Origin of the sequence: Flavobacterium sp. Root901, assembly GCF_001429765.1 — a bacterium.
In the GTDB taxonomy this organism is placed as follows: domain Bacteria; phylum Bacteroidota; class Bacteroidia; order Flavobacteriales; family Flavobacteriaceae; genus Flavobacterium.
This window is the reverse complement of sequence record NZ_LMJB01000006.1, coordinates 1-57671: the sequence shown is the minus strand read 5'-3', so window position 1 is coordinate 57671 and position 57671 is coordinate 1. Positions and strand designations below refer to the sequence as shown.

At 33.5% G+C, this 57671-nt stretch carries 47 protein-coding genes (1 of these 47 running past the window's edge); 17 read left to right on the top strand and 30 right to left on the bottom strand.

What is annotated here, in order from left to right; all coding sequences use genetic code 11:
• The 3 genes from ASE21_RS09590 to ASE21_RS09580 form a co-directional block, all read right to left on the bottom strand.
• Nucleotides 1-909: the 5' portion of a RagB/SusD family nutrient uptake outer membrane protein gene (locus ASE21_RS09590; protein WP_057122423.1), read on the bottom strand. Its footprint begins 591 nt before the window's first position; only the first 909 of its 1500 coding nucleotides appear in the window; the start codon lies at nt 907-909; its stop codon lies off the left edge, out of view.
• 11 nt (nt 910-920) lie between these two features.
• Complete coding sequence (locus ASE21_RS09585) at nt 921-3959, bottom strand: SusC/RagA family TonB-linked outer membrane protein (RefSeq protein ID WP_057122422.1); 3039 nt, start codon at nt 3957-3959, stop codon at nt 921-923.
• A 241-nt stretch (nt 3960-4200) separates the two neighbouring features.
• Nucleotides 4201-7002: a triple tyrosine motif-containing protein gene (locus ASE21_RS09580; RefSeq protein ID WP_317039140.1), complete on the bottom strand. Its 2802-nt coding sequence runs from the start codon at nt 7000-7002 to the stop codon at nt 4201-4203.
• Nucleotides 7003-7195: 193 nt separating this feature from the next.
• Between ASE21_RS09580 and uvrA the strand changes: the two genes are divergently transcribed.
• Complete coding sequence (gene uvrA / locus ASE21_RS09575) at nt 7196-9991, top strand: excinuclease ABC subunit UvrA (protein ID WP_057122420.1); 2796 nt, start codon at nt 7196-7198, stop codon at nt 9989-9991.
• Between the two features lie 132 nt (nt 9992-10123).
• Here uvrA and ASE21_RS09570 read toward each other — a convergent pair whose 3' ends face one another.
• The 5 genes from ASE21_RS09570 to ASE21_RS09550 form a co-directional block, all read right to left on the bottom strand.
• Nucleotides 10124-10423, bottom strand: a complete 300-nt coding sequence (locus ASE21_RS09570; protein ID WP_053473773.1) for a hypothetical protein — start codon at nt 10421-10423, stop codon at nt 10124-10126.
• Nucleotides 10424-10737: 314 nt separating this feature from the next.
• Nucleotides 10738-12207, bottom strand: coding sequence for a lipopolysaccharide biosynthesis protein (locus ASE21_RS09565; protein WP_057122419.1), 1470 nt, complete (start codon nt 12205-12207; stop codon nt 10738-10740).
• Nucleotides 12208-12243: 36 nt separating this feature from the next.
• The gene (locus ASE21_RS09560; RefSeq protein ID WP_057122418.1) at nt 12244-13536 is read right to left on the bottom strand and encodes a glycosyltransferase family 4 protein; all 1293 of its coding nucleotides are present in this window, start codon (nt 13534-13536) and stop codon (nt 12244-12246) included.
• Between the two features lie 87 nt (nt 13537-13623).
• The gene (locus tag ASE21_RS09555; RefSeq protein WP_057122417.1) at nt 13624-16062 is read right to left on the bottom strand and encodes a YfhO family protein; all 2439 of its coding nucleotides are present in this window, start codon (nt 16060-16062) and stop codon (nt 13624-13626) included.
• 52 nt (nt 16063-16114) lie between these two features.
• Nucleotides 16115-16402: a DUF4834 family protein gene (locus ASE21_RS09550; protein ID WP_057122416.1), complete on the bottom strand. Its 288-nt coding sequence runs from the start codon at nt 16400-16402 to the stop codon at nt 16115-16117.
• Nucleotides 16403-16526: 124 nt separating this feature from the next.
• Between ASE21_RS09550 and ASE21_RS09545 the strand changes: the two genes are divergently transcribed.
• Both ASE21_RS09545 and ASE21_RS09540 read left to right on the top strand, forming a co-directional pair.
• Nucleotides 16527-17495, top strand: a complete 969-nt coding sequence (locus ASE21_RS09545; RefSeq protein WP_057122415.1) for a transporter — start codon at nt 16527-16529, stop codon at nt 17493-17495.
• A 42-nt stretch (nt 17496-17537) separates the two neighbouring features.
• Nucleotides 17538-18656: a hypothetical protein gene (locus tag ASE21_RS09540; RefSeq protein ID WP_057122414.1), complete on the top strand. Its 1119-nt coding sequence runs from the start codon at nt 17538-17540 to the stop codon at nt 18654-18656.
• A 59-nt stretch (nt 18657-18715) separates the two neighbouring features.
• Here the strand turns inward: ASE21_RS09540 and ASE21_RS09535 are convergent, their stop codons facing one another.
• The gene (locus ASE21_RS09535; protein ID WP_057122413.1) at nt 18716-19204 is read right to left on the bottom strand and encodes a hypothetical protein; all 489 of its coding nucleotides are present in this window, start codon (nt 19202-19204) and stop codon (nt 18716-18718) included.
• A 119-nt stretch (nt 19205-19323) separates the two neighbouring features.
• The gene (locus ASE21_RS09530; RefSeq protein WP_057122412.1) at nt 19324-20583 is read right to left on the bottom strand and encodes an aminotransferase class I/II-fold pyridoxal phosphate-dependent enzyme; all 1260 of its coding nucleotides are present in this window, start codon (nt 20581-20583) and stop codon (nt 19324-19326) included.
• A gap of 219 nt (nt 20584-20802) precedes the next feature.
• On the opposite strand from ASE21_RS09530, the gene nirK reads away from it, so the two are divergent.
• From nirK to ASE21_RS09505, 5 genes are all read left to right on the top strand, one after another.
• Complete coding sequence (nirK, locus tag ASE21_RS09525) at nt 20803-22245, top strand: copper-containing nitrite reductase (protein ID WP_057122411.1); 1443 nt, start codon at nt 20803-20805, stop codon at nt 22243-22245.
• Between the two features lie 16 nt (nt 22246-22261).
• Complete coding sequence (locus ASE21_RS09520) at nt 22262-23041, top strand: formylglycine-generating enzyme family protein (protein WP_057122410.1); 780 nt, start codon at nt 22262-22264, stop codon at nt 23039-23041.
• 11 nt (nt 23042-23052) lie between these two features.
• Nucleotides 23053-23646, top strand: coding sequence for an SCO family protein (locus ASE21_RS09515; protein WP_057122409.1), 594 nt, complete (start codon nt 23053-23055; stop codon nt 23644-23646).
• A 339-nt stretch (nt 23647-23985) separates the two neighbouring features.
• Nucleotides 23986-24765 carry an NYN domain-containing protein gene (locus ASE21_RS09510; protein ID WP_057122408.1) on the top strand — a complete coding sequence of 260 codons (780 nt, stop codon included), beginning with the start codon at nt 23986-23988 and terminating at the stop codon, nt 24763-24765.
• Between the two features lie 27 nt (nt 24766-24792).
• On the top strand, nt 24793-26307 hold the full coding sequence (locus ASE21_RS09505; protein ID WP_057122407.1) for an FMN-binding glutamate synthase family protein: 1515 nt from the start codon (nt 24793-24795) through the stop codon (nt 26305-26307).
• Between the two features lie 51 nt (nt 26308-26358).
• Here ASE21_RS09505 and ASE21_RS09500 read toward each other — a convergent pair whose 3' ends face one another.
• The 5 genes from ASE21_RS09500 to ASE21_RS09480 all read right to left on the bottom strand — a co-directional run bounded on the left by ASE21_RS09500 (nt 26359) and on the right by ASE21_RS09480 (nt 30208).
• Complete coding sequence (locus ASE21_RS09500; RefSeq protein ID WP_057122406.1) at nt 26359-27051, bottom strand: hypothetical protein; 693 nt, start codon at nt 27049-27051, stop codon at nt 26359-26361.
• Nucleotides 27051-27827: a hypothetical protein gene (locus ASE21_RS21945; protein WP_199858505.1), complete on the bottom strand. Its 777-nt coding sequence runs from the start codon at nt 27825-27827 to the stop codon at nt 27051-27053. The genes ASE21_RS09500 and ASE21_RS21945 overlap by 1 nt, the downstream gene beginning before the upstream one ends.
• 150 nt (nt 27828-27977) lie before the next feature.
• Nucleotides 27978-28409, bottom strand: a complete 432-nt coding sequence (locus ASE21_RS09490) for a hypothetical protein (protein ID WP_057122405.1) — start codon at nt 28407-28409, stop codon at nt 27978-27980.
• Between the two features lie 207 nt (nt 28410-28616).
• The gene (locus tag ASE21_RS09485) at nt 28617-29021 is read right to left on the bottom strand and encodes a hypothetical protein (protein WP_057122404.1); all 405 of its coding nucleotides are present in this window, start codon (nt 29019-29021) and stop codon (nt 28617-28619) included.
• A gap of 8 nt (nt 29022-29029) precedes the next feature.
• On the bottom strand, nt 29030-30208 hold the full coding sequence (locus ASE21_RS09480) for a glycoside hydrolase family 88 protein (protein WP_057122403.1): 1179 nt from the start codon (nt 30206-30208) through the stop codon (nt 29030-29032).
• A gap of 211 nt (nt 30209-30419) precedes the next feature.
• On the opposite strand from ASE21_RS09480, the gene ASE21_RS09475 reads away from it, so the two are divergent.
• Complete coding sequence (locus tag ASE21_RS09475) at nt 30420-30803, top strand: DUF2809 domain-containing protein (protein ID WP_057122402.1); 384 nt, start codon at nt 30420-30422, stop codon at nt 30801-30803.
• Here ASE21_RS09475 and ASE21_RS09470 read toward each other — a convergent pair.
• Nucleotides 30784-32562, bottom strand: a complete 1779-nt coding sequence (locus tag ASE21_RS09470; RefSeq protein WP_057122401.1) for an ABC transporter ATP-binding protein — start codon at nt 32560-32562, stop codon at nt 30784-30786. The two genes, ASE21_RS09475 and ASE21_RS09470, sit on opposite strands and share 20 nt — an antisense overlap.
• Before the next feature lie 84 nt (nt 32563-32646).
• Between ASE21_RS09470 and ASE21_RS09465 the strand changes: the two genes are divergently transcribed.
• The 3 genes from ASE21_RS09465 (at nt 32647) to ASE21_RS09455 (ending at nt 36354) form a co-directional block, all read left to right on the top strand.
• Nucleotides 32647-33225: a non-canonical purine NTP diphosphatase gene (locus tag ASE21_RS09465; protein ID WP_057122400.1), complete on the top strand. Its 579-nt coding sequence runs from the start codon at nt 32647-32649 to the stop codon at nt 33223-33225.
• Between the two features lie 193 nt (nt 33226-33418).
• Nucleotides 33419-35326, top strand: a complete 1908-nt coding sequence (locus ASE21_RS09460) for a DEAD/DEAH box helicase (protein ID WP_057122399.1) — start codon at nt 33419-33421, stop codon at nt 35324-35326.
• 254 nt (nt 35327-35580) lie between these two features.
• Entirely contained in the window at nt 35581-36354 is a 774-nt protein-coding gene (locus ASE21_RS09455; protein ID WP_057122398.1) for a carboxypeptidase-like regulatory domain-containing protein, read from the top strand.
• Nucleotides 36355-36418: 64 nt separating this feature from the next.
• Here ASE21_RS09455 and ASE21_RS09450 read toward each other — a convergent pair whose 3' ends face one another.
• Nucleotides 36419-37879, bottom strand: coding sequence for an aminoacyl-histidine dipeptidase (locus ASE21_RS09450; RefSeq protein WP_057122397.1), 1461 nt, complete (start codon nt 37877-37879; stop codon nt 36419-36421).
• Between the two features lie 177 nt (nt 37880-38056).
• Between ASE21_RS09450 and ASE21_RS09445 the strand changes: the two genes are divergently transcribed.
• From ASE21_RS09445 to ASE21_RS09435, 3 genes are all read left to right on the top strand, one after another.
• Nucleotides 38057-39118 (top strand): DUF3810 domain-containing protein, encoded by a 1062-nt coding sequence (locus tag ASE21_RS09445; protein WP_057122396.1) that lies wholly within the window; start codon nt 38057-38059, stop codon nt 39116-39118.
• Nucleotides 39119-39194: 76 nt separating this feature from the next.
• Nucleotides 39195-39689, top strand: coding sequence for an RNA polymerase sigma factor (locus tag ASE21_RS09440; RefSeq protein ID WP_007810116.1), 495 nt, complete (start codon nt 39195-39197; stop codon nt 39687-39689).
• Nucleotides 39690-39697: 8 nt separating this feature from the next.
• On the top strand, nt 39698-40330 hold the full coding sequence (locus tag ASE21_RS09435; protein WP_057122395.1) for a hypothetical protein: 633 nt from the start codon (nt 39698-39700) through the stop codon (nt 40328-40330).
• A 95-nt stretch (nt 40331-40425) separates the two neighbouring features.
• Here ASE21_RS09435 and ASE21_RS09430 read toward each other — a convergent pair whose 3' ends face one another.
• Together ASE21_RS09430 and ASE21_RS09425 are read right to left on the bottom strand one after the other, a co-directional pair.
• The gene (locus tag ASE21_RS09430) at nt 40426-41235 is read right to left on the bottom strand and encodes a lysophospholipid acyltransferase family protein (protein ID WP_057123168.1); all 810 of its coding nucleotides are present in this window, start codon (nt 41233-41235) and stop codon (nt 40426-40428) included.
• A gap of 123 nt (nt 41236-41358) precedes the next feature.
• Nucleotides 41359-42012 (bottom strand): NUDIX hydrolase, encoded by a 654-nt coding sequence (locus ASE21_RS09425; protein ID WP_057122394.1) that lies wholly within the window; start codon nt 42010-42012, stop codon nt 41359-41361.
• Between the two features lie 91 nt (nt 42013-42103).
• Here ASE21_RS09425 and ASE21_RS09420 point away from each other — a divergent pair, with 91 nt between their 5' ends.
• Nucleotides 42104-42541, top strand: coding sequence for a DUF4268 domain-containing protein (locus tag ASE21_RS09420; RefSeq protein ID WP_057122393.1), 438 nt, complete (start codon nt 42104-42106; stop codon nt 42539-42541).
• Nucleotides 42542-42643: 102 nt separating this feature from the next.
• Here ASE21_RS09420 and ASE21_RS09415 read toward each other — a convergent pair whose 3' ends face one another.
• The 5 genes from ASE21_RS09415 to mnmA form a co-directional block, all read right to left on the bottom strand.
• Nucleotides 42644-45115, bottom strand: a complete 2472-nt coding sequence (locus ASE21_RS09415) for a T9SS type A sorting domain-containing protein (protein ID WP_128414684.1) — start codon at nt 45113-45115, stop codon at nt 42644-42646.
• A 230-nt stretch (nt 45116-45345) separates the two neighbouring features.
• Nucleotides 45346-45756: a hypothetical protein gene (locus ASE21_RS09410; RefSeq protein WP_057122391.1), complete on the bottom strand. Its 411-nt coding sequence runs from the start codon at nt 45754-45756 to the stop codon at nt 45346-45348.
• Between the two features lie 20 nt (nt 45757-45776).
• On the bottom strand, nt 45777-46721 hold the full coding sequence (locus tag ASE21_RS09405; protein ID WP_057122390.1) for an NAD(P)H-dependent flavin oxidoreductase: 945 nt from the start codon (nt 46719-46721) through the stop codon (nt 45777-45779).
• A gap of 8 nt (nt 46722-46729) precedes the next feature.
• Nucleotides 46730-48328 (bottom strand): S8 family serine peptidase, encoded by a 1599-nt coding sequence (locus tag ASE21_RS09400; RefSeq protein WP_057122389.1) that lies wholly within the window; start codon nt 48326-48328, stop codon nt 46730-46732.
• A gap of 45 nt (nt 48329-48373) precedes the next feature.
• Nucleotides 48374-49561, bottom strand: coding sequence for a tRNA 2-thiouridine(34) synthase MnmA (gene mnmA, locus ASE21_RS09395; protein ID WP_057122388.1), 1188 nt, complete (start codon nt 49559-49561; stop codon nt 48374-48376).
• A 142-nt stretch (nt 49562-49703) separates the two neighbouring features.
• Between mnmA and ASE21_RS09390 the strand changes: the two genes are divergently transcribed.
• Nucleotides 49704-51581: a PEP/pyruvate-binding domain-containing protein gene (locus ASE21_RS09390; RefSeq protein ID WP_057122387.1), complete on the top strand. Its 1878-nt coding sequence runs from the start codon at nt 49704-49706 to the stop codon at nt 51579-51581.
• Here ASE21_RS09390 and ASE21_RS09385 read toward each other — a convergent pair.
• From ASE21_RS09385 to ASE21_RS09360, 6 genes are all read right to left on the bottom strand, one after another.
• Nucleotides 51578-52135 (bottom strand): DUF4956 domain-containing protein, encoded by a 558-nt coding sequence (locus ASE21_RS09385; protein WP_057122386.1) that lies wholly within the window; start codon nt 52133-52135, stop codon nt 51578-51580. The two genes, ASE21_RS09390 and ASE21_RS09385, sit on opposite strands and share 4 nt — an antisense overlap.
• Before the next feature lie 216 nt (nt 52136-52351).
• A complete protein-coding gene (locus ASE21_RS09380; RefSeq protein ID WP_057122385.1) occupies nt 52352-53071 on the bottom strand; it encodes a toxin-antitoxin system YwqK family antitoxin in 720 nt (239 codons plus the stop codon).
• Nucleotides 53072-53215: 144 nt separating this feature from the next.
• On the bottom strand, nt 53216-55129 hold the full coding sequence (yidC, locus tag ASE21_RS09375) for a membrane protein insertase YidC (protein ID WP_057122384.1): 1914 nt from the start codon (nt 55127-55129) through the stop codon (nt 53216-53218).
• A gap of 81 nt (nt 55130-55210) precedes the next feature.
• Entirely contained in the window at nt 55211-56824 is a 1614-nt protein-coding gene (locus tag ASE21_RS09370; protein ID WP_057122383.1) for a CTP synthase, read from the bottom strand.
• A 224-nt stretch (nt 56825-57048) separates the two neighbouring features.
• Nucleotides 57049-57279: a DUF3820 family protein gene (locus ASE21_RS09365; RefSeq protein ID WP_057122382.1), complete on the bottom strand. Its 231-nt coding sequence runs from the start codon at nt 57277-57279 to the stop codon at nt 57049-57051.
• 205 nt (nt 57280-57484) lie between these two features.
• Nucleotides 57485-57671 (bottom strand): hypothetical protein (locus tag ASE21_RS09360; protein ID WP_057122381.1); only part of this gene is annotated, 187 nt, incomplete at its 5' end.

The following is a 57671-nucleotide window of genomic DNA, read 5'->3' as shown; positions in this document are numbered from 1 at the left end:
TCCTGAAGAGAAAAGTGGTCCTGAAAAATTTCTAACACCGCTAAAACCAACGGCTACGTTTCCTTCACTACATTGTAAACATCCAAATCCTGCACCTTCAACATCTGTATACTGCACTTCAAAAACAGATTCTGGTCCATTTTCTCCATCCATTTCAAAAATTGAATTATAATCTGTTACCAAAGAATATTTTCCTGACGTAATTACAGCGTCTAATGCAGCCGCAGCCTGAGTATATTTATTTTGGTACAAATAGGCTTTTCCTAATAATGCCTGAGCTGCACTTTTTGTAGCACGGCCTTTTTGAGAAGCATTTGGGGCTAAATTAGCAGATGCAAAAATTAAATCGGCTTCGATAGAAGCATACACTTCCTGAACTGATGAACGCGGTATCGTTTTTTCATCTCCAATTTTAAATCTCGCATCGCCTTTCATTGGTATACCGCCAAACCATTTTACTAATTCAAATTGGTAATATGCTCTTAAAAAACGTGCTTCTGCAATAACTTGGGTTTTCTCCGGAAAATCGGTTTTGTCTTTAAATTCAAGAATATAATTAGCTCTTTGAACCCCTGCAAACATCCAGTTCCAGATATCTCTAAGATTACTGTTTGTAGGCGTATGAATCATATCATCAATTTGCTGAAAACCAATAACGTCTGTTGGGCTTTCTCCTCCTGCTAATGTATTATCTGAAGCAATTTCTCCTAATAAAACATTTACATAAGATGACTGAAGCAAATCGTAAGCGGCAATTAATGCTTGATCGTAATCTGCTTTTGAATTAAAATAGTTTTCAGAATCGATAGAATATTCTGGTGAAGGATCTACAAACTCATCCGAACATGAAATACTTATGGTCGAAAACAGAGCAAGAGTTATAACGGTTGTAAATAAATATTTTTTCATTTTAATTGAAATTAAAAATTAATGTTAAGCCCCATTAAATAGGTTCTTGGAATTGGATAGAATCCGTAATCGATTCCTCCGCCAATTGGTGCACCGCTTGAAGCTCCCGGATCAAAACCTTTATACTTGGTAAATGTGTATAAGTTATTTACCCCTGCATAAAGTCTTAATTTTGTGATTCCGGCTTTTTGAATAACGCTTGGGCTAAGAGAATATCCTAACTGAACATTCTGAATTCTGAAATAAGAAGCATCTTCTACAAAATATTCAGAAAAAACATTGTTTGCCGTTGCACCGGTTGTAACTCTTGGTGTTGAATTTGATGATCCTTCGCCTGTCCATCTGTCTAAAACATAATTTAAACGATTTGCATCTGATAATGTTCTTTCGTAGTTACGAACCATATCGTTTCCAACAGAAGCAAAAGTGTAAACTGCGAAATCTACATTTTTATAATTTAACTGAAGGTTGAAACCCATTGTTGCGTCCGGAATTGGATCTCCAATGTTCGTTTTATCTTTTGTATCAATTACACCATCGCCGTTTACGTCTACGTAACGAAGATCTCCGGGCGCAGCATTTGCGCCTAAGGCTAATTGTGACGGATGAGCATCAACTTCTGCCTGATTTTGAAAAATTCCGTCTGTTTTATATCCATAGAAATAACCCAGCGGTTTACCAATTTCCATACGCGCCGGAGCCGGCTGTCCTACTCCAAAAGCACCGCCTTCTATAAATCCGGTTCCGTTGTTTACTTCTAACACTTCATTTTTAAGGAAAGTTACATTGTAACCTACGCTAAATGAAAAGGCATCTGAAAATTTATCTTTATAATCAATTGCAAATTCATACCCTTTATTTCTAACAGATCCTGCATTTAAAGTTGGTGCACTTGCGCCCGGAGCACCTGTACCGTTGATTCCTGAAACCGGAATATTCGGGATCAATAAATCTTTTCTGGTATCGATGAAATAATCTGCAACGATAGAAATTTTATCGTTTAAAACTTTCATATCCAAACCAACGTCAAATTTTTGGGCCTCTTCCCATTTCAAATCCGGGTTTGGAACTTGCCCTGTTGCTGTTCCGTTTACTAATGAACCGTCGAACACATAAGTCGCTTCTCCGGTTAAAAGGCCTAAATATCCGTAATTTGGAATTTGGTCATTTCCTAATGTTCCGTAACTAGCTCTCAATTTTAAGAAGCTGATTGCTTTTGGTTCTCCAAAAAATCCTTCTTCAGAAATTACCCATCCTCCTGTAACAGATGGAAAATATCCTACTTTGTTTCCCGGACCGAATTTAGTAGATGAATCACGACGAATCATCCCTGATAATAAATATTTCTTTTTATAATCATACTGAAGTCTTGCAAAGTAAGACAACCTTCTTTGATCGTAAACGTATGAACTGTTTGTTAATGTTTCTGAAACTCCTTTTGTTAAAGAGATATCAGCAAATTCCCAAGAGTTATTTGGCACATCAAAACCAGTTGCAGAAAGTCCGTTACCCCATTCTTTAAAAATAGTAGTACCAATTGTTCCTGAAATATTGTGAACTCCTCCAATTTCTGTAACATAATTACCAAAAAGGTCAAATGAGTAATTGTTATCATTTACAGCTGACTGGTTTACAGAACTTCTTTGAACGTCAAATACTTTTCCGCCATAACTAATTTGTTTTGCAAAAGATTTTCCTTCGCTGTTTGAAGTATTAAAACCAATTGAGCTGGAAAGTGTAAATCCTTTGAAGATTTTATAATCAAGACCAAAATTTCCGTTCAGTTTTTTATAATTGTAATCATTATAAGTATTGGCAATCTGCGCAAGCGGATTTATAATTTCAGTTCCTAAGCCGGTTGTACTAGGTACTAAAGTAAATTGTCCATTTGCATCATAAGGTTTTAACGTTGCCGGAACGTTAAGTGCATTGAATAACACAGAACCAAGTCCGTTTTCGTTTAAAGTTCTTCTGGTAAAATAAGTATAAATAACATTGGTTCTTAATTTGAATTTATCGCTTAAATCTGCGCTTAAACCAAGTCTTGCTGTATTTCTTAAAAAACCTGATTTATCTCCTCCAACAATACCTTCCTGATCTAAATGCGATCCACTAACAGAATATGTTATTTTATCTGATCCTCCTGAAATTGTCAAATCATTATTAATAATCGGCGCTCCTTTATGAAAAACTTCTTTCTGCCAGTCTGTACCTGATCCTAAACCGGAAACATTTGGATAAGGAAGCGGTCTTCCGCCATTTGCATAACTTTCATTTAATAAAAGTGCATATTCAGTTGCATTTAAAGTCGGCAGCATTCTTGATGTTTCCTGAAATCCTGCGTAGCTATTAAAAGAAACTTTTGTTTTAGAGTTCTTTTTACCCATTTTGGTTGTTACCAAAATGATTCCGTTTGCTCCAATTGTTCCGTAAATTGCGGCCTGAGCATCTTTTAAAACCGTAATTGTTTCAATATCATTTGGATTAAGTAAACCAAAATCTCCCACATAACCATCGATAATGGCTGTTGGTGCATTTTGTCCGTTTGTAGCAATACCACGAATACGAATATCCAGCGGTGCTCCCGGCGCTCCTGACTGCGTCGTAACATTTACACCAGAAATAGTTCCTTGCAGAGCCTGCTCAATACGGGTAGGCTTTAAAACATCCAGCGTTTTGCTGTCTATTACAGATACGGCTCCGGTTACTTCTCTCTTTTTTTGGCTTCCGTAACCAATAACTACGACTTCTTCAAGCGATTTGGCGTCGTCTGCCATTTTTACTGCCATTTTAGTTCCATTGACTGCAACTTCCTGAGTTCTGTAGCCTATGTAACTGAAAACAACCAGAGATCCTTTCGGAACTCCTGATAACTTAAAAGATCCGTCAAAATCAGTGGTTGTGTTTTGTGACGAACTTTTAACTTTTACATTAACGCCAGGCAATGCTAATCCTGACCCATCTACTACCGTACCGTTTACATCTATAGATTGCGCAAACGCAAAAGATGTACATAGTGATAGTACAATTAGTAATAACTTAGATTTCATAATTAGTTAGTTTTTATTGAAAGCTAAATTTATCTGTTCCCTTTATGAAAACGATAAAATTAACCTCAACAAAAAACATACATCATAAAAAAATATAATCTTAATTCAGGATATCATAAAATATACCGCCGTATAACTATAATTTCGGAATGTTAATTTCTTTAACATTTTGACTTGAATTTGCCAACAAAAGTATAATGTTGTGGTAATGTATAGTTATTTTTAATCTTTTTCTGAAATACTATACAGCCAGAATATATTCAACTAAACCGATTTCGTGCTGCAAATCCATTTTTTTACGCAAACGATACCTTTTTATTTCAACACTTCGCACCGAAATATTAAACATAGGCGCAATCTCTTTTGACGAAAGGTTTAATCGAAGATAGGCACACAGGCGAAGATCATTTGGCGTTAAAGCTGGATGCATTTGTTTGATTCTTTTGAGGAAATCTTTATCTGCACTATCAAACGCTTCTTTAAATACATTCCATGAATCTTCTTCGGTAATATTTTTATTGATCGTACTAATTACAGATTTAATATTAGTGCTGTCATTTTGGGCTGTTTTCTTTAAATCTTCTTTTATAAAAGCCAAAAGTTCATTTTTACTGTTTAAACTCATAGTAGAAACTGCCAGTTCCCGATTTTTATTATCTACGTCCTGAGAAAGCTGCTCGTTTCTGATTCGCATTAATTCCTGTTCATTTTCAAGTTCCTTAATTTCCAACAGGAGATTATTCTCTTCAATAAGTTTTTCTTTTTGCTTTTGATAATAATTACGATAGGCTTTATTAATAAAATAAGCCATAGCCAGAATCAGAAGAAAATAAATAAAACAAGCCAGATTGGTCAGATACCAGGGTTTTAAAACAACAAATGTATAAACAGCCGTATTTGGCAAAATGGTATTGGCATATTTTGCTCTGACTTTAAAGGTATATTTTCCCGGCGGCAGATTTTTAAAATTTGCAGTTGCTTTTGTACTCCATTCGCTCCAGTCATTCTGAAAACCTTCTAATAAATATTGATATTCAGAATTGATGTATTTATTGTATTCCGGAACGGTGTAATTGAGTGTAATATTATTTTCGTCATAACGAAAACTTCCTTCACTCTGAATTCCAACATTTTTAAAAGTTTCGTTTTGCTTGTTTATTGTAATATCAGTAATAAAAACGCTGTAGTTTTTAAAACTCAAATCATCGATGTTCAGGGTGTAATAACCGTCTGTAGTTCCAATTAAATACGTTGATTTTGAAATTTGCGTGATATTCTCATATCCCAGCATTGAATTGGTCAATGAAGACGGTATCGGGATTATATTTTGTTTTAACTGATTACTCAGTTTACTGGCGGAGAAATAATGAATGTAGTTTTTAGAAAACAACCAGATTTTATTCGATTTATCGACAATTAATTTTCCCGATGTATATTCGTCTTTTTCAAAAATTGAACTTAAAACTGTATCTTTTTCAAATTGCCTGCTCTTAGGATTTAATTTAAAAATTCCGCCTTTATAAGCATAATAAATTGAATTATTAAAAGTCGTTAAACTGGCGCTGTTTCCTTTTTCAGGCGATTTATAAGCGTAAAAATTATGTGCCTTTAAAAGTGATTTGTCGAGTTTTAATCTAAAAATGCCTTTGTATTCATGACTCACATAAACCTCAAGATTTTTTGTAATTTCAAAATAGCGCGAGGAATAATCAAAACCTTGAATTTTGTTTATAAAAATCCATTGATTATCGACTTTTTCCAGCACTGATAATCCATAATAATTTCCCTGAATCAGCTGATTTTTATTTCCTGAAACCGGTTCGAATTTCCAGGTTCCCGAAGCTGAAAATATGTTTCTTGCCAAATCGTTTGTTACTACAAAAGTTCCGGAATCGTGTCCGCAGAAAAGCGTATTATCATAAACAAATAATGACCAGACCTGACCTTTTGTTCCGTTTATAAATTTAAACTCTGAATTACCCTGAGTTGATTTGCAAAATAATCCCTGATTGGTCCCAATATACAGCATTCCATTAAAAACGGCAGATGCATAAACCGTTCCCATAACGCCTGTATCGTCAGTAAAACTATGAACGGGCGACTGAATATTGATGCAGTTAATTCCGTTATCCAATCCAACCCATAAATTTTGGTCTTTATCTTCAAAAAGCGACAAAGCTGTATTATTGCTCAGCCCTTTGCTTTGTGTCAAATGGTATTTTAGTTTTCCTTTATCCGATAAAATAAAAACTCCGTTTGAAACCGTTCCCAATGCAAAACTTCCATCCTGAAGACGCTGACTGCTGTATACAAAACTTGATTTTAATTCCGCATCGACATCTGTAGCAATTCTTGTAAGCGAATTTCCAATAAGTTTGTAAATTCCGTCTAACTGGGTTTGAATCAACAAACCATCATCTGTTGTAAAAACATTGGCAATTGTAAATTTCTTCAAAATCGGATTATCTGAAACTAATTTTGCCCTTCCGCTTTCAATTTCAAAAAGACCTTCTTTAATCGTTTGAAAATAAATAGCATTTTTAGCCGCAAATGATTTTATAACGCCATTTTTAGGCGCAATAATATTAAACTTTTTACTTTTGGTATCATAAATATAAATTCGGTTTAACGACTGAAATAAAATCCACTGATCGTATTTTAAGATGTTCCAAAACTGTTCATCATCTAAAATTTTACTTTTAATTTTATCGCTGAGTGACGTATATTTTAATTTACCGTTTTCATTTCTTACCCAATAACCAAAATTCATGTAACTGCCCGTAAAAATCTTATTTCCAATTACTTTTACAGATCGAATAATGGTTTCATTTGGTCCCGGATACAATTGCCAGTTCGTTCCGTTATATTCCAAAAGTCCGTCATTATTAGCAAAATACAAATAATTTTCATCGTCCTGAGAAATCATCCAGCTTTGATTTCCTGCTCCATAAACAAACGAAGAATATTTAACGATTGGTGGAAGTTCCTGTGCGAACATCAGGAAATTCAATAAAAATAACAAGATAGAGAGTTTAGTTTTCAAATTTGGTCAGGATTATTAATGGTACTAAAACAGTTCTAAAATAGCATATTTTAGATGGAAATAACAATTTTTGGTAAAAAAAAGCTAAAGCAAAAAGAGAATCCAACATGGAAATTCTGTTAAGATTTGGAACAATATCCTTAACAAAACTCTATTCAAAATTGATTACTTTTGTAAAAATTGAACTTTTTTTATGCAAATTGATCTTTCTACACTCGACCCGAAGCAAAATATTATCATTAAAGGCGCACAGGTACATAATTTAAAAAATGTAGATGTTGCCATTCCGAGAAACAAACTTGTTGTTATTACAGGTCTTTCAGGATCAGGAAAATCAAGTTTAGCTTTTGACACTTTATATGCTGAAGGACAGCGACGTTATGTAGAAAGTTTATCTTCCTACGCGCGTCAGTTTTTGGGCCGGTTAGACAAACCAAAAGTTGAATACATTAAAGGAATTGCTCCTGCAATTGCTATTGAGCAAAAAGTAAATACTACAAATGCCCGTTCTACGGTTGGAACTTCAACAGAAATTTACGATTATATCAAACTTTTGTTTGCCAGAATTGGAAGAACGTATTCACCGGTTTCGGGACAAGAAGTTAAAAAAAATACCGTTTCTGATGTCATTGTCGATGTAAAAACATTTGAAATCGAGAGTAAATGGCTTCTTCTTTCTCCTATTCATTTAGAAGAAGGACGCCAGCTCGAAGATAAATTAAAAATACTTTTACAACAGGGTTTTGCACGTATTTTAGTTGATAATGAAATGGTGCGTTTAGATGAGTTTTCCCCTGAAAATCTTCATCAGCTGGATAATAAAGACATTTTATTAATCATTGACCGTATCGTCGTAAAAGAAGAAGAGGAATTCTACAATCGTCTGGCAGATGCCGTACAAACTGCATTTTTTGAAGGAAAAGGGATTTGTTCCCTTCAGGAACTGGGTTCGAATAAAAGGTTTTCTTATTCAAACAACTTTGAACTGGACGGAATTACTTTTTTAGAGCCAAACGTTCATTTGTTTAGCTTTAATAATCCTTACGGCGCTTGTCCTGTGTGCGAAGGTTATGGAAATATTATTGGCATTGATGCTGATTTGGTAGTTCCAAATACCTCCTTATCTGTTTTTGAAAGTGCCATTTATCCGTGGCGAGGCGAAAGTATGAGCTGGTATAAAGATGAATTGATAAAACATGCTTATAAGTTTGATTTCCCAATTCACAAACCTTATTTTGAACTTTCAGAAAACCAAAAAGATTTAATCTGGACTGGAAACCAATATTTTCAGGGTCTGAACGATTTTTTCAGAGAACTTGAAGAAAAAAATTATAAAATACAAAACCGTGTAATGCTGTCACGTTACCGCGGAAAAACAAAATGTCACGCCTGCCGTGGAAAACGTTTACGCGAAGAAGCATCTTACGTAAAAATTGGAGGTAAAACGGTTTCAGATTTAGTTGATCTTCCTATTAAACATTTGGTTACTTTTTTCAAAAACCTGGAATTAAATGTTTACGAACAGCAAATTGCAAAACGTTTAATGGTTGAAATCAACAATCGTTTGTCTTTTTTAACGGAAGTTGGTTTAGATTATTTAACCTTAAACCGAAATTCCTCAACGCTTTCCGGTGGAGAATCACAGCGTATAAACCTTGCCACTTCATTAGGAAGCAGTCTGGTTGGCTCAATGTATATTCTGGACGAACCAAGTATTGGTCTGCATCCAAAAGATTCTGAGCGTTTAATTAAAGTTTTGCTTTCTCTTAGAGATTTAGGAAATACCGTAATTGTTGTAGAACACGACGAGGATATTATGAAAGCTGCCGATATGATTATAGATATTGGCCCCGAAGCCGGAACTTTTGGAGGACAATTGGTTGCACAGGGAACGTATGAAGAAATCTTAAAATCAGATTCGCTTACTTCAAAATATCTGAACGGTGATCTGGAAATTGCCGTGCCGAAGAAAAGACGAAAATTCAAAAATCATATTGATATTATCGGCGCAAGAGAAAATAACCTGAAAAATATTAATGTTACTTTTCCTCTGGATATCTTAACGGTTGTAACCGGAGTTTCAGGAAGTGGAAAAAGTACTTTGATTAAAAAAATCCTATTTCCTGCCATGCAGAAAAAGCTAGAAAATGCTGCTGAAAAAGCCGGACAGTTTAGCGAAATTTCAGGATCTTTCTCCCAGATAAAACATATTGAATATGTCGACCAGAATCCGATTGGAAGAAGTTCAAGATCGAATCCGGTTACATACATAAAAGCATACGATGACATTCGTGATTTATACGCAAAAGAAAAATTATCTAAAATAAGAGGATATCAGGCCAAACATTTTTCATTTAATGTTGATGGAGGCCGATGTGAAACTTGTAAAGGAGAAGGGTCTATAAACGTTGAAATGGTATTTATGGCCGATGTTTCGCTGCCTTGTGAAACCTGTGGCGGAAAAAGATTTAAAAAGGAGATTCTCGAAGTTACTTTTGACAACCAAAACATCAATGATGTCCTTACAATGACAATTGATGATGCAATTGCTTTTTTCGAAAAAAACAAGCAGTCAAAAATCATTCAAAAATTACAGCCTCTTAAAGATGTTGGTTTAGGATATGTACAATTAGGACAATCTTCTTCTACGCTTTCGGGTGGTGAAGCGCAGCGTATTAAATTAGCCTCATTTTTAGTAAAAGGAGCAACAAAACATAAAGCTTTATTCGTTTTTGATGAACCTACAACCGGGCTTCATTTTCACGATATTAAAAAACTGCTTGCTTCTTTTGATGCATTAATCGAGAAAGGACATTCGATTATTGTTATTGAACACAATTTAGACTTGATAAAATGCGCCGACTGGATTGTAGATTTAGGACCTGAAGGAGGTGAAAACGGCGGACATCTATTAGCTGAAGGAACACCTGAAGATATTGTTAAAATAAAAGAATCTGTTACGGGAATTTATTTAAAAGATAAACTTTAGAAAATACTTTAAGTATAACCTTCTTCAAACTTAAAATGCATTATAAAAAAAAGCAGCCATATGCAATTAACATATGGCTGCTTTTTTTTGAAATTGTTTTGGCTTATTATTTAAGACATAATGTCTGAAAATCTAAGCTACTAAACATTTTTCTTCAAAAGGAAATCCATCTTCGTCGATGGCTACTAATACCTTTTTTTGTTTTGAAGCCTCTAATGTAAGATATAGCCAGGCAAATGACCATAATCCGAGGGTTAAACAAAAAATCATGAAATTTAAACTGTGGTTAACTACTTTTCCTCCTTTAGAAAGAACTGCAAAAAGTAATTCATCATTTCTCTCTTCTAGTGTAAATCCATTATGAACCTTGTTAGATATCATATTAGAAAACACCTGTACACTTTGTTCCTGACTTAGCTTATTGCTTTTCATAATCATTTGTTTGGTTTTGTCTGCATGTGATACTTTAAATTTAACAATGGGATAGCTCTTTTTGATTTAAGTGAAATTAGAACGTCTCTTTTTTGCCTTTACGCAAATATTTTTCATGCTGTCAATGAAGAGATGTAATAAAAATCTACATAAAATTAAATTTAATAAATTGAATTACAAAATAAATGAGATAAAAACTTTAAGATTCTTTTTACATTTTCAACATGTAATAAAAAATGACAGCTTTCTAATCTCTTTTTATATAATTTCAGAACAAGCGCAATAAAAAAAAATTTTTTTTGAGCTTTTTATCTTTAAATCCTGATCCCAATTTTTCTAAAAATAGTATCAATAACTTTATTAATATCCGGAGAAATATTAAACTTATAATTAAGATAAACATACAAAATGGTTACCAAAATAGATTTTAAAGCAATGCTGATAAGCTGGAAAAACGGAAACTCCCAAAAGTAAAAAACCAGAAACAAAACAAACGTCAAAAGCATTGACGAAAGCGTTTCTTTTGTAAACGGATATAAATGAAGTTTTTTAACCACAAAAAGCAGCTTAGCTAAACTATACAAGGTAATCGATAATAAAGTGGCGAAAGCTGAACCAAAAATTCCAAATATTGGAATAAAAATCATATTTAGAATTATAGTCAAAAAAACCAGCATTAATCCTAAATACAATACCATTCGGTAATATTTTGTATTGAAAATAATCGCGTTATTGTTTCCTAAAATCAAATCAAAATATTTAGAAAGACCAATCATAAATACAACCGCAATACCTCCGCTGTATTCTTTAGGAACCAGTTCGTATAACTGATTAATATTTACAAAAATGCAAAGCATTACAAAACCTCCCACAATCTGTAAGTTTATAGAAGTCTTTTTATAAAGCTGATTTAATTCGTCGTGTTTGTTTTCATGCATCAACTTCGCTGTAATGGGATAAACAATCTGATGCATTGCACGACTCGGAACCGAAATTACCAGCGCAATATAGGTCGCAACAGAATAATAAGCGATGTTTTCGATTTTCATATATTGATTCAGCATCAATTTATCTCCGTCCAAAAGTAAATTGGCAACACTTCCTGAAAGAATAATATAAAAAGTATACTCCATAACACTTTTCACATTATCAGGAATAGTAATCTGAAAATTTGGTTTTTTAATATAGAACGCATAGAACATCGTTACTAAAAATGCTATGAAATAAATCGCTGCAGTTACGTAAACAAATTCTACAAGCGAAATCCATCCAAAATACAGCCCAATCAAAGCAACTGTCGAAAGTAGTCTTAATCCAACTTCTTTAATAAAATTGCCAAAAACCGAATGCATATGAACTCTTGCCCAGGCATAAAATATTTCAAAATAGGCCATACAAATTCCGATAAAAGGAATTAAAAGCATAAATTCCCTTACAACAGGATTTTCTTTAGAAACAAAATCGGTTATATCATCATAGAAGAAAATACCAATCAATCCTAAAGGAATACACATTAAAACAGGAAATAAAGCGGTAAAAGACAAAAACTGTTCTCTTTCTTCTTCGGTTTTATACTGCGAATAAAATTTGACTAATGTATTCTGCATTCCAATGGCAAACAAAGGCATAATAACATTTGCTGCAGATGTAATATAATTAGTTAAGGCATAATAGGTTGCACCTAAAAAAACCGGGTACAAATAAAGTGTATTAATGGCTCCAATTGCAAAGCCAATATACGTGATTATGGTGTTTTTAAAAGACTGGTTTAAGACAATACCCATTTTTTGATTGCAGAATTTAGATTGTAGAGTTTGAAATTATGATTTTAATGAAATCAATTGTGCTAATTGTTTAGTCAGGTTTTTTCTTGAATATTGTTGTAAACCAACACCATCAGCCTGTAATTTCCCTTCTAAAAACTGATTATAAAAGTCCAAAATTACACTTTTTAATTTCGCTTTTTCTGAATAATCAAAAAATACTCCGGTATTGGTTTCTTTTATAATATCTGCAAAATCAGAACCTTGCGGACCAATAGCAATTATTGGACGATTTGAAACCATGTATTCAAACAATTTGCCCGGAATGATACTTTTAGTGTCTTCTGAATTAATTTCAATTAAAAGCAAAACCTGAGACTTTTTTTGATGCGCAATTGCTTCACTGTGTGAAACATATCCTAAAAGATTCAAATAATCATGCAGCTTAAATTCTTCAATAGAATCCAAAACTTCCTGACTTACTGCCCCAATCAATTTAATTTCCAGATTTGTTTTAAAACCGGGGATTTCCTGAAGTAACTCTACTAAACATTCCCATAAAAACTTTGGGTTTCTGTCTGATAAAAACGACCCGATATGAGCCAGCGTAAATTTGGTATCTAAAGTTTGTTTGTCAACTTTTTCAATATCGTAACCGTTTGTAATTACTTCAATTGGCTTATTGGTAATGGCCTGAAATTCTGTTTTTGTCGTTTTGCTTGTTACAATAATAGTATCGGCTGAATTGAGCACTTTATGCTCCATTTTTTTATGCTTTTTAGCAGCGTAACCAGATAAACGCAGCGCTTTATGATAACCAATAGTAGTCCAGGGATCGCGGAAATCTGCAAACCATTTTACATTTAATTTTTCTTTCAGTTCTAAACCAATTAAATGCAAACTGTGCGGCGGTCCGGAAGTTACAATTGTATCTATATTGTTTTCTTTAATATATTTTTGAAGATAGGAAACAGAAGGTTTTACCCAAAAAACGCGGGCATCGGGAATAAATAAATTTCCGCGTACCCAAAGGAATGTTTTATCTAAAAAAGTCTGCTTTTTTTTATGCGGAAAAATTCCGGAACTAATTTTCTTGGTTTTATTCTTTGAGAAAACAGAAGCCAGTTGATACGGTTCCCAAATTTTATTTTTAAGAACAATTACTTTATCTGAAATTTCGCTTACTAAACCTTCGTCAATAATCGGATAGGTTGGATTTTCAGGAACATATACAATGGGCTGAATATCGAAATCCGGAAGATATTTTACAAATTTCAACCAGCGCTGTACTCCTGGTCCGCCAGCCGGAGGAAAGTAATACGTTATAATTAAGAGCTTTTTTTGTTCCAAGGAAAATCGATTATTATTTTAAAGTGCAAATTTAGAAGTTATTATCAGCTTTATAGAATCTGCAACAGATTTGTAAACTGAGACTGATTACTGCGACTGTTCACTAGATTTTCTTCTCTCAAAGTAAACACCGCCAATTAAAAGCACAAACATTCCAATTGAACTAATCAAATTAATTGTTCCTCCGGTTTTAATAACCTGAGGCTCAAACTTAAATTCGATTGTATGTTTTCCACCCGGAATTTCCATTGCTCTTAATACATAATCAACAGGGAAATGATCTGTCAATTGACCATCGACATAAGCATTCCAGCCATTTTTATAATAAATTTCAGAGAAAACGGCCAGACCATCTTTTGAATTATCTGATTTGTATTTAATGTAATTTGGCTTGTACTGAACTACTTGAATCGTTCCTGTCGTATCCCATTGTTTTTTCATGCGGGCATTTCTAAATTTGCCTTCATGCTCACGAACATTAAAAACTGCTACTTGTTTCGTATCAATGTGATCTAACGCTTTCATCACATCGTCTGGTTTATTTACCAATTTTACGGCGCTTACAAACCATGCATTTCCATTTGCATCCGGATTAATTGTCGGGATTTCATTTCCTTCTTTATCAGTTTGAATTACATACTTAACATTCAACATATTAAGCACTTCCAAATTATTTTTTGCAATTTGGTAATCAAACAACTGCTGCATTCTTCTTGGTTTTGCAGCGTGATAACCTCCAATAGAATGATGAAAATAAGAAGCTCTTGCACTTGACATATTTCCATTTACTTCAAAAACTCTATAATGGGTCGTATCTCCTAAGATTTTAGCATCTGCAGGTGTTTCCTGAAAAGGAGCTGCAATTTGAACCGGGCTCACAAAATCTTTTGCTGAAACGTATTTTTTATCTACAAAAAACAAATCAAAAATCATTAAAAGAGCAACAACAACTAAAGTTGTAGTCTGCGAAAATTTATTTTTAATGAATAACCATAAAGTTCCAAATGTTATTACAATAAAAAATCCTGAACGAAGTAAATCTGCAGAATATAAAGACATCCTGTCTTCTTTAAGAGCATCAACAAATGCTGCACCATAATTTTGCAGGTAATAACCATCGTTGCTTCCTGTAAAGTGGAAAAACCCTTTTGCGATTACTAAAATTACAATAACTCCCAATCCAAAAACTCCGGTTTGAATAAGTGCTTTTTGCTGTAATTTAGGTTCTTCTTTTGCTTTAAAAAAAGATTGGATTCCCATAACAGCAAGCACAGGAAAACATAATTCTAAAATTACCTGAATCGATGATACTGCCCTGAATTTATCGTACATAGGTATGTAATCAATAAAAAAGTCAGTTAATAAAGAGAAATTTTTTCCCCATGAAAGCACTAATGAAAATAATGCTCCGGAAAGGAAAACATATTTAATTTTTCTATCATCGATAAACAATGCCAAAACGGCCAGGAAAAACACAACAATACCAATATAAGCAGGGGCTGCCACAATTGGCTGGTCTCCCCAGTATGTTGGTACTCCAGAAGCATATTCTGCTGCCTGTGACGGAGAAGCTCCCTGCTCTACCGCAAAAGAATACATACGGCTGTCCGGCCCTAAATTTTCATGATTTGAACCTCCAAAAAGCCTTGGAGCTATAAGGTTAAAACTTTCGGCAATTCCGTAGCTGTATTCCGTAATATATTCTTGGCTTAAAGCGTTTTCATTTTCTTTTTTAGTTCCGTCTGGATTAAAAGTTAATTCGCTGTTGCTTCGTGTACTAAACTTTGCATATTCACTGGTTGCCAATAAATTTCCGGCATTAGCCCCAATTGCAAAAATTCCGGCTACAGCCAAAGTTCCAATTGCCGTTAAAAGAGGCTTATATTCTTTATTTTTTATAAAAGTGAAAGTAAAATAACCTGACAGTATCAATAAGAAAATCAATAAATAATAGGTCATTTGAAAGTGGTTTGCATTAACTTCTAAGGCAACCGCAAACATGGTGAGTAAACCTCCCCAGATATATTTTTTCTGAAAAACGAGTATAAATCCGGCTATGACTAATGGCATATATGCAATTGCATGTGCTTTTGCATTATGTCCAACGCCAAGAATAATAATTAAATAAGTAGAAAAACCAAACGCAACTGCGCCGATAAAAGCTTTTAAAGGATCTGTTTTTAAAACCAGTAACAAGCCATAAAAGCCTAAGAAATATAAAAATAAATAATCTGCCGGACGCGGTAAAAAACGCAAAACATCATCTATTTTCCCCACAACATCGTTAGGATAGTTGGCTCCTAACTGATACGTCGGCATTCCGCCAAAAGCTGAGTTTGTCCAATAAGGCTCTGCATGTTCTGCTGCTCTAAAGTCATTTTGCTCTTTGGCCATTCCGGTATATTGTGCAATATCTGACTGGAAAATTTGTTTTCCCTGCAGAACCGGATAAAAATAAATTAATGAAACGAGAATAAAGCCCAGAATTACAAGGGCGTGCGGATAGAATTTATTTATTATTTTCAATTTTGGCTGGTTTGGTTAAATGATGAATCCTGCTTTACTTTAGGATGCAAACTTAATCTATTTCTTCGTAATCAACATAATCGCCCACCTTTTTGGTTTCGCGCGGTTTTTTAGCATTTTCTGTATTGATTATTATCTCGTCGTTATTATTGCTGCGAGTATTCTGCCATGGATTATGCTGACCGTATTGTTGTTGTCTCTGAAAATTCTCTCCTGCCTTTTCAACAGCCTTTTTTACCAATACCGGCAAAAAGATTCGAGCCAAAAATTTAAAAATATAATAAAACGCAATAATCCACATTATCGTTTTAAACAAATTTGTAAAAGATGCTTCTTGCATGATCATATAATTTTTTTCCAAAATTAGTAAATCCGTTGTTTAAAATTAAAATATCAATCTTAAATAAATAATAAAATATAGTACATTTGAAATACGTTATAGCTTTTAATCAAAAAATACATTTATGTTGAAAATTAAAAACTTACTCTTTGCATCTCTCTTTTTTGTACCACAATTTTTCTTTGCACAATACACAGATGTGATTAATTCGAATCGTCCCGGCGAAACAATGTCTGCTTATGCAGTTGGAAAATCGGTAATTCAGGGTGAAATTGGCGTATACGGCATTAAAGAAAAACACGATTTATTAGGATATGACGCTACGGGTTTCGGAACCGATTTAAGCGTAAGATATGGTGCTTTTCTGGAACAGCTGGAATTTATTTTAGATGTTCAGTACCAAATGGAAAACTTTGATACACCGTATACCACTTATAAAAAAAATAATTTCAGACAAACTGTTTTAGGAGCAAAATACCTCATTTACGATCCTTATAAAAACTACAAAAAAGAAGCAAATATTTACAGTTATAAAGCCAATCATAGTTTTCAATGGCGAGAATTGATTCCTGCCGTTTCTGTCTTTGCGGGAGCAAATTTCGTTGGAGCTGATAATCCATATTATTTTTCGCCAGAGAGTGCAATTTCTCCAAAAGTTGCTTTAGTGACCCAAAATTTATTTGGCGGCGGGAGATGGGTTTTCGTTACCAATATTATTGCAGATTATATAGGAACTGATTATCCCAGTTATGGTTACGTTTTAACTTTAACCCACGGATTTAATGATAAATGGTCTGGCTTTGTTGAAAACCAAGGTTATAAAAGCGACTTTTACAGCGATGCAATTGTTCGCGGCGGTGCGGCTTATTTGCTTTCTCCAAATATGCAGGTTGATGCCTCTATAAGTACCAATTTTAAAAATACACCTTCTATTCTTTACGGAGGCGTTGGATTATCCTGGCGTTACGACGGATGGTATAAAGAGAAACAAATTGCCAACAAAAACAAAGACAAAGCAAAGAAAAACTCTGATAATAAAGAGAATATAGATTATCAGGAAAAAGAAAGAAAACGTAAAGCAAAATACGAATAAATTTAATAATCAACCTTTAAACAAGGAGCTAATACCACCTTAATGATTACAATAAAAGAAGCCAAAACCAAAAAAGAACTAACAGAATATATAAAATTTCCGTTTTCACTTTATAAGGACAATCCATATTGGGTTCCTCCTATTATTTCAGATGAATTAGAATCGTTTGATAAAACAAAAAATCCTGCTTTTGATAATGCTGAAGCTTATTTTTACATCGCTTATAAAGACAATAAAATTGCAGGCAGAATTACCGCAATTATAAATTGGGCAGAAGTCAATAATCAGCACAAAAGAAAAGTTCGTTTTGGATGGTTTGATGTTATTGATGATATCGAAGTTACAAAAGCGCTTCTTGAAAAGGTTTATGAATTAGGAAGAAAACATAATCTGGAACATGCAGAAGGACCAATGGGTTTTTCTAATTTAGATAAAGTGGGGGTTCTCACAGAAGGTTTTGATCAGGTGGGAACTATGATTACCTGGTACAACAATCCGTATTATGTAACTCATTTTGAACAATTAGGCTTTCAAATCGAAAAAGAATATATTGAAAGTATTTTTCCTTTTTCAAATGTAAAACCTGAATTCTTTTTAAAAGCACAGGCTTTAATTAAAAAACGTTATGAGCTGAGAGCGCTTAATTTTACCAAAACAAAAGACATAATGCCGCACGTTGACAAAATGTTTGATTTGTTTAATGAAACCTACGCCAAATTAGCTTCGTTTGTTGCCATTTCTGATGTTCAAAAAGAATATTTTAAAAAGAAATACATCAGTTTTATCAATCCTGAATATATCAAGTTTGTTGTAGATAAAGATGATAATTTAGTTGCTTTTAGTATTGTTATGCCAAGTTTTACCGAAGCATTGCAAAAAGCAAAAGGAAAATTATTTCCGTTTGGTTTTCTTCATTTATTAAAAGCAAGAAAGAAAAGTAAAGATGTAGTTTTTTATCTTATCGGAGTTCATCCTGATTATCAGAACAAAGGAGTTACCGCCATTATATTTGATGAATATTATAAAACTTTCTCGGAAAAAGGTATTCAAAATTGTATCAGAACTCCTGAATTAGCTGAAAACACAGCCATTCACTTACTTTGGAAAAACTTTGATCCGATAATTCACTGTCAGAGAAAAACCTATTTAAAGTATTTGTAACCATAAAAAAATCCATTCGCCCCCAAAACGAATGGATTTTTTTATATAATAAGAATTCATTATTCTACTTTACAATCTACCTTGGTCAGCGTACTTGTCTGATCAAATTTAAGTTTCGTTTTATCTTTAAAAGTTACTTTATCATTGGCTTGTACAATATCTCCATATCCTTCAATAAAGGTGTTTTCTCTTTTCAAAAAAGCAACTTCTCTTACTGAGGAAACTCCTTCAGACATAAAAGTATAATCGGCAATTAGTGTATCCCCTTTCATGTTTCCAATCAGAGTTCCTTCGTTTTTATCTTTCCCTACCAGATTATAACTTAATTTACCGTTTACTTCCTGATGAGAATTTACATTAAAACTCATCTCGATTACACTTCCTTTAGATGTCCATCTGTAACATTGATCTCCGGCTGGTTCAACAACCTGAGCTTCTTTAGGCGGACTTGGTGCGATTTGTACCGGTTCTGTAGTAGTAGTTGTTTCCTTTTTACAGGACACCAATACAGTCAAAATTAAGGTTGTTAGTGCTAATACTTTTTTCATAATGCTTTTTTTATTTTGTGATTTGAGAAATAAAGTTACCTTAAATAAAAAAAATCCATTCGTATAACAAATGGATTTTTTTACATAATTTCCACTTAAGGAAATCTATTTTAATTTCATTACGAAACGTCTACTGTTGTACGTTCTGCAATTTCTTTATATGTTCCGTTAACTAATTTTTCGCGTATAGCTTCAAAAGCAGTTAATGTTTCTTCAATATCATGTAATGTATGAGAAGCCGTTGGAATCATTCTCAATAAAATAATTCCTTTTGGAATAACCGGATAAACAACAATAGAAAGGAAAATACCGTAATTTTCTCTTAAATCATTTACCATTACCATTGCCTCTGGAATACTTCCTTCTAAGTAAACTGGTGTAATACAAGTATTTGTATCACCAATATTAAATCCTTTTTCTTTGAGACCGCTTTGAAGCGCGTTTACATTCTCCCAAAGTTTATCTTTAATTGAAGAAGAATTACGCAATAACTCTAAACGTTTTAATGAACCAATTGTCTGGATCATTGGCAATGCTTTAGCAAACATTTGAGAACGTAAATTGTATTTTAAATAATCAATAACCGTTTTATCTGCTGCTACGAAAGCACCAATATTAGCCATTGATTTAGCAAAAGTAGAGAAATAAACATCAATATCGTCTTGTACTCCCTGCTCCTCACCTGCTCCGGCACCAGTTTTACCAAGTGTACCAAAACCATGAGCATCATCTACCAATAAACGGAAATTGTATTTTTTCTTCAATGCTGCAATTTCTTTTAATTTTCCCTGCTGCCCGCGCATTCCAAAAACACCTTCGGTAATAAATAAAATACCTCCGCCTGTTTCTTCGGCCATTTTTGTAGCACGCTGCAGGTTTTTTTCCATACTTTCAAGATCATTGTGTTTGTAGGTAAAACGTTTACCTAAATGCAGACGAACACCATCAATAATACAAGCATGCGAATCTACGTCGTAAACAATGATATCGTTTTTAGTAACCAGGGCATCAATAATAGATACCATTCCCTGATAACCAAAATTCAATAAATAAGCTGATTCTTTCATTACAAAAGAAGCAAGTTCATTTTCTAATTGTTCGTGATAAGTCGTGTGTCCTGACATCATACGGGCTCCCATTGGGTACGCTGCACCAAACTGAGCTGCTGCTTCAGTATCTGCTTTACGAACTTCCGGATGATTTGCCAGACCTAAATAATCATTTAAACTCCAGTTTAGGATATTTTTTCCATGAAATGTCATTCTAGGACCCAACTCTCCTTCTAACTTTGGGAAAACATAATAACCTTCTGCCTGAGAAGCCCATTTTCCTAAAGGTCCCTTATTGTCCTGAATTCTTTCAAATAAATCTTTTACCATAATATATGTAGTAATTTTTTAACTCAATCAGCGAGCAAAATTAAACATTATTATTTTAAAATGCAGACAGTCATTTATTTTTATTAAAAATAATTTATTTTGAAATATTTAATAAGATTATACATCTGAAAAATATTTGAATATGATTTTTATCATAATTAAAGACAAAGCAGTCTTTTATTTTTGATCATAATTAAACTCTTATAAAACCAGATAATTATGACAAACAAAAATAACAGCCAGTTGAAAATGAAACTGTTTTTATGCATGCTTTTTAGCTTATTATTTTTAATAAGCTGTAAAAAAGAAGAATCAGTAAATTACACTGAAATCAAAACGGATGGAGAAATGAATGCAGAACTGACCTCTCCGCCTATGGTTCCGAAACCTGTTGGCAGCAGACCGGCAATGAAACTAAAACTAAACATGGAAATTAAAGAGCAGGAAGGTACAATGACCGATGGAGTAAAATATACTTATTGGACATTTGGAGGTTCTGTTCCTGGAAGTTTTATTAGAACACGTGTAGGTGACGAAGTCGAATTTCACTTAAAAAATCATCCTGACAATAAATTACCGCACAATATCGATTTACATGCTGTAACAGGACCGGGCGGCGGCGCAACTTCTTCACTTGTGGCACCGGGACATGAAAAAGTATTTAGTTTTAAAGTGATTAATCCTGGATTATATGTTTACCATTGTGCAACTGCTCCCGTTGGAATGCACATTGCAAATGGTATGTACGGCTTGATTTTGGTTGAACCTGAAGGCGGACTTCCTCCTGTTGATAAAGAATATTATGTAATGCAGGGTGATTTTTACACTCAGGGTGAATATGGCGCAAAAGGTCTTCAGCCGTTTGATATGAACAAAGCTGTAAAAGAGACTCCGGATTACGTAGTTTTTAATGGGAAAGTGGGTTCGTTAACTAACGGAAATGAATTAACAGCAAAAGTGGGCGAAACTGTTCGTTTATTTGTTGGAAACGGCGGACCAAACATGGTTTCTTCTTTTCATGTTATTGGCGAAATCTTCGATACCGTACACATTGAAGGCGGAAGTGCTATCAATAAAAATGTACAAACTACTTTAATTCCTGCCGGCGGCGCTGCAATTGTTGATTTCAAAGTAGAAACTCCGGGTACTTTCATTTTGGTCGATCACTCTATTTTTAGAGCATTTAATAAAGGGGCTTTGGGAATGCTGAAAGTAGAGGGAAAAGAAAACAAAAACATTTACTCAGGAACGATTCAGGAAGGTATTTATTTACCAGAAGGAGGAACAATTCAGAAAATGCCGGGAACCTCAGCAAAAACACAAACTCCGAAACGAACATCAGAAGAAAAAGTAAAAATTGGAAAGCAAATTTTCGGAACCACTTGTTTCGCCTGTCATCAATCTGAAGGACAAGGAATTCCAAATACTTTTCCTCCTTTGGCAAAATCCGATTATTTAAATAAGGATTCTCAAAGGGCTATAAAAACAATTCTGAACGGCTTAACGGGCGAAGTAACAGTTAATGGCAAAAAATACAATAATGTTATGCCTGCTCAAAATCTGTCTGATGATGAAATAGCAAATGTCCTAACTTATATCTACAGCAGCTGGGGAAATAATAAAACGGAAATTACACCAGAAATGGTAAAAGCGCTGCGATAACACTTACAGCATCAGCATGAAAAAACACATTTTCATATTTACAATTTTCTTTTTCTCTGTGTTTAGTGTCATGAAGGCGCAGGAAACAGAAATGGCATTCATAAAAGAGGGATCTTTTGTCCCTCTTTATGGAGCTGTTTCTAAAAAACCTGTCATAGTAAAATCTTTTTATATAGACACTTACCCTGTAACTAATTGTGAGTTTTTAGATTTTGTCAAAAGAAATCCTTCTTACCAAAAATCAAAAATTAAAGGAATTTTTGCAGACAAAAGCTACCTCTCTTATTGGAAAAATAATTTTGACTTTGGAAATGCAAAACCCAATTCACCTGTAACCGGTATTTCGTGGTTTGCAGCAAAAAAATACTGTGAATGCGAAGGAAAACGCTTAGCGACAATGGATGAATGGGAGTATGTGGCAATGGCAGACACAAAAAAAATTGACGCCAGAACTAAAAAAGAATTCAACCAATACATTTTATCCTGGTACGAGAAATCCAGAACGTATGAAAATGAAATTGGAAAAACGTTCAAAAATTATTGGGGAGTTTACGATATGCATGGTTTAGTCTGGGAATGGACATCAGATTTCAACAGCATTTTTTTATCAGGAGAGTCCAGAAAAGATAAAAGCAGTGATAAAAATCTTTTTTGCGGAAGTGCCTCTGTAAATGCCTCCGATTTAATGGATTATGCGGCTTTTATGCGTTACGCCTTCAGAGGAAGTTTAAAAGCACAATATTCCACCCGAAACCTTGGCTTTAGATGCGCCAGTACATCGAAACCGAAAATCTAATTTAAATTACAATGAAAAAAACAGCAATCGCTTTTCTTCTTCTATTCTCATTTTACGGCTGTAAGGATGCAGATAAAGGAAACAAACCAGACATTAATAAAAAAATCAGCGATTTATCTATTTATAATCTTCCTTCAAAATGGACAACTCAGGACGGAAAAGATATTGAATTGAAAAGCCTGAGAGGAAATGTTTTAGTTATGGTTATGATTTACACCAGCTGTAAATCAGCCTGCCCAAGATTAGTAGCCGACATGCGTGATATCGAATCAAAACTGGAAGTAAAAACAAAACAGCACGTAAAACTAATTTTAGTAAGCATTGATCCAAATACAGATACTCCGAAAAAATTAAAATCTTTTGCTATTGAAAATAAAATGAATCAGGAACCGTGGATTTTTCTTCGTTCATCAGAAGAAAATACTCGTGAATTTGCGGCTGTCCTGGCGGTAAATTATAAAAAAATATCTCCTATGGATTTTTCACATTCTAATATTATAAGTGTTTTTAATCCCGAAGGAGAATTGATTTTTCAGCAGGAAGGTTTAGGAGTTAATAATGAAAAAACAATCGAAGTCATAAATAAGGAAGCAGGAAAAATTTAATTTAGCATGTAAAAAACCTTATTTATTACAGAGGTTAATTATAAAATATTTTCAGAAAGGAATCTCCTGATTTACATCCGCAGCAAGCCGTTCTAAAATTGCGTTGGTAAGCATTGCTGCAAGTAGTTCTTAAAAAAAAACTGATTTCAATTAATTTTTCTCAAAAAAAGCAAGTCTTCTTATAAAAGATAAACTCATCTTTAATTCTATTTTACTCCGTAAAACTTATTTATAATCAAAATAATTAATATTGATTTAATCACTTATTCGTCATCAAATTCATATAAAAACCAATTTTAATTTTAACTTTGAAAGTACTTAATTTCTAATATCTGAAAAATGCCTTTAAGCAACTCAAAAGATTTAAAATTGGCAGTCCTTATTGATGCTGATAATGTGCCCTATAGCAATGTAAAAGGTATGATGGAAGAAATTGCAAAGCTCGGAACTCCAACAACAAAGCGTATTTATGCAGACTGGACCAAGCCAAATGCCAATGGATGGAAAGGCGTTTTACTGGAACATGCCATAACGCCTATTCAGCAATACAGTTATACTGTTGGAAAAAATTCCTCCGATTCTGCTTTGATTATTGATGCCATGGATTTGCTTTATTCCGGAAAATTAGACGGTTTTTGCATTGTTTCCAGTGATAGTGATTTTACACGTCTGGCAATTCGTCTTCGCGAATCCGGTATGAAAGTAATTGGGATTGGCGAAAAGAAAACCCCAAGCTCTTTTATAGTGGCATGCGACAGGTTTATTTATATTGAGGTCCTGGACGGAGCAACCCAAAAGAAGAAAAAACCGAAAGTAACCGCTGCAGATAAAAAACCAATCGAAAAACCTGCTGAAAAAGCGCTTCATAAAGTTGACAAACAAACAATTGACCTTATCGAAACCACAATTGAAGACATTGAAGATGATGACGGATGGGCATTTTTAGGCGATGTGGGCAATTTGATTGTTAAGAAAAAGCCAGAATTTGATCCAAGAAATTACGGCTATTCGAAGCTTACTCCAATGTTAAAATCATTAACCGATATTCTCGAAATTGACGAAAGGGAATCTGATAAAAAAGGTATTAAACATGTCTATGTCAGACTACGGTTGAATTAATTTATTATTTTATTATTATTTAAAAACATGAGAAAAAAATTCTTTATTTACGGATTCTTATTGTTTGTAATTGTTCTTGCAATTTATTTTTACACAGGCCGCGGCTATCTGCTTGTTTTTATTATTCCACTTTTATTGATTATCGGAGCTTACAATGCTTCTCAAAAAAAGCATGCTATTTTAAGGAACTTTCCGGTTTTGGGTTATTTCAGATATTTGTTTGAGATGATCGCTCCGGAAATTCAGCAGTATTTCATAGAACGATCTACTGACGGAAAACCATTTTCAAGAAACCAGCGCTCTCTTGTTTATCAAAGAGCAAAAAATATTGATTCGAGTACACCTTTCGGAACACAGCAAAATTTAAACAACGATAGTTACGAAGGAATAAAACATTCTATTTTTCCGGCAAAAGTCAATGAAGAACTGCCTCGTGTTTTGGTAGGCGGTAAAGACTGTAAACAGCCTTACAATGCTTCTTTATTTAATGTTTCGGCGATGAGTTTTGGTTCCTTGAGCGAAAATGCGGTTCGTGCCATAAATATTGGGGCCAAAAAAGGAAATTTTTATCAAAATACCGGAGAAGGCGGTTTAACCGAATTTCACCTTGCCGGCGGCGGAGATATTACCTGGCAGATTGGAACAGGATATTTTGGATGCCGCGATGCAGAAGGAAATTTCAGTCCTGAAAAATTCTCTGAAAAAGCCAATCTTCCCAACGTTAAAATGATCGAAATTAAGCTTTCGCAAGGTGCAAAACCAGGACATGGCGGTGTGCTTCCGGCAGCAAAAAACACAGAACAAATTGCAAAAATCAGAGGCGTTGAACCGCACACCATGATTCTTTCTCCTCCGGGACATCATGCCTTTTCTGATGCAAAAGGACTTGTTCATTTTATCAAACAATTACGTGATCTTTCAAACGGAAAACCAATTGGTTTTAAATTATGTATTGGAAACACTGCAGAATTTGAAGCTATCTGCCAGGAAATGATCACAGAAGATATTTATCCTGACTTTATTACGGTTGACGGCGCTGAAGGCGGAACAGGAGCTGCGCCTCTTGAATTTGCTGACGGAGTTGGTATGCCTTTTGAACCTGCGTTGATTTTCGTAAATAAAACTTTAATTAGTTTAAACATTCGTGATAAAATAAGAATTATTGGAAGCGGAAAAATTATTTCAGGATATTCCATTCTGCATGCAGTCGCTTTAGGTGCCGATATGTGTAACAGTGCCCGGGGTTTTATGTTCTCACTTGGATGCATTCAGGCACTTCGCTGTCATAATAACGAATGTCCAACAGGCGTTGCTACTCAAAACAAAATGCTGATGAAAGGTTTGGTGGTAACAGACAAATCAGATCGTGTTTACCATTTCCATAAAAACACACTTCACTCCGCAAACGAACTTTTGGCTGCGGCCGGGAAAACATCATTTGCAGATGTTGATATTAATATTTTTATGCGTGGAGACGAATTCACCAATTTATCTGAATTGTACTTTCCGGATAACTTAACAAACGTTACAAAAAGCAATTAAAACAAAAGCCTCTTTGAATTCACAAAGAGGCTTTTTTATCTTAAATTATAATTATTTTTTCTCTTTCATATTTTGAGAAAAGAATTCTATAGCTCTTCCTTTTAATTTATCAACAGAAAGTTTATCGCTTTCGAATTCGTAGAAATTAAGGAAACCGTCACTTTTAAAACAAAGCGCATAACCATTATATCTTTTATCATCTTTGGTTATTTTATAAGAAACTGCCTTAACGGTTCCAATAGTGTTTACTACCTTAAATTTCTGCAGATTACTGGTACTTTTTAAGGTTTTAAAGCTTGGCTCAATTTCATCTTTCGATTCAAAATCATGAATAAAAACATTCATATTATCTGGTGATTTAAATGCCAGACGCAGCGAATCATCGTGGCTGTTTTGAAGATAAAATTTCTTTGGTATTTTTATCTGAGTATCGAGCGCAATATAAACTAATGAATCTTTGTCCAGTTTTTCAAGACCAAAACTCTCTTTTTGGACAGGAGATAAACTGTCTAATTTTTCATAATTAGTGTATAAAATATTATTCGATGCTTTTCTTAAAATTTCCTGCTGACGCCTTAAATTCTCTTTCATGGCTTGCTGAGATTCCCGGAAACTTTCCATTACCGGATCCGGATTTGCAGACCTGGACCGGTTCATATCCGAACAGGTAAAGAGTAATCTGGCTCCTAAAATTATAACAGACAAAATACTCAATGCGGTTCTCCACGTTGGTGTTTCACTCATTATTTCAGGTCTTTTTCAGTCAAAATAATGTCATTTACAAGATTGCCTTTAGCATCGCTGTAAATGTATTTTATCGTCGTAATATTATAACGCTGAATGGATCCCAAAATAGTTTTTAAATCACTGCTTCTTAAGATATTTTCTTTCATTAAAACCTTTGCTCCTTCTCCTTTAAGCAATTCAGAGTATTGTTTCGGAACTTCAATTTTATAAACCAGTTCGTTTTTATTACTAATTTCTATTTTCAGGATTTTTGTTCCGTCTTCATTTGTAATTGGCATATTTTGGTTCATAATCGAAAGCATTTGCTGCAATTCAGGATTAATACCAGAACTGGAAAGCTCTTTTCTGTCAATATCAACCATTTTACTTTTCTTCAATATATTATCCAGCTCTTTTTGATCTACTTTCAATTCAGAAAGTATTGTGCTGTTATTGGCAATAAAAAACATTTCAAACGTAACGCCTTCTCTTATTAATTCTACAGAAGCGGCATCATTTTTTAATATTTCTCCCAAAAGAGTTGGAAACATTTGATTGTAGATCGATTTACTCGATTCGTTTGGTTCCAAATTAGTATCGAATCTAAGTTCGATTTTATTTTCGTTTAAAAACGCTTTTGCACTTGCTCTGCTGATAACATCATTCTGCAAAAGTTCACTCGAATTATTAAAGGTATTAACATATTCCTGAATTTTTTGTTTGGTGTTTTTGCAGCTTACTAAAAACAAAGCAATAGCAATCATGCATGAGATTTGGGTAATTTTTTTGATCATAGTTTTAGGGTTTTATTAAGTAGACTTTTACACAAACATAATTTAATTTCGAATTAATCCAAAAGAAATTATTTTTCTTAACGAAAATAAAATAGCCTCTTCGTAAAACCAAAGAGGCTATTTTTCAATACTTTATTTAATTCTTTTAAATCAAAGTTTTGCTGTTTCCTTGCCTTCCTGAGCGGCTCCGTCTAAAGCAGCTAATTCTTCTTTACCAACAGATTGTTTGGCCAAAATAATATTATTGTAGGCTAAGAAGTAAACATCAAATGTTACGCCTTCTCCAATTAACTCTGATGAAATCTGATCGTTTTTAACCATTTCTCTTAACAGTTCCGGAAATGAATTGGCAGCGGCAGCCTTATTCGCTTCATCTCCTTCTAAATTGGTTTCAATTCTGATTTCAATTTTATTATCATTTAAAAATGCTTTCGCAGAAGTACTTGTAATTCCGTTTCCTTTTATTGAAGATGAATTATTGTAAGTACTTACATGTTCCTGAATTTTCTGCTTGGTATTTTTACAGCTTACCAGCAATAATGCAAGAGCCAAAGCAAATGCGATTTGGGTAATTTTTTTCATAATTTTTTAGGTTTTTGGTTTATTTTTAACTCAAACATAATAAACTTTCAACACAAAAGCAACATGAAATAGCAAAAGTTTAAAATGTAATTATTTGACTACAAATCAGTTACTCTTCAATATAAAACAAAAGAATTAACTTAATAACATAAAAAAATCCCCTTTAAACAGTTAAAGAGGATTTCTAATTTTATAAATCTGAATATTTTATTTTAACAATTCAGTTACAGTTTCTTTGCTTATAATTTGTTTTTCGAGAACCGTATTGTCATCGGCAAGAAAATAAGCGTCAAACTGTACACCTTCATCGACGAGCTCTTTCGGAATCTGATTTTTATTGATCATTTCTTTTAACAATTTAGGAAATGAAGTACCAGCTTCTGACTTATTAGCTTGGTTTTGTGCTAAACCTGTTTCAAATCTTAATTCAATTTTATCATCGTTTATATAACCTCTTGCTGTCGTTAACGTAACATCTTTAGCTTTAAAAGTCGATGCCGCCGCATTATATGCCGTTACATATTCCTGAAGTTTTTGTTTTGTGTTTTTACAACTCAACAGCATTACTGAAAGAATAACAGCAAATGAAACCCGTGCAATTTGTTTAATCATAATTCAAGTTATTTTAATTTTTGAAGTCTTAAAAGTGCTTCAAGATAATAATAATCTGCATAATTAATAGAACAGTCAATTTCGCTTCCGGCAGGTTTATGACCTGTTGAATGCAGTAAAAAAGCCGAATTTACATCATGGCTCTGATAATTTTCTGAAAGCGAAACAATCATTTTTTTAGATTTTGTCAAATATTCATTTTTCAGCGTTTTATCTTTTGTATAAGAACTTAATTCTAAAAGTGCAGAAGAAACAATCGCTGCCGCAGAAGCATCTCTTGGAGCATTTGGAATATCGGGCGAATTAAAATCCCAATACGGAACTAAATCTTCTGTTGTGAGTTTATCCAAATAAACCCTCGCCAGTTTATGTGCAAAATCTAAAAATTTAGGATCTTTTGTTTCTCTGTAAACCATTGTAAATCCATAAATCGCCCATGCCTGACCGCGTGCCCACATGCTGTCATCACTATAACCCTGAGCTGTTTGTCCTTTTATTTTCTTTCCGGTTTCAAAGTCATAAATAATAACGTGATACGAAGTATAATCTGGTCTAAAATGATTATTCATCGTTGTTTCAGCATGTTTTACAGCAATATCATACAGCTTTTTATTGCCTCCGTTTTTAGAAGCCCAGAACAACAATTCTAAATTCATCATATTGTCTATGATTGTGTTATGCCCGCCCATTTTATTATGAGGCCACGACTGAATTGTTCCAACTTTCGGATTAAAAAGTGTTGCCAGCGTATCGGCTGTTCTTAGGATAATTTCTTTATATTCCGGGTTTTTAGTCAGTCTGTACCCGTTTCCGAAGCTGTTAAAAACCTGAAAACCTAAATCATGATCTGCAGCTTTACTAACTGATAAAGGCGTTAAAAACCGGGTAAATTTATCTGCTTCTTTTTCCCATTTTTTATCTTTTGTTGCTTCATATAAAAACCACAATTCTCCAGGCCAGAATCCGCTTGTCCAGTCTTTGTAACCAACAAATTTCCAGTCTTTACTGCCATTTGGAACTGTTCTTGGTGAAGTTCCGTCATCCGGAATTACTTTTAATGTTTTTGAAGCCTGTTCAGCGCAGTACTCAAGCTGTTTTTTAACATTAAAAGAATTGTTCTTTTGAGAATAACCCTGATTTCCCAGAAGCAATAAAGCCGTAATCAGAGTAAAAAATTTTGTATTCATTTGGTTATTTTTAGATAAATAGTTTTTTGAATTGATAAATTTATAAAATAAAGTAATCTTATTTAGTGTTTGTATTTTTCATTCCCTAAAAATGTATTTTATTTCACTCCTTTTTACAGATGAACCTTTCGTTTGTCATTCAGACGAAGGAGGAATGACAAACACAAATAAAAGATTTAGCATAAATTTGCTTTAACTAAAAACCAAAACTTTGAACAAATCCAGAATCCAGTATTTTATTTTATTTCTCTGTGTTATTTTTATTGGAATCCTTTCGAGAAAAAATTCATTTATTCCCTTGTGGGCTGGCGATTTTCTATATGCAGTTATGATTTATTGTCTGGTTCGCATATTTTTCCCTCTTAAAAAAGCTTTTCTAATAGTTTTATTCTCTTTATTAATTTGTTACGGAATCGAATTTTTACAACTTTATCAGGGTGAATGGATTATTGAACTTAGAAAAACACTTTTTGGAAGATATGTTTTAGGCCAGGGATTTTTATGGTCTGATATTTTGGCTTACACGTTAGGGATTACTTTTGCTTTTATTATTGAAAAAATAATTCTGAATCGTTTTAATCAAAAGTCTGTGTGATTTTTTCAATATTTAAACTGTTTGCCATTGCCATAAATATTTGATAATAAGCTCCTTTATTATCATACAATTCATCATGTGTTCCTTTTTCAACACATCTGCCCTTTTCTAAAACTATAATATTCGACGCATCTATAATTTGAGAAATGCTATGCGAAATAATAATTACAGTTCTGTCTTTTTTGATGGCATCGAGCGATTTTTTAATTTGTTCTGTAGCAATGGCGTCTAAACTGGCAGTTGGTTCATCTAAAAAGATTATCGGCGGATTTTTTAAAAACAATCTTGCAATAGCAATTCGCTGCTGCTGGCCGCCTGAAAGCAAATGAGCATCTGAATCGTAACCTTTTGGAAGCTGAATAATCTGTTCGTGAATATAAGCTTGTTTAGCTGCTTCAACAACTTCAGATTCTGACGCTTTTGGATTTCCGTATAAAATATTTTCAGCAATTGTACCTTTGAAAATATGGTTTTTCTGAAGCACTAATCCAATATTTTTGCGTAAAAAATCTGTACTGTAATCTGCCAGATCAATTCCGTCTAAAAAAATCTGGCCCGCTGAAGGCTGATAAAATTTATCAAGCAGATTAATTATCGTACTTTTTCCGGCGCCGCTTAACCCGACTAAAGCTGTCGTTTCATTAGGTTTTACGGTAAAATTAATATCGTAAAGTGCCTGAGTTCCGTTTGGATAAACAAAATCTACATTTTTTACTTCTATTAATCCCACTATTTTTTCCGGAATAAAATCTCCTGTAGTTTCGATTTCCTGTTCTGATTCCAGAATATCAAAAAAGCCTTCAGAATAAATTAAAGCATCGTTTACTTCATCATAAATCCTGTGCAGCTGCCTAATTGGCGACGAAACGTTGTTAAACAACATAACATGAAATAGTATGGCACCAATTGTCATTTGGTTATTTAAAACAAAATAAGCCGTCAAAATAATAATAATGACGACGCCAATCTGTTCAACAAAACTTTTGATACTTTCAAAAATAAAACTGGTTTTTCTGGTCTCGAGCTGATTTTCGGTCATTTCGTACTGAATCTTTTCATGACGATCTGCTTCTGTAGATTCGCGAACAAAGGATTTAATAACCGTTATAGACTCTATCAAACTGATGATTCCGTTGTTTTTGGTTTCACGATAATTGCGCATTCTTCTTCTAAATCCGCTTAGTTTTGCAGCTTGCAGCTGACTGATATAAAAATAAATCGGAATAATGCATAAACTCACTAAACCAACATAAACATTGGCATAAAACATAATTACTAATGCAACAAAAGCATTGGCAAACAAGGGCAGAATATCAATAAAGAAATTTTGAACAAGTCGGGTCAGACTGCTAATTCCGAGATCGATTCTTGTTTGAAGTTTTCCGCTTTCGTTTTCATCAGAAGTATAAAATTCCATTCGGTAGCTTAGAATTTTTTCTACAATGGTCTGAGAAATATCCCGTGTTATAAAAATGCGGAGTTTTTCGCCGTAAAATTTCTGTCCAAACTGCACTAATGAATTCACCAGCTCTTTAGAAAGCAGCACAAGACTGATAATGCCTAATAAATGAAATCCTTTTGACAACGGCTCGTGCGCAACCATTAAATTATTGATAGTATCGACAGTATATTTTAAAATTAAGGCATTTACCTGCGCTGCAAACGAACCTAAAAATGTAAGCAGCAATGTTGCAATTACCATTTTTCTGTACGGTTTTACAAACGGAAGTATTTTTTTGTAAAGAACTGATAATTGCATTTATTTTATTTTTAGGCTGTATATCAAATATAAGAATTCTAAATTTGTGTTTAAAATTAATCCTGTTCATCTAAATACAATTTTATGAAACTCGTTTTCGCTTCAAATAATCAAAATAAAATCAGAGAAATTCAAAGCATCCTTAACGGATCAATTCAATTGCTAAGTCTGGAAGATATTGGCTGTCATGAAGATATTCCTGAAACGGCAGACACAATTGAAGGCAATGCTATTTTGAAAGCCAATTATGTAACGGAGAATTACGGTTATGATTGTTTTGCCGATGATACCGGACTGGAAGTTGAAGCTTTAAAAGGAGAACCGGGAGTTTATTCTGCACGGTACGCAGGCGAACAAAAAAATGCAGATGATAATATGAATAAACTTTTGGAAGCTTTAAAAGACGAAGAAAACCGCAGTGCACAGTTCAAGACCGTTATTGCCTTAAACTTAGAAGGAAAACAACATCTTTTTACCGGTCTGGCAAAAGGAAAAATTACTTTTAATAAAACCGGAAATCATGGTTTTGGATACGATCCTGTTTTTCAGCCTGAAAATTATAAGGAAACTTTTGCTGAATTATCTGCAGAAATAAAAAATAAAATCAGTCATCGGGGAAAAGCAACTGAGCAACTTATTGATTTCCTGAATACAAGAAAATAATTGTTTAAAATACAACATTTTAGCGGGCAAAATTGATATTTCACGACGTATTTTTTTCTATTTCTTTATTAAATGATTTCACACTAAAGATAACTTTTTGAAAATCAAATCATAACAAATCCATAAATCTTAAAATTGCATTAGCATATCTGAATAATTAACAGTAATTTTGCACCCTATTTTAAAAACACATATGAATAAATTTGAACAATTAGGATTGAATGAATCGTTACTGAAGGCGATTTTAGATCTAGGATTTGAAAATCCGTCAGAGGTACAGGAAAAGGCGATTCCCCTATTATTGGAAAAAGACACGGATATGGTTGCGTTGGCTCAAACAGGGACAGGGAAAACGGCAGCTTTCGGTTTTCCGCTAATTCAAAAAATTGATGCCGACAACAGAAATACACAAGCATTAGTTTTATCGCCAACACGCGAGCTTTGTTTACAGATTACTAACGAACTTAAAAACTACTCAAAATACGAAAAAGGTATTAATGTGGTAGCAGTTTACGGCGGGGCTAGTATTACAGAGCAGGCAAGAGAAATAAAGAGAGGAGCACAAATTATTGTAGCTACTCCGGGAAGAATGCAAGACATGATTAACAGAGGTTTAGTAAACATTAAGAATATAGATTACTGTATTCTGGATGAGGCTGACGAAATGTTAAACATGGGATTTTATGATGATATCGTATCTATTTTATCAGATACTCCAGACGAAAAAAGCACATGGTTGTTCTCTGCAACAATGCCACAGGAAGTTGCAAGAATTGCAAAACAATTTATGAGTGACCCTGTTGAGATTACTGTTGGAACAAAAAACTCAGGTTCGTCTACAGTTTCTCACGAATTTTACTTGGTAAATGCGCGTGATCGTTATGAAGCCCTAAAACGTTTAGCTGATGCTAATCCGGACATTTTCTCTGTGGTTTTCTGTCGTACAAAAAGAGACACGCAAGCTATCGCTGAGAAATTAATTGAAGATGGATATAGCGCTGCTGCGTTACACGGAGATTTATCTCAGGCGCAGCGTGATGGTGTAATGAAATCTTTCCGTGGAAGACAAATCCAAATGCTTGTTGCAACTGATGTTGCTGCACGTGGTATTGACGTTGATAACGTAACACACGTTGTAAACTATCAATTACCTGATGAAATTGAAACTTACAACCACCGTTCTGGTCGTACTGGTAGAGCCGGAAAATTAGGAACTTCTATTGTAATCGTTACAAAAAGTGAGTTACGTAAAATTTCTTCTATCGAGAGAATTATTAAACAAAAATTCGAAGAAAAAACAATTCCATCAGGAATAGAAATCTGCGAAATTCAGTTATTGCACTTAGCCAATAAGATTAAAGATACTGAGGTTGACCACGAAATTGACAACTATTTACCAGCTATCAACAATGTTCTTGAAGATTTATCTAAAGAAGAATTGATTAAGAAAATGGTTTCTGTAGAGTTTAACCGTTTCATTACTTACTACAAAAAGAACAGAGATATTTCTACTCAATCTTCTGGAGAAAGACGTGAAAGAGGTGATTCTGAGCCAAGAGAATTCAACAATAACGGAGCAGTTCGTTACTTTGTAAACATCGGTTCAAGAGATAATTTTGACTGGATGTCTTTAAAAGATTATCTGAAAGAAACTTTAGACTTAGGTCGTGACGACGTTTTCAAAGTTGATGTTAAAGAAGGTTTCTCTTTCTTTAATACTGATCCTGAACATACTGATAAAGTAATGGATATTTTAAACAACGTTCAGTTAGAAGGACGTCGTATTAATGTTGAAATTTCTAAAAATGACGGAGGCGGAAGACGCGATCACAACAACCGTGGCGGCGGAAGAAGCTCTGGACCAAGAAGAGAAGGAAACTTTGCTCCAAGACGTGAAGGTTCTGGCGGAGGAAATGGATTTAGAAGCGACAGAAACGCTGCTCCAAGACGTGAAGGTTCTGGCGGAGGTTTTAGAAGCGACAGAAATTCTGCTCCAAGAGAAGGAGGTTTCAGAAGAAACGAAGGAAGTTCTGACAGAGCTCCAAGACGTTCTGAAAGCTTTGGTGATTCACCAAGACCTAGAAGACCAAGAAGAGATTAAGAATTTAATATCTTAAAATACAAAATCCCAAATTCCAGACATAATTGGAATTTGGGATTTTTTCTTATAGGCTAAAATCAGGCGTTCTATTAATAATTATATCATCTCAAACAACATAACTCAATCTTCTTTGTTCCTTTTTATTTAAATACTAAAAGCGGCACTGCTGCCTTTGTTAATTTTCTGATAATTATATTCGAAGACTGCGAAATATTTAATCTTGATTTACTACTTTTAGTGCTTTAAATCAGGATATGAAATATTTCGCAGTTTTCTTTTTTTTACTATTCTCTGCTGTAAGTTTTGCGCAAGATGCTGAATCAACAGCCCCGCAAAGAGTTTCAGGTTATATTATAAACGATGATAGTAAACAGCCTCTTCCAAACGTAAATATTATTAACACCAACAAAGTACGCGGTGCTAAATCTGATTCAAAAGGATATTTTGAAATTGACGTACAGCCTAATGACACCATACATTTCTCTCTTTTAGGATTTCAATCCTTAAGAATTAGAGTAACAAATGACTGGATTAAAAATAAAGTAACCCGAATTCAGCTTACTGAAAAAGCCATTGCACTTGAAGAAGTTGTTATTGCTCCCTTTAATTTAACAGGTTATCTCGAAATTGATTCTAAATTAATTCCAACAAAAGAAAACTACCGATACAGTATTTCCGGTCTTACACAAGGTTATGAAGCGGGAGAATACTCTCCAAATGCTTTCGGAAAAGTTTTGGGTTCTATTTTCAATCCTGCAGATATGCTTTATAATTTCTTTGGCAAAAACAGCAGGGAACTTAAAAAGCTTAAGGACATGAAGAAGGACGATACCATCAGGAATCTTTTAGAAACGAAATACGATCGCGAAACCATAGCAGTATTGTTAGGAATAAGCAAAGATGAAATTCCTGAAATCATGCATCGCTGCAACTACTCTGATGCTTTTATACAGAGTGCTAATGATTTACAAATCCTGGACGCGATAAGCGGTTGTTACGAACAATATAAGGTACTGAAACGTAATTAAATTTTCAGTCGCAGTCACAGTTTTCAGTAAACTGATAACTGTGACTGTAAACTGAGACTGTAAACTATTTTACCGGTATATTCGAAAGAATTTCCAATACAAATTTCCAATATTTTTGTGCAGATGAAATACTTGCTCTTTCATCTGGAGAATGCGCTCCGTGAATAGTTGGTCCAAAAGAAATCATATCCATCTCTGGATAATTTGTTCCTAAAATTCCACACTCTAATCCAGCGTGACAGGCTACCACTTTTGGCTGTTCGCCGTTTTGTTTTTCGTAAATATCTTTTAAAACCTCTAGTATTTCAGAGTTTACATTTGGTGTCCATCCCGGATAAGAACCGGAAAGTTCAACCTCGCATCCCACTAATTCAAAAGCAGAACGAAGAGAATTAGCCAAATCAAATTTTGAAGATTCTACAGAAGAACGCGTTAAACATCCTACCAGAATTTCTCCGTCTTTAACAACAACACAGGCAATATTATTTGAAGTTTCAACTAAATCAGCCATATCAGCACTCATTCTGTAAACTCCGTTTTGAGCAGCATAAATTGCTCTGATAATTCCTTCCTGAACGCCAAGATCCATTATTTTTTCAGGCAGGTCTGTTTTTATGATTTCGATGGATAAGTTTGGTTCTGTGGTTTTATATTCTGCTTTGATGTCAGAAATAATCTCCTGCATATCATATACATAAGCCTCATCAAACATCTGCGAAATAATCACTTTAGCAGTGCTTTCTCTGGGAATAGCATTTCTAAGACTTCCTCCGTTGATTTCTGCTATTTGTAAACCAAAATTTTCAAAACCATCAAATAATAAACGATTCATGATTTTGTTAGCATTTCCTAAACCTTTGTGAATATCCATTCCTGAATGTCCTCCGTTTAAGCCTTTTACAGTAATAACATATCCAACAGATCCCTCCGGAACTTCTTCTTCATTATAAGTTCTTGTTGCTGTTACATCAATTCCTCCGGCACATCCAATATCAATTTCATCATCTTCCTCAGTATCAAGATTCAATAAAATCTGACCTTGCAAAATTCCTCCTTTTAAGTTTAAAGCGCCGGTCATTCCTGTTTCTTCGTCAATTGTAAATAAAGCTTCGATTGCAGGATGGGGAATATCTTTACTTTCTAAAACAGCCATAATTGTTGCCACACCTAATCCATTATCTGCACCCAGCGTGGTACCGCGGGCGCGAACCCAGTCTCCATCAACATACATATCAATTCCCTGGGTATCAAAATCAAAAACCGTATCGGCATTTTTTTGGTGTACCATATCAAGATGACCCTGCATAACGATTGGTTTGCGATTTTCCATTCCCGGAGTTGCGGGTTTTCTAATAATTACATTTCGGATTTCGTCTTCGAAAGTCTCTAAACCTAAGCTGTTTCCAAAGTTTTTCATGAACTCGATTACACGTTCTTCTTTCTTAGAAGGGCGCGGAACAGCATTTAAATCTGCAAATTTGTTCCAAAGTGCTTTTGGTTCCAGATTTCTTATTTCCTGACTCATTATATTTTGTTTGAAGTTTAACAATTAAGAAGCTCAAAGTTACAAAGTTTAAAGCTTTTTTCGATGTAAATTTCATCAATTAGAAATAATCCTGTTGTATAAAATTGAATTTCATAAAAGCAACCTGTTTTTTAATCTCAATATTGTATTTATATTTACGTAACCAAAAATTATATTGTGAAATCAAAATACATTTTACCTCTTTTTCTTTTAGTTCAGATTATTTTTTACAAGATCCTGCCATTTTTTCCGGATTTTGTTGAGGGCTTTTACAGTAATAATGTATACGTTAGAATTTCCCATTTTTCCAGAGGTCTTCTAGGAAATCTTCCTTTTTCTTTTGGTGACTGCATGTATGCATTTTTAATACTATCAATAATTATCTGGTTTTGGAAAACACGAAAAACATGGAAAACAAACTGGAAAGACCATCTTTTAAAAATAACGGGTAAAATTTCTGTTTTTTATTTTCTGTTTCATCTGCTTTGGGCTTTTAATTATTATCGAAAACCTCTTTTCGAAAAAATGGAAATCAAAAGAGAATATACCGATGCTGATTTATTGACCTTTACAAAAAAATTGATTGTTAAAACCAATGAAATTCAGTTTAAAATCACAAAGAATAAAGATGAAAAAATTCGTTTTCCATATTCTCAGGAAGAAGTTTTTAAGATGAATTTAAATGGTTATGAAAATTTAGCCGGCGAACATTCTTATTTTAAATATGAAACATTAAGCGTTAAAAAATCATTATTCAGCATACCTTTAACTTATATGGGTTTTAGCGGCTATCTGAATCCTTTTACCAATGAAGCACAGGTAAATGATTTATTGCCCATGTATACTTTTCCGCTTACGGCTTCTCATGAAATGGCACATCAAATTGGTTTTGCCAGCGAAAATGAATGCAATTTTATTGGAGTTTTAGCATCGGTAAAAAATGATAATCTTTATTTTCAATATTCAGGATATAGTTTTGCTTTGCGTTATTGTCTCGGAATTTGGAAATTTAAAAATGAGAAAGTTTTTGATGTTTTAAAAAAACAAGTAAATCCCGGAATTTTAAAAAACTATCAGGAAAGTCAGGATTTCTGGATAAAATATGACACTTTTATTGATAAAGGTTTTCATTTTCTGTATGATAGTTTCTTAAAATCAAACAATCAGAAAGATGGTATGGAAAGTTACAGCAAGTTTATTGATTTGATGATTAATTATTACAGAAACAGGAATTTCTAATTATTAACCACAAATTAGCGGCAAAAAAATAGTATTCAACTGTAACAAAAATGATTTCAATACTACTAATACTTTTATGAGCGAAAATCTAGAACAGTCATTTGTTGCGCAGCTGCAGGCAAATCAGAATATAATCCACAAGATTTGTAGATTATATACTGCCGGCGAAGATGCCCATAAAGATTTGTTTCAGGAAATCACCATTCAGCTCTGGAAGGCTTATCCAAAATTTAGAGGCGACAGTAAATTCTCCACCTGGACCTACCGTGTTGCCCTAAATACAGCAATTACATTATACCGAAAAACCAAAAGAACGATATCTACCGTAGATTATGAAAGTCATCAGCATTTTGTAAAAGATGTTGATTACAACTATGAAGAGGAAGAACAGATTAAATTGATGTATAAAGCGGTTTACCAGCTTAATGACATCGAAAAAGCATTAGTTTTTATGTATTTAGAAGACAAAGATTATCAGGAAATAGCCGAAACCTTAGGAATCAGCGAAGTGAATGCGCGTGTGAAAATGAACAGGATTAAAGGGAAGCTTAAAAAAATATTAAATCCTTAAAAATTATTATGAAAGAACTGGATTTACTAAAAAAAGACTGGAAAAAGAACTCGGATTCTTTTGAACAAATTTCTGAAAAAGAAATCTATAAAATGATTCACAAAAAGTCATCTTCAATTGTGAAATGGATTTTGATTATCAGTATTTTGGAGATTTCGTTTTGGACTTTCTCAAACATATTTATTAATACAGACGATGTTTTAAGAAAAATAAATCATCCGGAAATTGTTATTACTCTTGAGTATTTAACATATTTGAATTACCTAGTAGGTTTAATTTTTGTATTTATATTTTATAAAAATTATACCACTATTTCTACCACTGTTGCTACTAAGTCGTTGATGAGTGCCATTTTAAGAACCCGAAAAACGGTTCAGTATTATGTTTGGTACAATTTAGGAATGATTGTAGTTACCTCTATTTTAAGCTTCTTTATTGCATTTGTCTACAATCCTGATATGGCATTTTTAAGAGAAAAACTGGCCATAAACGGAAAAGCTATGTTTACCACAATTGGAATTTTAATTCTGGTAATTCTAGGTTTCTTTGGATTGTTCTGGTGTTTTTACAGATTGCTTTACGGAACACTTTTACGCAGATTGTACGTTAATTATAAGGAGCTGAAGAAAATTGATTTTTAAGGTGCTAAGGTACTGAGGTTCTAAGGGACTAAGATTTTTCCAACTTGAAACCTGAAACCTGAAACAAAAAATCTAAAATCAGCAATCTAAAATAATCAATAATCCCATTGTCTCATTTTATTCAGTTCTTCCTGTGCTTTGATTTCTTCGGCTGGAATAACCTTTAAAAATGACGGATGCTGTTCGATCGCATATTCTACTTTTTCTACGATTTGATCGATTGTATCATTTTCATAATCAATTTCAAGTGGTTCTTTGATTATGAAAGATTGAAGGATATTTTTCTTTTTCATTCGAAGTCCTTTTTTGTCAAAAGAACGACGAAAACCATCAATTACAATAGGAATTACAACAGGTTTATGCTGTTTAATAATATGCGCAGTTCCCTTACGAACCGGTTTGAAAGATTTTGTAGTTCCCTGCGGAAAAGTAATCACCCAGCCATCTTCAAGGGCAATTCTGATATTTTCTGTATCGTTTGGATTTACGTCACGTTTTTCAGTTACGTCGACACCCTTCGACCTCCAGGTTCTTTCTACTGTAATAGCTCCAACGTAGGCTAAAATTCTCGGCAGTAATCCGGCCTGCATGGTTTCTTTTGCGGCAACATAATAAATATTCATTTTTGGCTGCCATAAATAACCAATGTTCTTAATGGTATCCTGACGTCCGCTTAAACTTGCGTTAAAGACATGAAACATCGCCACAACATCTGCAAAATAAGTTTGGTGATTGGAAATAAACAAAACATTTGTATCAGGAAGTGTTTTAATAATTTCAGATCCTTCAATCTGCAATTCATTAAAACCTCTATATCTTCTATGCGTCATGGCTCCCAAAATACGGATTAACCATTTCTTGATGAATAATATATGCCCAAAAGGATTTCGTTTAAACAATCCCATAACGTCGTTTTGTGTTTTTTCGGTTAAGTCGCAAACATACAAAAATTATTCTTTTAGCAACAGTACTATACAATTTACAAAATAAATACCTATATTAATGATTATCAAATTATTAAATAAAAGTTAATAAGTCTTTTGTGAAAAAACAATTTTTAAAACATCTCTAAGTTCGCTTAAAATCATTGCCGTTGCACCCCAAACAATATGATTTTGGATATTAAATGCCGGAACTAAAATATCATTTCCGTAAGAAGTTGACAATGTGGCTTCCATTATAATTTCATCATCTAAAAAGACGGATAATGGCAGTTCAATTATGGAGGCGACTTCACGAGCGTCTGGATAAAATGAAAGTTCTTCTTTTGCAATTCCTAAATACGGATGTACTAAAAAGTTACTCGGCGGAATATACATGGGTGAAAATTGCTTAATAATCTCAATCTTTTCGGGGCTCACTCCTATTTCTTCGTTAGTTTCACGCAAAGCAGTTTCCTGGTAATTCAGATCTGTAGTTTCATATTTTCCGCCTGGAAATGCAATCTGCGACGAATGAACTCCGTTGTAAGCATTTCGAACAATTAAGGTTAAATGTGTTTTTTCGTTTTTAGGATAAAACAACATCATTACAGCGGCAATTCTTGGATTTTTAGAATCGATATCTAAGTTTTTTAAAGCCTGAATACGTTCTTTTGGAGCCATTTTAATGTGTGACAATTCTGCCGGAAGCTCAACTGGAATTAAATTAGGAACATATTGCAAAAAATCTTGAAAATCCATATTCAAAGTTTATTTTTGTACTTTAAATTAAAATATAAATATACTCTAGAAAATGCGGTTCTACAAGTTTTCTAAAACAAAGCCATAAATAATGTACAGCAGAGAAGAATCACAAAGAATGAAAAGGGAATTTTGGGTAGCTTTTGCAGAAAAGTATCCCAGAAAATGGGTTCTTTATGATACCAAAATAAAGGATTTTTCTTTTAAATTTTATGTAGACAATAAAAAAGCTCAGGTTTTAATTGACATTGAACACCGAAGCGACGAAAAACGAAATGCTTATTTTGAAAAAATTGAAGCTTTAAAAAATATTCTGGAAGAAGAATTTATAAAAGATTTGGTTTTCGAAAAAAACTACACACTCGAAAGCGGTAAAACGATTAGCAGAATTTGGGTTGAAAAATCTGGAATTGGTTTTAGCAACCGCAATAACTGGGACGCTATTTTTGATTTTTTCAACGAAAATATGCATGCTCTTGAAATGTTTTATCTGGAGTATGATGAGTTTATTAAGGATATTGAAGTTTAAGCAAAAGTGGCTAAGGTTCTGAGATACTAAGTTTCCTTATATAACAAAACCCGACCAGTTTAAAAAACTTGTCGGGTTTTGTATTATGACTAAAATTTATTTTTACTTTTTAATGATCTTTTTGGTTGTTACACCAGAATATGAAAAGACTTTAATGAAATATACTCCAGAAGTAAATCTAGACATATCCACATCAATATTGTCTGCGCTTTGTATTTTAGCCGAATACAGTTCTTTTCCATTTGATGAATAAACTGCGACTTTTGTTGGTGCAACAGCATTTGAAAAAGATAAACTCATTTTTTCCTGTACCGGAACTGGAAATATCTGAACATTCGAGATTGATTTCTCAACAATTATTGGATCAAGTCCTAAGTTTCCTGATTTCTTTCCTAAATTAACTTTTGTAATAACAGATGAAACTCCATTCGATGGATTCTTTACGGTTCCAAATGCATACATATATTTTGTATCTGAATTTGTATTTGAATCTGATTGTGATTTTGATTTCTTTGATGCTCCTGAATTATCTGCAGGTTCTTCGGAAGCAACAAGATCATTAATCTGATCGATAGTAACTGGCATTGCAAAATTATTTACAAGTGTACCGTCCAAATTTATTGCAGTAACTCTTGAATCTCCTTCTGTAATGTAAAGTACTGAATCAATTTCTTCAATTTTTTTATAATCATGACTTTGCCCATAACCAATTTGGTATGTGCTTAAATTTTCATTAAATTGAAGATCCATTGCACCATTTGCTGATAACTTTACAATTTGGTTGGGAATTGATATTCCATTAAAAGCTGTAAACCAGCCAGCTGCAATAATTTCTCCAGAATTCAATACAACAATTTTTGCAATCCCTTCATTAGGTCCCTGTCCCAAGTTAAAACTAGTATCAATTGAAGTATCCAAATTAAACCTGATTAACTTTGGAGTATAACTTCCTGTAAAGCTATTTAAAATTGAATTACAAAGGATTTTACCATCCTGCATTGCAAAACTAATTCCGGTAACCCAATAATCTGGATTCGAATTTATGGTATAAACTGATTCCTGAATTCCATTTTCATTTAAAAGAAATAATCCCCATTGATCTGTTATTAAAATTTTGCCGCTTTCTAATACTTTAAACTGCTCTATTCTTAATAATTGACTATCTGCCTTATAATTAAAATTTTTAGCGATATTACCTTGATTATCAAGCTTTAAAAACAAATCTTTGGTACTAACAAAAATTGTTGAATTATCAATTATTTGAAACTGTCTAATATCTCCAAGATAATTTTTAAAAACGAAAGACTCATCTACAGTTCCTGTTTCGTCTAACATTCCTATTCCAAAAGTTTCGACATCATTAATTTTAATAAAATCTCCTTTAACAATTAGTTTTCCGTTAAAATAACCACCCGTTTCAAAACTACCTGCTCGATTTGGTTTTAAATTTGGTGAATCTATATTATTTCCATTCAAATCTGATGTTGACAAACCATATCTGTTTCCAGTATATTCAGAGTTGTTATAAAGAATTTTATTATCTATAAAATTTAAAACAAAATTATCAAATCCAAATTCATTCAATTTGATTTTATTAAACCCTTCATCCAGCGATCCATCAGAATTTAATCTTACAAGATAATTATTAGCAGAAACTCCATCATTAACTACTGTATCAATGTATAAAAAAGAGTCTTTTATACCCACAACAGAATTAGCATAATTATAATATTGACAAGAAAAACTAGTGTCAAATGAACCATCTGGATTTAATCTGGCCATATTGTATGTTGGGGTATTATCAACCATTTTTAAAAAATTACCGCCCACTAATAATTTACCATCATCCTGAATAGTTAGTGAGAAATCACGACCATTAGCTCCAACTCCCACATCAAAACTTGAATCGATTGAACCTTCGTTATTTAATTTTATAATGCTGTTTCTTGTTATTCCATCTACAACTGAAAACATACCGCTCACATAGATAGAATTGCCAAAAACTTTTACATCTGATACTTTTTTATCAAACGTGATATTATTGTTAAAACTGTTATCTAATGTCAGATCATTATTATATCGGTATAAATTACCGCTATCAACTGCCCAATGTCCTAAAGAAACAAGAATTTTGTCATCAGCTTGTATAGTTATTGAACTTACATCAATTAATGATGTGATTGATGTAATCACTTCACCATTCGAATTCAATTGAAAAATAGTAGATTGTTCGCCTGCACTTCCCCAAGGATTGTCAACATTAGCCAAAACTATAATGTTGCCATTGCTTTGCAGCTCGACTTTTTTAATTTTTAAGTTATTAGGATTTGTAAATAAAAAACTATTATCAAGAGTATAATCTGCATTTAATATGATAAGGTTGTTTACCGGTGAATTTCCATAAAATGCAATATCGCCTCCTAATAAAATTTTACCATCAGGAAGTTCTTTTATCTGGGTAATTTTTGCAGCTTTATAAGCGATAGGTTGTACAAAAGTGTCATCTACAGTCTGACCGTAAGATGATAAAAGTCCAATAAAAGTAAGTAATAATAAAGAGTAAAGTTTTTTCATTCGCAATGCGTGGATTAAATTAATTTGTTTTTGGGTAAAAATTATTTTAAAATAATTTGCATTTTTTTTGCTTTTCAAACGAAAAACAAGGCAAATACAAAGCTATTTTAACAAGTCAAATATAGCCTTTTTTGGATGCAAACTTTGAAACAATTATTAAATAATTAAAATAAAAAACCCGACATTTTGAACTTGTCGGGTCTATTAACTATAGAATTTTATTTAATAATTTACACCGTAAAAATATTATATACTATAATATGATCGTCGTAATTGATATAAAGCTGTTTGCGATTATCTTGTTTTTTACGTGTAATAATCGAGAGCTTACATTCTCTTCCATCATTATCTTTGCACATAAAAGAATACACAATATCGGTATCGTTTTCTTCTCTTTCGATGTAATCCAGAATACTAAAAAGCTGAATTTCCTGAGAATACACTACAATTCTGTGCTTGTCTGTATCTAAAACGACCGAAAGATTTACTAAATCCAGACTCGACCATTCTCCCCATTTTCCTCTTTCATTTTTTTCTAAAACGCTAAATCCTGAAGTTTTAAAATGATAAGACTGACTTTGAATCTGCTGCAATCCAAAACCCAGAAACAATAACAATATATAAGTGCGAATAGAATTCATAAAATATTTCTTGCAGACAATTAAAACTCAAATGTAGCCTTTTCTTGGCATGCATCCCTAAAATCAGACATCATTTCTTGAACAATTTGCTCTACAGGTAAAATTTCATGAATTAATCCGGCAATTTGACCAATTTCCAGTTCTCCTTCTTCAAGATCACCTTCAAACATTCCTTTTTTGGCCCTTGCTCTTCCTAAAAGTTCAACTAAATCTTCTTTGGAAGGACATTTTTCATACAAAGCCTGAACGTCATTATAAAACTTATTTTTAACCAGGCGAACCGGAGCTAATTCTTTCAAAGTCAACTGCGTATCTCCTTCTTTTATATTAACTATAGTTTCCTTAAAATTATTGTGCGCCGAAGATTCAATCGATGCCGCAAAACGACTTCCAACCTGAACACCATCTGCACCTAAAATCATTGCAGCCAGCATTCCTCTTCCGGTCGCAATTCCACCGGCAGCAATAATCGGAATTTGAATTTTTTCCTTTACCATGGGAATCAAAGTCAGCGTTGTTGTTTCATCGCGTCCGTTATGTCCGCCTGCTTCAAAACCTTCGGCCACAATGGCATCAACTCCCGCTTCTTGCGCTTTTAAGGCAAAAATACTGCTGCTTACCACATGCACGACTGTAATTCCTTTTTCTTTTAAAAATGAAGTCCATGTTTTAGGATTTCCTGCCGAAGTAAAAACGATTTTAACATCTTCTTCTACGACAATTTTCATAATCTCTTCAATATTTGGATATAACATCGGAATATTAACTCCAAAAGGTTTATTGGTCGCTTTTTTGCATTTTTGAATATGCTCCCTTAAAACATCCGGATACATAGATCCTGCTCCTATTAGTCCCAAACCGCCTGCATCACTTACTGCAGATGCCAATTTATAGCCGCTGTTCCAGATCATTCCTCCCTGAACGATGGGATATTTTATATTAAAAAGCTGTGTTATTCTGTTCATTAAAACTATTATTGTTTTATTAATTTTCCGGTTTTCTGCAAGCCTCCGGATTTAAAAGTATAAAAATAAAGTCCGCTTGTTAAGCTTTCTACAGAAAGAACCGGATTTTGGTTTGTAATTTCTTTTTCAATAACCTTTTGTCCTAAAATGGAATAAATGGAAACAGAAGCAGTTTCGTTATCAAATAAGAAAGAGATATTGGATTTAGCCGGATTTGGATAAACGGAGAAATCAAATAAAGACTGAAAAGTTTTTGTTCCCAAAGTTGAACCAAAATTCGGAATTCCAAAACCATAATTATTGTCAGGAGTTGTATATCGATCTGCAGACTGAATAATCATCTGCCTAATTTCAAGATTTGTTTTAGTTGGAAAAGCCTGCCAGAGACAAGCCACCATTCCTGCCATAATTGGGCAAGAAAAAGAAGTTCCGTTTGCCGTAGTAATAGTCCCTGAAGTATTGGACACAACTGCTGCAGCGCCCTGAGCCATTACATCCGGCTTTGTACGATTATCAAAACTTGGTCCAACAGAACTTGATCCAGCTTTAACTTTAGAAGCATTTACAGAACCAACAGTAAGAACTGAAATTCCGTCTGCAGGTGAACCAATATGATTTTCAGCCTGATTTCCCTCATTTCCGGCAGAAGCCAAAACAATTATTCCTTTACTAAAAGCTATTTCTGCTCCTCGTGTAATAAAATTGGTTGTTCCGTTCATTTCACTATAAGTATGACTGTAATTGGGATTGTCAAAAGCAAAATAACCTAACGAACTTGTAATAATATCTGCTCCAACTGCGTCTGCCTGCTCTGCTGCTTCAACCCAGTACGATTCTTCGACTGGATTTTCAGACGCATCATTTTCTGTTATAAACAAATAATAAGAAGCATCTGGTGCTGTACCAACCAGCGAATTTTCTTTATACCCGCCCATAGTAGATAAAACCAGAGTTCCATGGTCATCTCCGGAATAGAAATTTGTACTTCTGTTTACAAAATCATAACCGCCTAAAATCTTATTGCTATCTCGTAATCGCTGAAAAGGTTCTGCTGTATTGACGCCCGGAAAACCTGCGTCTAAAACCGCAATTATTTTTCCTGAGCCTGTATAATTCTGCTGATGCAAAACCTGCCCGTTGAGCATTTGGATTTGGTTTGCAGAAGTTCCATAGGCAAAATCTACTGCAATTTCCAGTTTCTTTTTTGTTTCTGATATTTTATTTTCGGATATTTTTTTTGAAGTACCGTTTAAAGCCTTATTAGCAAATACCACTTTATCAACAAACGAAAATGATTTTAGTGCATTGATATCGTTTTGTGCACCTCTAATATGCAGTGCGTTTAACCATTTAGACTGTGCCATTACGGTTATTCCGGTACTGCTTTTTATCTGGTCAATATAGGTTGTTTCCAATGGTGCATCAGCAGTGTTTAGCGCGATGTTTTGCGCCGTACGACGGTCTAATGATCTCTGGGAAAGAGTCTGCGACGGATTATTGAAAAAATCCTGAGCATTTGGTTTTCCTGTAAAATATACCCAGGCATCTTCCTGAGAAAACATTACAGTCGAAAACAATACTAAAAGAAAAGTAAAATTATATTTCATATCTATACTCTTTTAAAAGGAAAACCTTTGTAAAAAAGTATAAAGCTAAGAAATTACTCCCGAACCAACTAATTCATTTTCTAAATACCAGGCCACAAACTGACCTTCTGTAATGGCAGACTGTGGTTCTTCAAAAGAAACATACATTCCGTCTTCAAACTGGTGTAAAGTCGCTTTTTGCAAAGGCTGGCGGTAACGAATTCTGGCCATTACTTCCATTGTTTCGCCATTTTTTAAAGTTAAATCTTCGCGAATCCAATGCACTTCAGATTTTCCAACAAATAATGCTTTTTTAAACAATCCGGGATGACTGCTTGTTAGACCTGTATATATGGTGTTGGTTTCAACATCTGTAGCAATTACAAATAACGGATCTGTAGTTCCGCCAACATTCAAACCTTTTCTCTGCCCTACAGTAAAATAATGTGCTCCCTGATGATTGCCCATAAATTTCCCCATTTCAGGACGATAATTCAGCTTTTGAGATTCTGTTTTTAGTTGATTTTCTAAAGATGCATCTGCTGTTTTTTCAAAAGTATAAATAGAATCGTTTTTATCAATTTGGACAATTTTACCTTCTTTTGGCTGTAATTTTTGCTGTAAAAATTCCGGTAAACGAACTTTCCCGATAAAGCAAAGACCTTGAGAATCTTTCTTTTCGGCGGTAACTAATTCCATTTCAGCGGCAATTTCACGAACTTCAGGTTTCGTTAAAGCCCCGATTGGAAATAATGCTTTTGACAATTGTTCCTGCGATAACTGGCATAAAAAATAAGACTGATCTTTATTGACATCATTTCCGGCAATTAATTGATAAACCGTTTTTCCGTCAACCTCAATTTCACTTTTTTGGCAGTAATGTCCGGTAGCCACATAATCTGCACCAAGACTTAGAGCAATTTTCATGAAAACATCAAATTTGATTTCGCGGTTACAAAGCACGTCAGGATTTGGAGTTCGTCCTTTTTCGTATTCGTTGAACATATAATCAACGATTTTTTCTTTGTATTCTTCGCTTAAATCAACAGTTTGAAACGGTATTCCAAGTTTTTCAGCCACTAATAAAGCATCGTTACTATCCTCTAACCAAGGACATTCGTTAGAAATAGTAACCGAATCATCGTGCCAATTTTTCATAAAAAGGCCAATAACTTCGTATCCCTGCTGCTGCAGTAAATAAGCTGCAACACTAGAATCTACTCCACCAGAAAGACCAACAACTACACGTTTCATTTTAAAATATTTATATTTTTACAAGGGTGCAAAGGTAAGTCATATTTTAGAAAATCTAATTGGTTTTGATTAGTTTATATAATCCTGCAGTAGATAAAACTTATGATTTAAATACTTACTTTTAATATTCAATAAAATTGTCATGAAAAAATACCTTTACAGCTTATCTTTCTTTTTGATTTTTATGACTTTAAGTGCGCAGCGCTATTCTGCTTCACTGCCAGATTATGAAGCGTATAAAGCGTATAGAGGAAAGCCTTTATCAGATAAATTTTCAAATATCGAATCTGTAAAAGTGGTTTACGATTTGAGAAAACAAAAGATGTACTATTTCAACAGCACTTTAATTCCGCTGCATTACAATTTTGTAACCAATTATCTGCGCTATAATTATGATCTGGAAGTTTTTAATAATGAGAATTACAGCAATACACAAAAAGACAGGGATTTTTTACTGGGAAATCTAAATCACATCAAAGGAACAGATAAATGGATTTTTGAACTCGCCGCTTCAGACAGAATGCCGATTGAATTAATTGAGCGTTTTTTTAACTTAGTCAAAAAATCGACTTTTATTGGAGAAAACTTAAAATTTTATTTGAATAATCCCGATCAAATGGAATGGTTTCGATTGCAGCAATTCAAAATTCCCTGTGTAAAATCAGATTATATTTTTAATGAAATAAAATATCAGGAAGTGGTTTCCGGAAACAATATCGGCATTTTAAAGCAATACAAAATCAAGGATTTAGAAAAAATAAAACCAAATCCGGACGAAATTATAGTTCTGGACGGAACTCCGGATATTCTGCCAAATGTAAGAGGAATTATTGTAACAGAATTACAGACTCCTTTGAGTCATTTAATTCTTTTAGGAAAAAACAGAAAAATTCCTATTATGGCTTATACATTGGCATTAAAAGATGAAAACATACAAAAATTGCTTTGTAAAAAAGTAGAATTAAAAATACAGACTGATACATTTTTCATCAGCGAAAGCACTAAAAAAATAGTCCTGAAAACGAATTCTAAAAAGAAAAAATTAACAATTAATAGTAGTGTTTCTGATTTGGTGGATTTATCTAAAATCCCAAAAAAAGGTGTTGATTATATTGGGTCAAAAGCACAAAATATGGCGTATTTAATTGCGATTTCAAAAGACCTCAATTTTAAAACTCCGGAAGATGCGCATGCAATTCCGTTTTATTTTTATACCAGACATATTCAGAAAGAATCAATTGCGCCTCTTATAAAGGAACTTTTAGAATTTCCGAAAAAAGATTCAACAGTATGGATTACGAAGCAGTTAAAAAAAATTCGAGATGCCATAAAAAAAGAACCTGTTGATCCTGAATTAATTTCAAAACTTAATCTGGCTTTTAAAAATGCCCAATTCAAAAATTTCAGGTTCAGATCATCTACAAATGCAGAAGATTTAGATGATTTTAATGGCGCAGGATTGTACGATTCTAAAACCGGAATTTTAGGCGACAGCATTAAAACTTTTGAAAAAGCGATTAAACAAGTCTGGGCAAGTACCTGGAATGAGGCCTCTTATAACGAAAGAGAACTTTTTGGAATCGATCAGGAGCATATTGCCATGGGCGTTTTGGTTCATCGTTCTTTTCCGGATGAACTGGCCAATGGCGTAATCATTACTAAAAACATTTTTAGAGAAGATTTTCCCGGAATTACAGTCAACATACAAAAAGGAGAAAATTCGGTTGTAAAACCAGAAAAGGGAGAAATCTGCGAGCAGTTTGTCGCTTACCATTTAAATTCCGGAAATAATGATGACGATTTTGACGTAGATTACACTTCAAATTCCAATCTTAACGATAATGAACCTTTATTGTCCAGAAAAGAGATGAGTCGGCTTTTTGTCGTGAGCAAAAAAATTGAAGAGAAAATGTATCGTTATTGGAGAAAAAATCAGTTTCATCCTGTAGATATTGAATTTAAAATTGTAGGAGAAAATCGTGATTTATACATTAAGCAGGTCAGGCCTTTTAATGATTAATAAAAAACCAGCAAATCGATTTCATTAGAAACAGTATTGACTAAAACAATTTTAAAATCGAAATCCTTAATTTTTATTTTCTCCTGAACTGCCTTGCGAATGTTTCCATTTTCTAGAGAAAAATCATTTTCAAACGCAATTTTAACATTAACCGTATTAAGATATCTGGAAGCTTTTTTGTTTACGATAACCGAAGCTGCAACATAAAAACCAATAATGATAATTTGAAAAAACAACAGTATTTCAATTTTTTCAAAAGGATACATGATATCCAAAATTGAAAGCGTTATGGTCGCAAAAAGAAAAATAACAGCATTGACAGTAAACGATTGTGTCCTGAATCTCAAAATGGAAAAAATGGCAAATAAACCAAAACCAATTCCAACGCCAATTTCAATTTTTGTAAATAAATAGCAAAGCGAAAAAGTGCAGAGCCCAACAATAACCATTAACGGATTTATGGTTTCGTTGTCTTTTCTGTTTGAGAAAAAATACAAAATCAAAATCGAAAAAAACAATAATAAAAATCTTCCTGTAAGTTCGTTTAAACTCATTGATTTAAAGCTTTAGATCAATCAAATTTAAACAATTCGATAAAAAACCAGCAACGACTTTTCGAATTTATTTTGATTGAAAAAAGTCTGACGCGAATTGCAAGAATTTCGCGAATTATTTTTTTACTTATTTATATAAATACAAATCAGCATGAATTCGAGTAATTAGTGCAATTCGCGGCAAAAAAAATGTCCAGCTAGTGGACATAAATTTTATTACTGATTTTTAGGTTTTGAATCGGCTTTATAACTCGCTTTAGGATCACTCATATTTATTGTTTTGGTCAATTTTCCTTTCGTGTAAAACTGCCACATTCCGGCCTTTTTTCCGTTTACAAATTTTCCTTTAGAAGCTACAGCTCCATCAGCATCATAAAAAACAGCATCACCATTATATTCATTGTTTTTATATACAGATTCTTCCTGGATAGTTCCGTTTTGGCCTAATTTTTTATAATTGCCTTCTTTTAAACCATTTACATAAGTCATTTCTTCTGCTACTTTTGCATTTGGATAATAAACCGTTCTTATCCCGTGCAGTTTTCCGTTTTTATAATTTTCAGAAGTCATTAAAACTTTCGAAGCTTTGTGATAATATTTCCACTCGCCTTCTCTAACTTTTCCAACCTCTTTTCCTTCACTTACTATATTTTTATTCTGATCATAAAAAATGGTATAGGATGTTCCGTCATTTGCACTAAAATCACGGGTAGCGATTACATCGCCTTTTTTGGTATCGTCGAAAAATTTAAAAATTCCCGTTTCTTTTCCATGAATAAAAGTTCCTTCGTAACGCGGACGTTTTGATTCCTCATAAACTCCTTTCCAAACACCGTCTTTTTTTCCGTTAGAATCTAATTTATTAATTTCTGTTTGTGCACTTAAAAAGAAAACATTTAATAATGCCAGTCCAATTATTAGTCTTTTAAAAATCATATTTTATTTAATTTTAAAACTAAAACGAGAATTCGTTTCATAAATTATATTTGTTTTTCTCAAAGTTAAAACATTCCTGTCTTTTTCAAAAGGAAGTTATTTCGCTACATAAAAAAATCCCGACTAAATCGGGATTTTTATTATTTATTTCTTTTTATTTTGAGTTTTTTTAGCTGCTTCCTGTTGTTCCATTACCTCTTGAAGACGCTGCTGAAACTTGCTTGGCTTTTTAGGCTCTTTTAATTTATTTTCCTGAATCTGAGCGTGGATTTTTTCGCTGTCTACAATGTAGTTCTTAATCACGAACATGATTCCAATAGTAATTAAGTTCGAAATAAAGTTATACAAACTCAAACCTGCACCATAACTATTAAAGAAAATTAACATCATTAATGGTGAAACATAAATCATGATCTTCATCATTTTTGCCATATCCGGCATACCTTCCTGCTGAGGCGCAGCCATTTGCTGATCTCCGGAAGTCATTTTCATATAGAAGAAAATTGCAATAGCAGCCAAAATTGGAAACAAACTAATGTGATCTCCATATAATGGAATATGGAAAGGTAATTTTACAACTGAGTCAAAAGATGATAAATCGTCTGCCCAAAGGAAACCTTTTTGTCTTAATTCAAAAGCTGCAGGGAAAAACTGAAACGAAGCGTACATAAAAGGAAGCTGAATCAATGCCGGAATACATCCTGCCATTGGGTTTACTCCTGCTTTATTATACAGTTTCATCGTTTCCTGCTGTTTTTTCATTGGATCTTTTTTGTATTTTTCTCCCAACTCATTAATATCAGGTCTTAAAACTTTCATTTTAGCCTGAGACAGGAATGACTTATATGTAATTGGCGACATCGCCAATTTGATGATAATCGTGAAAATAATGATCGCAATTCCTAAAGACAATCCAATAGTTGAACTCAGGAATCCGAATAACGGAACGAAAATTAATTTATTAATCCATCCAAATATTCCCCATCCTAACGGAATGATTTTCTGGAATTCCTTATCATACGACTTTAGTACTTTATAATCTGCAGGACCAAAGTACATGCTCATTTTATAATCGATTTCACCATTAGTAAAAGCTAAAGGAATTGTTGCTTTAAACTGTTTAGTAAATACGGTATCGATTTTTTCATCCTTAACTAAATTCTCAGAAACTAAATCAGCTTTTTCAAAAGGAGTGTTTGTTTGAAGGATCGTAGCAAAAAAGTGCTGCTTAAAAGCGATATATTTAACTTGGTCCGGTGTTTCTTCTTTATGCTCTCCCTGACCTACATAACTTTCTTTTCCGTCTGCGTAGTTATAGTAAATTTCTGCATAACGATTCTCGTAAGAAACGCTTTTTTCATTTCTGTATGTTTTTAAATCCCACTGTAAACTCAAAGGTTTAGCCGAATTTAAAACTTTATTCAAACCTTGAGAACGAATATCAAAACCAATTAAATAATCATTTGGTTTTAATACATATTTGTATTCTAAAAATTCGTTTGCACCTGCTTTTAAACGCATTGTTAAAACCTGATCTGCACCAACTTTTTCCAATGTTGGTTCAAAATATAAATCTTTAGAATTTAATGTTCTGTTATCTGTAGTAAGAAGCTGTAAATTTAAGTTTGAATTATTGTTTTTGATTAACTCAACTAACTCTCCCGAACCTTTTCTAAATTTTTCGAATTCTTTTAAAGTTGCTTCAACAATATAACCACCTTTATTAGCAATTTTAAGTTTTACTTTTTCGTTTTCGATAGTTGTAAAAGAATCTTTTGCAGAAGGAAGTGCAGCAGAATATGCAAAACCACCTAAAGTTTTTTGTAATTGTGCTAATTGAACTGTATCACCCGGCGTTACGGCAGTAACTGGTGCAGCAGTAGTTTTAGTTTTATCAGCTTTTGCCTGAGCTTCTTGTTTAGCTACTAATTCTTTCTTGGCTTTTTCAGCAGCAATTTCTTTCTCAGAAGGTTGATTTTGATAAAAAATCCAAATCAAAATTCCGAATATCAATACAAAACCAATGATTGAATTAAGGTCTAATTTTTTTTCTTCCATTATTTATTTAAAAAAGTTATTCTTCGAAGTCTATTAGTTATGAGTTGAACTCAAAAGTTACAGTTTCCGGAATATTAATTATTATTTTTTATGTGCATTGACTGCAGCGGCAACAAAATTCACAAAAATCGGGTGCGGATTTGCAACTGTACTTTTGTATTCAGGGTGATATTGAACCCCAATAAAGAATGGGTGGTTTTCAAGTTCCACAATTTCTACCAATCCTGTATCCGGATTTACTCCAGAAGCTTTTAAACCAGCTTTCTGCAATTCATCTGCATATTTATTGTTATACTCATAACGATGGCGGTGACGCTCTGAAATAGTAGTCTCACCATAAATTCTATGTGCAAGAGTATTAGGTTTAATATCACATTTCCAGGCTCCAAGACGCATTGTACCACCTTTATCCGTAATATTTTTTTGCTCTTCCATTAAATTTACAACCGGATGAGGCGTATTTTCATTCATCTCTGTAGAATTCGCATCAGCATAGCCTAAAATATTTCTTGAATATTCGATAACAGACATCTGCATTCCTAAACAAATTCCGAAAAACGGAATATTATTTTCACGCACAAAACGAACTGCTTCGATTTTTCCTTCAATACCTCTTTCTCCAAATCCGGGAGCCACTACAACACCGTCAAGAGTTCCTAATTTCTCTTCTACATTATCTCCATTGATATGTTCTGAGTGAATTGAAATTACATTCACTTTTGTTTCATTTGCAGCTCCTGCATGAATAAACGCCTCTAAAATAGACTTGTAACAATCCTGCATTTCTACATATTTACCAACTAAACCAATATTTACGGTTTGTTTTGGATTTTTTAACCTGCGTAAAAAAGTATTCCAGTTCTTTAAATCCGGAGATGCTTTTTTAGGCAAATCTAATTTTTTCAAAGCCACAACATCTAATCCTTCTTCAAGCATTAAATTTGGAACTTCATATATTGTCGAAGCATCGATTGACTGAATAACTGCTTCTTTTTTAACATTACAAAACAAAGCTAGTTTTTGACGTAATTCCTGAGACAATTCATGCTCTGTTCTACAAACCAAAATATCTGCTTTTATACCGCTTTCCATCAGCGTTTTTACAGAGTGCTGAGTTGGTTTTGTTTTTAATTCACCTGCTGCAGCCAAAAATGGAACTAAAGTTAAATGAATAACAATTCCATTATTTTCTCCCAATTCCCAAACTAACTGACGAACAGATTCTATATAAGGTAATGATTCAATATCACCAACAGTTCCTCCAATTTCAGTAATTACAATATCATAATCGCCGGATTTACCCAGCAATTGCATTCTGTCTTTGATTTCGTTTGTAATATGAGGAACAACCTGAACCGTTTTTCCTAAAAATTCACCTCTTCTTTCTTTTTCAATAACCGAAAGATAAACTCTTCCTGTAGTAACGTTATTCGCCTGAGAAGTTGGAACGTTAAGGAAACGCTCGTAGTGGCCTAAATCTAAATCTGTTTCAGCACCATCATCTGTTACATAACATTCTCCGTGCTCGTAAGGATTCAATGTTCCGGGATCCACATTAATATACGGATCAAATTTTTGAATAGTTGTACGGTATCCTCTTCCTTGTAACAATTTTGCTAAAGATGCTGCAATGATCCCTTTTCCTAATGAAGAAGTCACACCGCCTGTAACAAAAATATATTTTGTTTGATTCATTCTGTTGTTGTTTGTAAGTAGTTGTGTAAAAAACTTGGCAAAAGTACAAATTTAATTAGACAATTTGCTAATTAGAAAATTAGAAAATGTGTCAATTTAAAAATTTAAGAAATAGATAAGTGTTAAGCAGAAAACAATGAATTAAATTCACTTTAAAACAATATTTAAAAGCTATCTCTCTAAAATATTATCTAATTTTCTAATTTTCCTATTATCTAATTACGTTAAGGTTTTGGATACTGCTTTTTTATATTACGAATTAACTCTTCCAGCCCATTTAATTTTAATTCATAAATAAGCTGTAACTGCTGCCCCAATTCTCCTTTCGGAAATCCTTTATTTTGATACCAAACCACATAATATTCAGGTAGATCGATTAAAAAACGGCCTTCGTATTTCCCGAAAGGCATTTTGGTGTGGGCTAATTTTATGAGTAGTTTTTTGTCTTGTTCCATTTTTTTTTAAAGAAAAAAGAAGCAAGAAGAAAGAACATTGATTCCTTCCCTTGCTTCTTTTGCAAAGCTATTATTATTTTTTCTCTTTTGCCGCAGATTAAAAAAAGATTTCCACAGATTATTTTAAAAAAATCATTTTAATCCGTGCAATCTATGGCTAAATTAAGTTCCAGCAAAAAACTTAGAACCTTAGCATCTCAGCAACTTAATAATGCCATCTCACAAACGCTTCCATAGCTGCATAAGTTGCCAAACCTAACTGCTGGTATAAAGCTGCCGTTTCTCGGTTTCTATCTTCGGCTCTCTGCCAGAACTCCCTTGCATCGGTGCCCTGAAAAACAACGCCGTCTTTTTGCGACTGGTGTTTGAAGATTCCGTGGCGTTTGGCCAAA

Bases quoted from the DNA above. Each gene is read 5' to 3' on its own strand.
- ASE21_RS09585 (WP_057122422.1), bottom strand. From the start codon at position 3,959: ATGAAATCTAAGTTATTACTAATTGTACTATCACTATGTACATCTTTT.
- uvrA (WP_057122420.1), top strand. From the start codon at position 7,196: ATGCAAATTGATCTTTCTACACTCGACCCGAAGCAAAATATTATCATT.
- ASE21_RS09570 (WP_053473773.1), bottom strand. From the start codon at position 10,423: ATGAAAAGCAATAAGCTAAGTCAGGAACAAAGTGTACAGGTGTTTTCT.
- ASE21_RS09565 (WP_057122419.1), bottom strand. From the start codon at position 12,207: ATGGGTATTGTCTTAAACCAGTCTTTTAAAAACACCATAATCACGTAT.
- ASE21_RS09550 (WP_057122416.1), bottom strand. From the start codon at position 16,402: ATGCAAGAAGCATCTTTTACAAATTTGTTTAAAACGATAATGTGGATT.
- ASE21_RS09545 (WP_057122415.1), top strand. From the start codon at position 16,527: ATGTTGAAAATTAAAAACTTACTCTTTGCATCTCTCTTTTTTGTACCA.
- ASE21_RS09540 (WP_057122414.1), top strand. From the start codon at position 17,538: ATGATTACAATAAAAGAAGCCAAAACCAAAAAAGAACTAACAGAATAT.
- ASE21_RS09535 (WP_057122413.1), bottom strand. From the start codon at position 19,204: ATGAAAAAAGTATTAGCACTAACAACCTTAATTTTGACTGTATTGGTG.
- ASE21_RS09530 (WP_057122412.1), bottom strand. From the start codon at position 20,583: ATGGTAAAAGATTTATTTGAAAGAATTCAGGACAATAAGGGACCTTTA.
- nirK (WP_057122411.1), top strand. From the start codon at position 20,803: ATGACAAACAAAAATAACAGCCAGTTGAAAATGAAACTGTTTTTATGC.
- ASE21_RS09520 (WP_057122410.1), top strand. From the start codon at position 22,262: ATGAAAAAACACATTTTCATATTTACAATTTTCTTTTTCTCTGTGTTT.
- ASE21_RS09515 (WP_057122409.1), top strand. From the start codon at position 23,053: ATGAAAAAAACAGCAATCGCTTTTCTTCTTCTATTCTCATTTTACGGC.
- ASE21_RS09510 (WP_057122408.1), top strand. From the start codon at position 23,986: ATGCCTTTAAGCAACTCAAAAGATTTAAAATTGGCAGTCCTTATTGAT.
- ASE21_RS09505 (WP_057122407.1), top strand. From the start codon at position 24,793: ATGAGAAAAAAATTCTTTATTTACGGATTCTTATTGTTTGTAATTGTT.
- ASE21_RS09500 (WP_057122406.1), bottom strand. From the start codon at position 27,051: ATGAGTGAAACACCAACGTGGAGAACCGCATTGAGTATTTTGTCTGTT.
- ASE21_RS21945 (WP_199858505.1), bottom strand. From the start codon at position 27,827: ATGATCAAAAAAATTACCCAAATCTCATGCATGATTGCTATTGCTTTG.
- ASE21_RS09490 (WP_057122405.1), bottom strand. From the start codon at position 28,409: ATGAAAAAAATTACCCAAATCGCATTTGCTTTGGCTCTTGCATTATTG.
- ASE21_RS09485 (WP_057122404.1), bottom strand. From the start codon at position 29,021: ATGATTAAACAAATTGCACGGGTTTCATTTGCTGTTATTCTTTCAGTA.
- ASE21_RS09480 (WP_057122403.1), bottom strand. From the start codon at position 30,208: ATGAATACAAAATTTTTTACTCTGATTACGGCTTTATTGCTTCTGGGA.
- ASE21_RS09470 (WP_057122401.1), bottom strand. From the start codon at position 32,562: ATGCAATTATCAGTTCTTTACAAAAAAATACTTCCGTTTGTAAAACCG.
- ASE21_RS09465 (WP_057122400.1), top strand. From the start codon at position 32,647: ATGAAACTCGTTTTCGCTTCAAATAATCAAAATAAAATCAGAGAAATT.
- ASE21_RS09460 (WP_057122399.1), top strand. From the start codon at position 33,419: ATGAATAAATTTGAACAATTAGGATTGAATGAATCGTTACTGAAGGCG.
- ASE21_RS09455 (WP_057122398.1), top strand. From the start codon at position 35,581: ATGAAATATTTCGCAGTTTTCTTTTTTTTACTATTCTCTGCTGTAAGT.
- ASE21_RS09450 (WP_057122397.1), bottom strand. From the start codon at position 37,879: ATGAGTCAGGAAATAAGAAATCTGGAACCAAAAGCACTTTGGAACAAA.
- ASE21_RS09440 (WP_007810116.1), top strand. From the start codon at position 39,195: ATGAGCGAAAATCTAGAACAGTCATTTGTTGCGCAGCTGCAGGCAAAT.
- ASE21_RS09435 (WP_057122395.1), top strand. From the start codon at position 39,698: ATGAAAGAACTGGATTTACTAAAAAAAGACTGGAAAAAGAACTCGGAT.
- ASE21_RS09430 (WP_057123168.1), bottom strand. From the start codon at position 41,235: ATGGGATTGTTTAAACGAAATCCTTTTGGGCATATATTATTCATCAAG.
- ASE21_RS09425 (WP_057122394.1), bottom strand. From the start codon at position 42,012: ATGGATTTTCAAGATTTTTTGCAATATGTTCCTAATTTAATTCCAGTT.
- ASE21_RS09420 (WP_057122393.1), top strand. From the start codon at position 42,104: ATGTACAGCAGAGAAGAATCACAAAGAATGAAAAGGGAATTTTGGGTA.
- ASE21_RS09415 (WP_128414684.1), bottom strand. From the start codon at position 45,115: ATGAAAAAACTTTACTCTTTATTATTACTTACTTTTATTGGACTTTTA.
- ASE21_RS09410 (WP_057122391.1), bottom strand. From the start codon at position 45,756: ATGAATTCTATTCGCACTTATATATTGTTATTGTTTCTGGGTTTTGGA.
- ASE21_RS09405 (WP_057122390.1), bottom strand. From the start codon at position 46,721: ATGAACAGAATAACACAGCTTTTTAATATAAAATATCCCATCGTTCAG.
- ASE21_RS09400 (WP_057122389.1), bottom strand. From the start codon at position 48,328: ATGAAATATAATTTTACTTTTCTTTTAGTATTGTTTTCGACTGTAATG.
- mnmA (WP_057122388.1), bottom strand. From the start codon at position 49,561: ATGAAACGTGTAGTTGTTGGTCTTTCTGGTGGAGTAGATTCTAGTGTT.
- ASE21_RS09390 (WP_057122387.1), top strand. From the start codon at position 49,704: ATGAAAAAATACCTTTACAGCTTATCTTTCTTTTTGATTTTTATGACT.
- ASE21_RS09385 (WP_057122386.1), bottom strand. From the start codon at position 52,135: ATGAGTTTAAACGAACTTACAGGAAGATTTTTATTATTGTTTTTTTCG.
- ASE21_RS09380 (WP_057122385.1), bottom strand. From the start codon at position 53,071: ATGATTTTTAAAAGACTAATAATTGGACTGGCATTATTAAATGTTTTC.
- yidC (WP_057122384.1), bottom strand. From the start codon at position 55,129: ATGGAAGAAAAAAAATTAGACCTTAATTCAATCATTGGTTTTGTATTG.
- ASE21_RS09370 (WP_057122383.1), bottom strand. From the start codon at position 56,824: ATGAATCAAACAAAATATATTTTTGTTACAGGCGGTGTGACTTCTTCA.
- ASE21_RS09365 (WP_057122382.1), bottom strand. From the start codon at position 57,279: ATGGAACAAGACAAAAAACTACTCATAAAATTAGCCCACACCAAAATG.